This window comes from Streptomyces sp. NPDC046821, assembly GCF_040645335.1.
GTDB lineage: Bacteria > Actinomycetota > Actinomycetes > Streptomycetales > Streptomycetaceae > Streptomyces.
The window spans coordinates 397,186-454,856 of record NZ_JBEYYB010000002.1; the positions used below are offsets into that span (position 1 = coordinate 397,186).

General features: G+C 70.0%; 51 protein-coding genes (2 of these 51 only partly in view). 17 read left to right on the forward strand and 34 right to left on the reverse strand.

What is annotated here, in order from left to right:
- The 7 genes from ABZ893_RS05340 to ngcE form a co-directional block, all read right to left on the reverse strand.
- On the reverse strand, positions 1-1,061 hold the 5' portion of the coding sequence (locus tag ABZ893_RS05340) for a sugar ABC transporter permease (RefSeq protein ID WP_361397718.1). Its footprint begins 211 nt before the window's first position; the window shows 1,061 of its 1,272 coding nt (coding positions 1-1,061); the start codon lies at positions 1,059-1,061; its stop codon lies beyond the left edge, outside the window.
- Positions 1,062-1,108: 47 nt separating this feature from the next.
- Positions 1,109-1,897, reverse strand: coding sequence for an ATP-binding cassette domain-containing protein (locus ABZ893_RS05345; protein ID WP_361397055.1), 789 nt, complete (start codon positions 1,895-1,897; stop codon positions 1,109-1,111).
- 255 nt (positions 1,898-2,152) lie between these two features.
- Positions 2,153-3,274: a sugar ABC transporter substrate-binding protein gene (locus ABZ893_RS05350; RefSeq protein WP_361397058.1), complete on the reverse strand. Its 1,122-nt coding sequence runs from the start codon at positions 3,272-3,274 to the stop codon at positions 2,153-2,155.
- A gap of 162 nt (positions 3,275-3,436) precedes the next feature.
- On the reverse strand, positions 3,437-4,636 hold the full coding sequence (locus ABZ893_RS05355) for an ROK family transcriptional regulator (protein ID WP_361397061.1): 1,200 nt from the start codon (positions 4,634-4,636) through the stop codon (positions 3,437-3,439).
- Between the two features lie 201 nt (positions 4,637-4,837).
- Positions 4,838-5,755, reverse strand: a complete 918-nt coding sequence (locus ABZ893_RS05360) for a carbohydrate ABC transporter permease (RefSeq protein ID WP_361397064.1) — start codon at positions 5,753-5,755, stop codon at positions 4,838-4,840.
- Positions 5,756-5,846: 91 nt separating this feature from the next.
- Entirely contained in the window at positions 5,847-6,770 is a 924-nt protein-coding gene (locus ABZ893_RS05365) for a sugar ABC transporter permease (protein ID WP_361397067.1), read from the reverse strand.
- A gap of 60 nt (positions 6,771-6,830) precedes the next feature.
- Positions 6,831-8,279, reverse strand: a complete 1,449-nt coding sequence (gene ngcE, locus ABZ893_RS05370) for an N-acetylglucosamine/diacetylchitobiose ABC transporter substrate-binding protein (protein WP_361397069.1) — start codon at positions 8,277-8,279, stop codon at positions 6,831-6,833.
- Positions 8,280-8,765: 486 nt separating this feature from the next.
- Here ngcE and ABZ893_RS05375 point away from each other — a divergent pair, with 486 nt between their 5' ends.
- From ABZ893_RS05375 to infA, 3 genes are all read left to right on the forward strand, one after another.
- On the forward strand, positions 8,766-12,593 hold the full coding sequence (locus tag ABZ893_RS05375; RefSeq protein WP_361397072.1) for a GH92 family glycosyl hydrolase: 3,828 nt from the start codon (positions 8,766-8,768) through the stop codon (positions 12,591-12,593).
- Positions 12,594-12,835: 242 nt separating this feature from the next.
- Positions 12,836-13,600, forward strand: a complete 765-nt coding sequence (locus ABZ893_RS05380; RefSeq protein ID WP_361397075.1) for a GNAT family N-acetyltransferase — start codon at positions 12,836-12,838, stop codon at positions 13,598-13,600.
- Positions 13,600-13,824 carry a translation initiation factor IF-1 gene (infA, locus tag ABZ893_RS05385; protein ID WP_266675021.1) on the forward strand — a complete coding sequence of 75 codons (225 nt, stop codon included), beginning with the start codon at positions 13,600-13,602 and terminating at the stop codon, positions 13,822-13,824. The genes ABZ893_RS05380 and infA overlap by 1 nt, the downstream gene beginning before the upstream one ends.
- Positions 13,825-13,871: 47 nt before the next feature.
- Here infA and ABZ893_RS05390 read toward each other — a convergent pair whose 3' ends face one another.
- Positions 13,872-14,519, reverse strand: a complete 648-nt coding sequence (locus ABZ893_RS05390; protein ID WP_361397078.1) for a dihydrofolate reductase family protein — start codon at positions 14,517-14,519, stop codon at positions 13,872-13,874.
- Positions 14,520-14,658: 139 nt separating this feature from the next.
- Positions 14,659-17,373 carry an aconitate hydratase AcnA gene (acnA, locus tag ABZ893_RS05395; RefSeq protein ID WP_361397081.1) on the reverse strand — a complete coding sequence of 905 codons (2,715 nt, stop codon included), beginning with the start codon at positions 17,371-17,373 and terminating at the stop codon, positions 14,659-14,661.
- A gap of 334 nt (positions 17,374-17,707) precedes the next feature.
- Between acnA and ABZ893_RS05400 the strand changes: the two genes are divergently transcribed.
- Positions 17,708-19,237, forward strand: coding sequence for a UDP-N-acetylglucosamine 1-carboxyvinyltransferase (locus ABZ893_RS05400; protein ID WP_361397084.1), 1,530 nt, complete (start codon positions 17,708-17,710; stop codon positions 19,235-19,237).
- Positions 19,238-19,361: 124 nt separating this feature from the next.
- Positions 19,362-20,402 carry an NAD(P)-dependent alcohol dehydrogenase gene (locus tag ABZ893_RS05405; protein ID WP_361397721.1) on the forward strand — a complete coding sequence of 347 codons (1,041 nt, stop codon included), beginning with the start codon at positions 19,362-19,364 and terminating at the stop codon, positions 20,400-20,402.
- A 39-nt stretch (positions 20,403-20,441) separates the two neighbouring features.
- On the opposite strand, the gene ABZ893_RS05410 is transcribed toward ABZ893_RS05405, so the two are convergent.
- On the reverse strand, positions 20,442-20,858 hold the full coding sequence (locus tag ABZ893_RS05410) for a RidA family protein (protein WP_361397087.1): 417 nt from the start codon (positions 20,856-20,858) through the stop codon (positions 20,442-20,444).
- On the reverse strand, positions 20,855-22,006 hold the full coding sequence (locus tag ABZ893_RS05415) for an acyl-CoA dehydrogenase family protein (protein WP_361397090.1): 1,152 nt from the start codon (positions 22,004-22,006) through the stop codon (positions 20,855-20,857). Before ABZ893_RS05415 ends, ABZ893_RS05410 begins: the two co-directional genes overlap by 4 nt.
- A gap of 243 nt (positions 22,007-22,249) precedes the next feature.
- On the opposite strand from ABZ893_RS05415, the gene ABZ893_RS05420 reads away from it, so the two are divergent.
- The 3 genes from ABZ893_RS05420 to ABZ893_RS05430 all read left to right on the forward strand — a co-directional run bounded on the left by ABZ893_RS05420 (position 22,250) and on the right by ABZ893_RS05430 (position 26,056).
- Entirely contained in the window at positions 22,250-23,875 is a 1,626-nt protein-coding gene (locus ABZ893_RS05420) for an AMP-binding protein (RefSeq protein ID WP_361397093.1), read from the forward strand.
- 4 nt (positions 23,876-23,879) lie between these two features.
- Positions 23,880-24,707 carry a PaaX family transcriptional regulator C-terminal domain-containing protein gene (locus tag ABZ893_RS05425; protein WP_361397095.1) on the forward strand — a complete coding sequence of 276 codons (828 nt, stop codon included), beginning with the start codon at positions 23,880-23,882 and terminating at the stop codon, positions 24,705-24,707.
- Positions 24,708-25,156: 449 nt separating this feature from the next.
- On the forward strand, positions 25,157-26,056 hold the full coding sequence (locus tag ABZ893_RS05430; protein WP_361397097.1) for an aldo/keto reductase: 900 nt from the start codon (positions 25,157-25,159) through the stop codon (positions 26,054-26,056).
- A gap of 99 nt (positions 26,057-26,155) precedes the next feature.
- On the opposite strand, the gene ABZ893_RS05435 is transcribed toward ABZ893_RS05430, so the two are convergent.
- Both ABZ893_RS05435 and ABZ893_RS05440 read right to left on the reverse strand, forming a co-directional pair.
- A complete protein-coding gene (locus ABZ893_RS05435; RefSeq protein WP_361397723.1) occupies positions 26,156-28,432 on the reverse strand; it encodes a bifunctional salicylyl-CoA 5-hydroxylase/oxidoreductase in 2,277 nt (758 codons plus the stop codon).
- 2 nt (positions 28,433-28,434) lie between these two features.
- A complete protein-coding gene (locus ABZ893_RS05440; protein WP_361397100.1) occupies positions 28,435-29,262 on the reverse strand; it encodes an enoyl-CoA hydratase family protein in 828 nt (275 codons plus the stop codon).
- 239 nt (positions 29,263-29,501) lie between these two features.
- On the opposite strand from ABZ893_RS05440, the gene ABZ893_RS05445 reads away from it, so the two are divergent.
- Positions 29,502-29,954: an ATP-binding protein gene (locus tag ABZ893_RS05445; RefSeq protein ID WP_361397726.1), complete on the forward strand. Its 453-nt coding sequence runs from the start codon at positions 29,502-29,504 to the stop codon at positions 29,952-29,954.
- A gap of 192 nt (positions 29,955-30,146) precedes the next feature.
- Here ABZ893_RS05445 and argF read toward each other — a convergent pair whose 3' ends face one another.
- From argF to ABZ893_RS05465, 4 genes are all read right to left on the reverse strand, one after another.
- Positions 30,147-31,154: an ornithine carbamoyltransferase gene (gene argF / locus ABZ893_RS05450; protein WP_361397103.1), complete on the reverse strand. Its 1,008-nt coding sequence runs from the start codon at positions 31,152-31,154 to the stop codon at positions 30,147-30,149.
- A gap of 150 nt (positions 31,155-31,304) precedes the next feature.
- Positions 31,305-32,528: an arginine deiminase gene (locus ABZ893_RS05455; protein ID WP_361397106.1), complete on the reverse strand. Its 1,224-nt coding sequence runs from the start codon at positions 32,526-32,528 to the stop codon at positions 31,305-31,307.
- Positions 32,529-33,304: 776 nt separating this feature from the next.
- Positions 33,305-35,863, reverse strand: coding sequence for a polynucleotide kinase-phosphatase (locus ABZ893_RS05460; RefSeq protein ID WP_361397109.1), 2,559 nt, complete (start codon positions 35,861-35,863; stop codon positions 33,305-33,307).
- Entirely contained in the window at positions 35,860-37,386 is a 1,527-nt protein-coding gene (locus ABZ893_RS05465; RefSeq protein ID WP_361397112.1) for a 3' terminal RNA ribose 2'-O-methyltransferase Hen1, read from the reverse strand. The genes ABZ893_RS05460 and ABZ893_RS05465 overlap by 4 nt, the downstream gene beginning before the upstream one ends.
- 333 nt (positions 37,387-37,719) lie before the next feature.
- Between ABZ893_RS05465 and ABZ893_RS05470 the strand changes: the two genes are divergently transcribed.
- The 4 genes from ABZ893_RS05470 (at position 37,720) to ABZ893_RS05485 (ending at position 40,830) form a co-directional block, all read left to right on the forward strand.
- Complete coding sequence (locus ABZ893_RS05470) at positions 37,720-38,496, forward strand: ABC transporter substrate-binding protein (RefSeq protein WP_361397729.1); 777 nt, start codon at positions 37,720-37,722, stop codon at positions 38,494-38,496.
- Positions 38,493-39,341, forward strand: coding sequence for an amino acid ABC transporter permease (locus ABZ893_RS05475; RefSeq protein WP_361397115.1), 849 nt, complete (start codon positions 38,493-38,495; stop codon positions 39,339-39,341). The genes ABZ893_RS05470 and ABZ893_RS05475 overlap by 4 nt, the downstream gene beginning before the upstream one ends.
- 87 nt (positions 39,342-39,428) lie before the next feature.
- A complete protein-coding gene (locus ABZ893_RS05480; RefSeq protein ID WP_361397118.1) occupies positions 39,429-40,241 on the forward strand; it encodes an amino acid ABC transporter ATP-binding protein in 813 nt (270 codons plus the stop codon).
- A 76-nt stretch (positions 40,242-40,317) separates the two neighbouring features.
- Complete coding sequence (locus ABZ893_RS05485; RefSeq protein ID WP_361397121.1) at positions 40,318-40,830, forward strand: DinB family protein; 513 nt, start codon at positions 40,318-40,320, stop codon at positions 40,828-40,830.
- A 154-nt stretch (positions 40,831-40,984) separates the two neighbouring features.
- Here ABZ893_RS05485 and ABZ893_RS05490 read toward each other — a convergent pair whose 3' ends face one another.
- Both ABZ893_RS05490 and ABZ893_RS05495 read right to left on the reverse strand, forming a co-directional pair.
- Positions 40,985-41,374, reverse strand: coding sequence for a hypothetical protein (locus ABZ893_RS05490; protein ID WP_361397125.1), 390 nt, complete (start codon positions 41,372-41,374; stop codon positions 40,985-40,987).
- Positions 41,375-41,677: 303 nt separating this feature from the next.
- The gene (locus ABZ893_RS05495; protein WP_361397128.1) at positions 41,678-42,601 is read right to left on the reverse strand and encodes an LLM class F420-dependent oxidoreductase; all 924 of its coding nucleotides are present in this window, start codon (positions 42,599-42,601) and stop codon (positions 41,678-41,680) included.
- A 246-nt stretch (positions 42,602-42,847) separates the two neighbouring features.
- On the opposite strand from ABZ893_RS05495, the gene ABZ893_RS05500 reads away from it, so the two are divergent.
- Positions 42,848-43,072 (forward strand): hypothetical protein, encoded by a 225-nt coding sequence (locus tag ABZ893_RS05500; protein ID WP_361397131.1) that lies wholly within the window; start codon positions 42,848-42,850, stop codon positions 43,070-43,072.
- A 419-nt stretch (positions 43,073-43,491) separates the two neighbouring features.
- On the opposite strand, the gene ABZ893_RS05505 is transcribed toward ABZ893_RS05500, so the two are convergent.
- The 4 genes from ABZ893_RS05505 to ABZ893_RS05520 form a co-directional block, all read right to left on the reverse strand.
- Positions 43,492-43,968, reverse strand: a complete 477-nt coding sequence (locus ABZ893_RS05505; RefSeq protein ID WP_361397134.1) for a DUF6099 family protein — start codon at positions 43,966-43,968, stop codon at positions 43,492-43,494.
- Between the two features lie 176 nt (positions 43,969-44,144).
- Entirely contained in the window at positions 44,145-44,477 is a 333-nt protein-coding gene (locus ABZ893_RS05510) for a nucleotide pyrophosphohydrolase (protein WP_361397137.1), read from the reverse strand.
- On the reverse strand, positions 44,474-45,655 hold the full coding sequence (locus tag ABZ893_RS05515; RefSeq protein WP_361397139.1) for an ATP-binding protein: 1,182 nt from the start codon (positions 45,653-45,655) through the stop codon (positions 44,474-44,476). Before ABZ893_RS05515 ends, ABZ893_RS05510 begins: the two co-directional genes overlap by 4 nt.
- Before the next feature lie 256 nt (positions 45,656-45,911).
- The gene (locus ABZ893_RS05520; protein ID WP_361397142.1) at positions 45,912-46,298 is read right to left on the reverse strand and encodes a cell division protein SepF; all 387 of its coding nucleotides are present in this window, start codon (positions 46,296-46,298) and stop codon (positions 45,912-45,914) included.
- Between the two features lie 212 nt (positions 46,299-46,510).
- Here ABZ893_RS05520 and ABZ893_RS05525 point away from each other — a divergent pair, with 212 nt between their 5' ends.
- On the forward strand, positions 46,511-47,065 hold the full coding sequence (locus tag ABZ893_RS05525; protein WP_361397145.1) for a hypothetical protein: 555 nt from the start codon (positions 46,511-46,513) through the stop codon (positions 47,063-47,065).
- Between the two features lie 54 nt (positions 47,066-47,119).
- Here ABZ893_RS05525 and ABZ893_RS05530 read toward each other — a convergent pair whose 3' ends face one another.
- Positions 47,120-47,920: a hypothetical protein gene (locus tag ABZ893_RS05530; RefSeq protein WP_361397148.1), complete on the reverse strand. Its 801-nt coding sequence runs from the start codon at positions 47,918-47,920 to the stop codon at positions 47,120-47,122.
- A 279-nt stretch (positions 47,921-48,199) separates the two neighbouring features.
- Between ABZ893_RS05530 and ABZ893_RS05535 the strand changes: the two genes are divergently transcribed.
- Positions 48,200-48,742: a nuclear transport factor 2 family protein gene (locus tag ABZ893_RS05535; protein ID WP_361397151.1), complete on the forward strand. Its 543-nt coding sequence runs from the start codon at positions 48,200-48,202 to the stop codon at positions 48,740-48,742.
- Entirely contained in the window at positions 48,739-49,575 is an 837-nt protein-coding gene (locus ABZ893_RS05540; protein ID WP_361397154.1) for an SDR family NAD(P)-dependent oxidoreductase, read from the forward strand. Before ABZ893_RS05535 ends, ABZ893_RS05540 begins: the two co-directional genes overlap by 4 nt.
- Before the next feature lie 223 nt (positions 49,576-49,798).
- Here the strand turns inward: ABZ893_RS05540 and ABZ893_RS05545 are convergent, their stop codons facing one another.
- The 10 genes from ABZ893_RS05545 to ABZ893_RS05590 all read right to left on the reverse strand — a co-directional run.
- A complete protein-coding gene (locus ABZ893_RS05545; protein ID WP_361397157.1) occupies positions 49,799-50,173 on the reverse strand; it encodes a hypothetical protein in 375 nt (124 codons plus the stop codon).
- A 17-nt stretch (positions 50,174-50,190) separates the two neighbouring features.
- On the reverse strand, positions 50,191-50,694 hold the full coding sequence (locus ABZ893_RS05550; RefSeq protein ID WP_361397732.1) for a roadblock/LC7 domain-containing protein: 504 nt from the start codon (positions 50,692-50,694) through the stop codon (positions 50,191-50,193).
- A 148-nt stretch (positions 50,695-50,842) separates the two neighbouring features.
- The gene (locus ABZ893_RS05555; protein ID WP_361397160.1) at positions 50,843-51,661 is read right to left on the reverse strand and encodes a transcriptional regulator; all 819 of its coding nucleotides are present in this window, start codon (positions 51,659-51,661) and stop codon (positions 50,843-50,845) included.
- Complete coding sequence (locus tag ABZ893_RS05560; protein WP_361397163.1) at positions 51,658-52,047, reverse strand: hypothetical protein; 390 nt, start codon at positions 52,045-52,047, stop codon at positions 51,658-51,660. Before ABZ893_RS05560 ends, ABZ893_RS05555 begins: the two co-directional genes overlap by 4 nt.
- Before the next feature lie 255 nt (positions 52,048-52,302).
- Positions 52,303-53,466 carry an FAD-dependent oxidoreductase gene (locus tag ABZ893_RS05565; protein WP_361397166.1) on the reverse strand — a complete coding sequence of 388 codons (1,164 nt, stop codon included), beginning with the start codon at positions 53,464-53,466 and terminating at the stop codon, positions 52,303-52,305.
- Complete coding sequence (locus ABZ893_RS05570; protein WP_361397169.1) at positions 53,463-54,950, reverse strand: peptide MFS transporter; 1,488 nt, start codon at positions 54,948-54,950, stop codon at positions 53,463-53,465. Before ABZ893_RS05570 ends, ABZ893_RS05565 begins: the two co-directional genes overlap by 4 nt.
- 47 nt (positions 54,951-54,997) lie before the next feature.
- Complete coding sequence (locus ABZ893_RS05575) at positions 54,998-55,576, reverse strand: XRE family transcriptional regulator (protein WP_361397173.1); 579 nt, start codon at positions 55,574-55,576, stop codon at positions 54,998-55,000.
- Between the two features lie 58 nt (positions 55,577-55,634).
- A complete protein-coding gene (locus ABZ893_RS05580; RefSeq protein WP_361397176.1) occupies positions 55,635-56,042 on the reverse strand; it encodes a hotdog fold domain-containing protein in 408 nt (135 codons plus the stop codon).
- Positions 56,043-56,085: 43 nt separating this feature from the next.
- Positions 56,086-57,090, reverse strand: a complete 1,005-nt coding sequence (locus ABZ893_RS05585) for an oligopeptide/dipeptide ABC transporter ATP-binding protein (protein WP_361397179.1) — start codon at positions 57,088-57,090, stop codon at positions 56,086-56,088.
- A protein-coding gene (locus ABZ893_RS05590) for an ABC transporter ATP-binding protein (RefSeq protein WP_361397182.1) crosses the window boundary here: on the reverse strand, positions 57,077-57,671 show its 3' portion. It continues 416 nt past the right edge of the window; 595 of the gene's 1,011 nt are visible here — the last part of the coding sequence; its start codon lies off the right edge, out of view; it ends in the stop codon at positions 57,077-57,079. Before ABZ893_RS05590 ends, ABZ893_RS05585 begins: the two co-directional genes overlap by 14 nt.

Here is a 57,671-nt window from a genome sequence, read left to right on the forward strand (position 1 = left end):
GCCGCCGCGATGGCGTTCATCAGCAGCTCACCGCTGCCCGCGCCCTGGTTGGCCGAGGTGATCTTGGAGGCGATGAACAGGCCGCCGATCGCGGCGAACGTGCCGGAGATCGCGTAGACCGAGGTCCGCATCAGGGCGACGTCGATACCGGCACGCCGGGACGCCTCGATGGAGCCGCCGAGCGCGAACACCTTGCGGCCGTACGCGGTACGCCGGAGCACGAAGTCCGTGATCACCAGGACGGCGAGGAACAGGACGACGGCAAGCGGCAGTCCCTTGTACTGGTTGAACACGATCGCCACGGCGAAGGCCACGACGGCGAGCAGCGCCGTGCGCAGGACGATCTCGCTCAGCGGCCGGGAGGGCACGCCCGCGGCGGCGCGGCGGCGGTTGTCGTAGAAAGAGGTGAGGAAGAACACCACGACCGCGACGACCGCGAGGCCGTATCCGGCGGCGACGTCACTGAAGTAGTAGCCGCTCAGCTGGGCGACGAGGCCCGAGTCGTCGAGGTTGATCGTGCCGTTGCTGCCGAGGATCTGGAGCATGAAGCCGTTCCAGAACAGCAGGCCGGCCAGCGTGACGGCGAAGGCGGGCACCCCGATCCGGGCGAAGAAGAAGCCGTGAATGGCGCCCGCGACCGTGCCCGTCAGGACGGACAGGATGAGCGCGAGCCACTCGGGCATTCCGTGTGTGACGTTCAGTACGGCGAAGGACGCGCCCGCCACACCGCTGACCGAGCCGACGGAGAGGTCGATCTCGCCGAGCAGGAGCACGAAGACGATGCCGACGGCGATCATGCCCGTGCCGACCATGGCGACGGAGATGTCGGAGAGGTTGCCGGCCGTGAGGAAGTTCTCGTTCAGGCTCGCGAAGATCGCCCAGATGACGATCAGGCCGACGACGACGGGGATGGAGCCCAGGTCGCCGGCGCGAATCTTGCGCTGGAACTCGGTGAGGTAGCCGGCGAAGCCCTGTTCGCGCACGAGGAGGCGCGGGTCGACCGCGGTGACGGCTTCGGCGGCGGGAGCGGGGGGCTGGGCCGGGACCGGGTTAGGCGTCAGGTTCGGGTTCGGGTTCTGGTCGGCGGGGCCGCCGGTCTTGTCGAGGTTCACTTCCGGGCCTCCCCGCCCCGCGCCGCACGACGGGTCACGGCGTTGTCCGTGGCGCCCGTGATGGCGGAGATGATCTCTTCCTGCGATGTGGTCCGTACGTCGAAGACGCCGTTGTTGCTGCCGAGCCGCAGCACCGCCACCTTGTCCGCGACGGCCTTCACGTCGGCCATGTTGTGGCTGATGAGGATGACCGCGTGCCCGCGCTCACGCAGGCGCTCCACCAGGTCGAGGACCTGCGCGGTCTGCTCGACGCCGAGGGCCGCGGTGGGCTCGTCGAGGATGACGAGCTTGGGCTGGCCGAGCATCGAACGGGCGATGGCCACCGTCTGGCGCTGGCCGCCGGAGAGCGAGGCGATGGGGATGCGGACGCTCGGGATGCGGATGGAGAGCGTGGTCAGCAGCTCGCGGGAGCGGCGCTCCATCTCGACCTCGTCGAGGATGCCGCGCTTCTTCAGCTCACGGCCGAGGTACAGGTTGCCGACGACGTCGATGTTGTCGCACAGCGCGAGGTCCTGGTAGACGGTCGCGATGCCCAGGTTCTGGGCGTCGTGCGGCTTGTTGATCGCGACGGGGGTGCCCTCCCACTCGATGACACCGTCGTCGACGGGATGCACGCCGGCGATCGTCTTGACGAGGGTCGACTTTCCGGCGCCGTTGTCGCCGACGAGGGCGACCACCTCACCGGCGTGGACCTCGAGCTCCACGCCGGTGAGCGCCTGCACGGCACCGAATCGCTTGGAGACCCCGCGCAACGCCAGCACGGGCACAGCGGACACGTGAACCATCTCCTTCGCCACCGCCAAGGGGGTTGCCCCGGCGGGGGGTTGAACAGACGTGAGGACTGGGGGGTGCGTACGAGAAAGGGGGTGCGTCCGTACGTCACCGCGTTCGTACGTCACTGCGTCCGGCGCCCCGCCGGTTGAGCTGCGGGGCTGTCGGCGGCGGGGCACCGGACGGGCTCACACGGGTGGGCACGCTACGCGGTGCGCTGATGTCCCGTGCAGAACAAGGGAGTTGGGCCAGCAGAGGCTGCAACTCGGTTACTTCAGGCCGATCTTGTCGCAGGCGGCCTTGTACTTGGGCGTGCAGATCTCGTCGAGGGTGTAGAAACCCTCCTTGATGACCGTGCCCTTGATGTTGTCCTGGGTCAGCGAGACGACCGGGACGATCACCGACGGGATGCCCTTCTCGGTGGCGCTGTCGGTCTTGTCCTTGGCGATCGAGTCCAGGGACTCGCCCTTGGCGAGCGCGACGGCCATCTTGGCCGCGATCTCGGCCTCCTGCGGGTAGGACTTGTAGACGCTCATGTACTGCTCACCCGTCACGATCCGCTGCACGCCCGCGAGTTCGGCGTCCTGACCGGTGACCGGCGGGAGCTTGGAGAGGCCGGCGGCCTTCAGGGCCGTGATGATGCCGCCCGCCATGCCGTCGTTGGCGGAGTAGACGCCCGCGACCTTGTCCTTGCCGATCGCCGAGAGCGCCGCCTCCATGTTGGCGTTGGCGTTCTCCGGCTTCCACTCCTTGGTGTCGTACGACTTGGCGATGGTGACCTTGCCCTTGAGCTCCGCCAGGGCGCCCTTCTTGAAGAAGGCGGCGTTCGGGTCGGTGATCGCGCCGTTCATCATGACGATCTTTGAGCTGGGCTTCGCCTTGTCGCCCATGGCCTTCAGGAGGGCCTTGCCCTGGACGTGGCCGACTTCTTCGTTGTCGAAGGAGGTGTACGCGTCGATCGGTCCCTCGGCCAGGCGGTCGTAGGCGACGACCGGGATGTTCTGGGCCTTGGCCTTCTTGATCGAGCCGGCGATCGCCTTGGAGTCCACCGCGTCCACGATCAGCACGTCCACCTTGTTGGTGATCATGGTGTCGGCCTGCTGGCTCTGCGTCGTGGCGTCCTGCTTGGCGTTGGCGTAGACGACCTTGCCCTTGCCGCCGGTGAGTTCGCTGACCTGCTTCTCGATGATGGGCTTGTCGAACTTCTCGTAGCGCGCGGTCTGGTTCTCCGGAAGGAGCAGTCCGACCCGCAGCGCGTCGCCCTTCTTCGCCCCGGCCTTGTCGCCCTTGTCGCCGCCGCCGGCTTGCTTGGCGCTTCCGCAGGCGGCGAGCGAGACGGCCATGGTGGTGGCGCAGAGAGCAACGGCCGCGCGACGCATACGCGTGTTCACTTCAGAAACCTCCCTGACGCGGCCGCGTCGTTGCGGCCGAGGTGGCTTGGAGTCAACTCGGCCACAGAGCAACCGTCAAGGAGTTAATCCTTAACGAGATGACAACGGTGCCATGCGTTCTTTAAGTGAAGGCATTCTCAAGTGCGCACTCCAGGACCGGGCCTACGTGAAGACAGGCGTGGCCGCGGGCAGCGTCCCGTCAAGGAGGGTCGAGTCGCCCATCTCGCTGAGCGCCAGGGCGAGCGCCCCGAGCACCTCGGCCCGGCCGCCCAACGCCCCTGTCAGGAGCGACAGTTGACGCGCGGCGCTGGGGATCGCATACCGCCCGACGGACTCCCTTATGGGGCCGAGGACGAGTTCGCCCGCCTCGGCCAGGTCGCCGCCGAGGATGACCCGGCTGGGGTTGAGCAGGTTGCAGAGATTCGCGACGCCGCTGCCGATGTGCCGGCCCACGTCGGCGATCACGCGCCGGCACCCCGGGTCGCCGTCCCGCGCGAGCTTGACCACGCCTTCCATGGTCAGCCCGGTGCCGTGGCTGGACTCCAGGAGCGGCAGCACGTAGCGGGCGGCGGTGAAGGTCTCCAGGCAGCCGCGGTTGCCGCAGCGGCACACCGGACCGGACTCGTCGAGCGTGATGTGCCCGATCTCCCCCGCCGTGCCGCCCGGCCCCCGGTAGATCTTCCCGCTGATCACGAGCCCGGCGCCGACCCCGCTGGCTACCTTGATGTACGCGAGGTCCCGGACGCCGCGCCCGCTGCCCCAGACCAGCTCGCCGAGGGCGCCCAAATTGGCGTCGTTGTCGACGTGCACCGGCACGCCCAGGCGCCGGCTCATCTCCTCGGCGGGCTTGGTGCCCGTCCAGCCAGGCAGTATCGACGTGGACCCGAGAGTCCCGCTCTCTACGTCGATGGGTCCCGGCACGCCGAGCCCGACACCGGCCACCTTCGTACGGTCCACGCCGGTGGCCGCCACCAGGCGTTCGACCAGTTCCTCGGCCCGGTCGAAGCCCTGCGCGGCGGAGGCGTCCACGTCGAGAGGCTCGGACTCCTCGGCGAGGACCTGGTGGGCGAGGTTGCCGATGGCGACGCGCAGGTGGGTGTGGCCGAAGTCGACGCCGATGACGATGCCCGCGTCGCCGCTGAGCGAGACGCTGCGGGCCCGGCGGCCGCCCGCCGAGGTGGGCGTGACCTCGACCGTGCCGCCTTCCTTGAGCTCGCGGACGATGTTGGAGACCGTGGCCGCGGACAGGCCGGTCGTCCGCGCGATCTCCGCCTGCGTGAGCGATCCGGCGAGCCGCACGGCGCGTACGACCCGCTCGAGATTGGCCCGGTGCAGTGACGACTGCGACCCCGGAGTCTCCACGACGACCTCCTGCGTACGAGGCCGCTTCGGTGAGGCCTCGGTTATGTCCAACTATTGAACTCCAAGCTGAGCCTTTCCGGTCGCCTCCCGTCAAGAGCTTGAGCGATACCCGGCACAGAAGAGCGCGGCTACCACTGACGAGGGCCCGGTTCCGGAAGATCTCCTCCGGAACCGGGCCCTCCCCCCGCCTGGGACGCCGTGTTACTTGAGCGCCCCCGCGGTCAGGCCCTGCACGACCTGACGCTGGAAGATGATGTACGCCCCGAGCACCGGGAGCATCGCCATGACGAGCCCGGCGAAGAGACCGGACCAGTCACCCTTGTAGCCCTGACTGGTCGCGAGCTCCACCAGACCCTGGGCCAGCACCCGCTTGTCGGGGTCGGTGTTGAGCACCGTCGGGATCATGTACTGGTTCCACTGCCCCAGGAAGTTGAAGATCCCGACGCTGATCAGGCCCGGCTTGGCCATCGGCAGCATGATCTGGAAGAACGTCCTGGTGTGCGAGGCGCCGTCGACGAACGCCGCCTCCGCGATCGACGTCGGCAGCGTCCTGAAGAACGACGTCAGGAAGAAGACCGTGAACGGCAGCGAGTAGGCGATGTAGGCGACGATCAGGCCCTGCAGCGTGTTCACGAGGTGCAGGTTCTGCATCACGTAGAACAGCGGCACCAGGGCCAGCATGATCGGGAAGCTCATTCCTCCGACGAAGAGGAAGTAGATGAACCGGTTGCCCGGGAAGTCGAAGCGGGCCAGGACGTACGCGGCCATGGAGCCGAGCACGAGCGTGCCGACCAGCGAACAGCCCACTACGATCACGGTGTTGGCGAAGTACTGGCTCATGTGGGCCTGGGACCAGGCGCGCGACCAGTTGTCGAAGTGCAGCTTGTCCGGCAGGGACCAGGGCGAGCTGAAGATCGAGTTGTCGTCCTTGAAGGACGTCATCACCGCCCAGAGGAGCGGCATGACGACCATGATCGCCCAGATGACGAGGACGCCGTGCGAGAAGACGTTGAGGGTGGTGCCCTCGCTGCTCTCCGCCTTCGCCGGAGCGTCCGTCTTCGTCACGCGGGGGCGGTCGTCGACCGGTTCCATGGGCGGCGGGATGTCGGTCGTCTTCACTGTCGTTCACCTCGCGAGGGAGCGCCGGTCGTCTGGTCCGGCCCGCGGTGCGGCCGGGGGCGGGGGGCGGGTGCCCCGGGGAGGAACCGCATCAGAACTCCAGCCGCTCGCGCCGGCCGAGCCGCATCACGATCGCCGCGAAGAGCAGCGTGACGATGAGCAGGGCGACACCGATCGTGGTGGCGTAGGCGGCGTTGGCGTCGCGGAACGCCGATTGGTACACGTACAGCGGCAGGACCGTGGTCGAGTAGTCGGGGCCGCCGGGGCCGACCGTCATGATCTGCACCGAGGCGAAGGCCTCCGCGCCGAGGGCCAGGATGCCCATGTAGACCCAGCCGGACTGCACGGTGTCCCAGAGCAGCGGCAGCGTGATCCTGAAGAAGGTGGTGAACCGGTTCGCGCCGTCGAGCAGCGCCGCCTCGTAGAAGTCCTTAGGGATGGACGCCATGCCCGCCGAGAAGAGCACGACGAAGAATCCGACGGTGCTCCAGACCAGGACGGCCATGACGCACCACAGGGCGAGGTTCGGGTCGCCCAGCCAGTCCGGCTGGACGCTGCCGAGCCCGATGGCGCTGAGCGTCCCGTTGATCACGCCGTCGTTGGGATTGAAGGCGAAGCGGAAGAGGATGGCGACGATCGCGATCGACAGCACCTGCGGGAAGAAGTACGCGATCTTGTAGAAACTTGAGCCGCGTACGCCGGTGACGGCGGCGCCCTTCCGGCGCCGGCCACCGACATTGAGCATGAAGGAGAAGAAGAGCGCGAGGCCCAGCGTCACCAGCGGCAGCAGCAACACGAACAACAGGCTGTGCTGCAAGGACTTCCAGAAGACGTCGTCCTGGAACATCCGCGTGTAGTTGGCGAAGCCGACCATCTTGAAGTCCGGGCTCAGGCCGGTCCAGTCCGTGAACGAGTAGTAGATGGACTGGATGAACGGCCAGATGACGAAGATTGCATACAACGCCACGGGGGCCACGAGGAACCCCACGATGAACCTGTACTTGCCGTGTTGCATGGTTTACCGACCCCGATCGATTCGCGGGTGCCGCCGCTGATGACGCGTGCGCACGAGTTCTTACTGGTGCTTGTAGTGCTTGATCGACTGGTCCTTGGCGGTCGCGTCCGCGTAGGCCTGGATCTTCTTGATGGCCTCGGCCGGGGTCATGCGTCCGGCCATCATCTCGCCCAGGCAGGAGACGCCGATCTGCTCCTTCTCGAGCTTGACGTACCAGTCCTGGAGACGCGGGTTCACCACGTTGTCGCCGGCCTTCTCCAGGGCCGCGACACCGGACTTGAGGCCCGGGGTCAGCTCGATGCCGTCGGTGCCGCCGTTGAACGCGGTGAGCGACTTGACCGAGGAGGTGAAGTTCTTCGAGGAGGCCTCGGAGAGCATGATGCGCAGCTGCTCCATGCCGCCCTCGACGTTGTTCGCCCTGGCCGGGACGATGAAGGGCTCGCCGCCGGACGCCCAGATGGTGCCGAAGGGCATCTTGTCGCTGGAGTCGAGGCCGGAGGGCGCGCCGACGGAGAGCTGGAAGTCGGAGGGGATGACCTTCGCCGACTCGTTCTCCACCCAGGAGCCGTTCGGGATGAACAGCGCCTTGCCCTTGGCCCACGCGGTCTGCGACTGGATGTGGTCGATGCCGGGCGTGCCCTTGAGGATGTAGCCCTTCTTGTAGAGCTCGTAGTACGCCTCGAAGGCGGCCTTGACGGCCGGGTCCTTCCAGGCGTTCGGCTCCAGGTTGTCGATCTTGTCGAGGACCTCGCGGCCACCGATCTTGGCGATGAACGGGTAGAGCGAGAACGGCAGGTAGTACGGGTACTTGCCCGCGTACGTCCAGCCGGCGATGCCCTTCTTCTTCGCCTTGGCGCACAGGGCGAGCATGTCGTCCCAGTTCTCCGGGTACTGCGCGTCGAGGCCGTCGAGGGCCTTCTGCGAGTACCAGACGCCGTAGACCGTGTACGCGTAGTACATGATCCAGACCGGGTTGCCGTCGAACTGGCCCATCTCGACGATGCCGGGACGCAGGGTGTCGCGGACCTTCTTCGACGGGTCGTCGTAGGAGGGCGCGTCGAGGAGCGGGGTGAGGTCGGTGAGCTGCTTCTTGCCGACGAGGACGCCCATGTCCATCTGCTCGGCGCCCGAGTTGTCGATGAGGTCCGGGGGCGTGCCGCCGTTGAACTTCGGCTGGAGCTCCGACTGGATCTTCTGGGTCGCGTGGAACTGGACCTTGGCCTTGGGGAACGCCTTCTTGTACTCGGCGTTGGCGTCCGTGGCGTACTTCGTGCCGAAGCCGCCGTCGAAGATGGTGACCGCGAGCGGCGCGGTCTCGTTCACGCCGAGCGGGTTCTTCGCGGAGGTCTTGCCCTTCTTCGCCTTGTCGCCCGAGCCGCTGTCGCTGCTCGCGCAGGCGGACAGGAAGCTCATCGTGGGGACGGCGACCAGACCGAGTGCCGCGGACCGCTTGATCAGGTCGCGGCGGTCGAAGCCCTCACCGTTGTTCTGGGCGGAAGTGGATCCCATGCTCAAGTCCTCGCCTTCTCCAGGACTCAGGCGGTGAACCGGATCCTCCCCGGCACCGCGGTGATGTGAAGCTGGGGTCGTGCTCGATGGCTGCACGCCGGGATCTGACGGAACGTACGGCCGAGTGCGCGCGGATCGCGCCTGGCTGTCTCCCGTCCCCCCGCGCTGTCCGCGGCCGGTGGAAACGGCTGAGCAGACGCCGACAGGTATAGTCCACTTCACGTCAACGGGGCAAGATCGAATGCAGCTTTACCCGGCGTTCTTTCCCGAGTTGAGACCTCCCGGAAATATGAGCCGCCCCAGCGTGGCCGATGACGGTCACGGACGGCCGGTGACCTCGCCGAATGGATGGCCGCGCCACTCTTTTGGCCCCATGCGTCGCGCGGCACGCCCCCAACACCCTTGACACCACTGGTGACTTGCCGCCCTACTGGACGTTGCGCTGTGAATTGACAACGTTGTCTCCAGCCGGGAGGGTGCTCGCCGATGCAGGGCAGATCCAGACACGGACGCAGATCCGGACTCAGATCCACGGCCGCCCTGGGAGCGGCCTCACTCGCACTCGTCGCCGCCGGTCAGGGAGCCGCCGCCGCGACACCCGCCCAACCACCGCACGCCGACACCGAGTTCAGCTCCTCTTTCGAAACGGGCGATCCCGCACCGACCTGGCTGAACACCGTGGAAACCGGCACGGACGGCACGAAACGCTCGTCCGGGGTCGACGGCGGCTACAGCGGCGGCCTGCCGGGCAACGTCAACAGCCATGTCACCGACGTCCGCGCCAGCGCCGAGAACACGGGCGGCGGCGAGACCAAGGAGAACCTCCTCGACGGCGAGTCGAGCACGAAATGGCTGGCTTTCGCCCCCACGGCCTGGATCGAGTACGACCTCGACGAACCGGCCACGATCACCACGTACGCGCTGACGTCCGCCAACGACTACGCCGAGCGCGACCCGAAGGACTGGACCCTCAAGGGCTCCACCGACGGCAAGGAGTGGACGACGCTCGACACCCGCACCGGGGAGAGCTTCGCCGACCGCTTCCAGACCAAGAAGTACGACATCCAGAACCCGGCCGCGTACCGGCACTTCCGGATCGAGTTCACGCGGAACAACGGCGCGAACGACATCACGCAGCTCGCCGACCTCCAGCTGTCCACCGGTGACACGAGTTCGCCGACGCCCGAGGACATGCTGACGCTGGTCGACAAGGGCCCCGGCGGCTCCCCCACCGCGAAGGCCGGCGCCGGCTTCACGGGAAAGCGGGCGCTGCGTTACGCGGGCACGCACCAGGCGGACACGCGCGCGTACTCGTACAACAAGGTCTTCGACGTCGATGTGGCCGTCGGGCGAGACACGGAACTCTCGTACAAGATCTTCCCGTCGATGGCGGACGGCGACCGGGACTACGACGCCACGAACGTGTCCGTGGACCTCGCCTTCACCGACGGCACGTATCTGAGCGACCTCAAAGCGACGGACCGCAACGGCGGGCTGCTCACGCCGCAGGGCCAGGGCGCGGCCAAGCGGCTCTACGTGAACCAGTGGAACGCCGTCGCCTCCGGCATCGGGTCCGTCGCGGCCGGGAAGACCGTCGACCGGATCCTGGTGGCGTACGACTCCCCCAAGGGTCCCGCGAAGTTCCGCGGCTGGGTGGACGACATCTCGCTGAAGGCCGCGAAGCCCGAGCCGCCGAAGGCGCATCTGTCGGACTACGCGGTCACGACGCGCGGCACGAACTCCAGCGGCGGCTTCTCGCGCGGCAACACGTTCCCCGCGACGGCCGTCCCGCACGGCTTCAACTTCTGGACGCCGGTCACCAACGCCGGTTCGCTGAGCTGGCTCTACGACTACGCTCGCGGCAACAACGCGGACAACCTGCCGACGATGCAGGCGTTCGCCGCCAGCCATGAGCCGAGCCCGTGGATGGGTGACCGTCAGACGTTCCAGGTGATGCCGTCGGTGGCGGCCGGTGCGCCGGACACCTCGCGCTCGGGCCGCGCGCTGCCGTTCCGGCACGAGAACGAGACGGCTCGCCCGTACTACTACGGGGTGCGGTTCGAGAACGGCCTCAAGGCCGAGATGACGCCGACGGACCACGCGGCGGCGCTGCGGTTCACCTACCCCGGCGACGACGCGAGCGTCGTCTTCGACAACGTCTCCGAGCAGGCGGGCCTCACCCTCGACCGGGACCACGGGGTCGTGACGGGCTACTCGGACGTGAAGTCCGGCCTGTCGGCCGGGGCCACCCGGCTCTTCGTGTACGGCGTCTTCGACAAGCCGGTCAAGGACGCGGGTTCTGCGGGCGTGAAGGGGCACTTCACGTTCGACGCGGGCAAGGACCGCACGGTGACGCTGCGCCTGGCGACCTCGCTGATCAGCGTCGACCAGGCGAAGGACAACCTGGCGCAGGAGCTTCCGGCGAACCGCTCCTTCGACGCCGTACGCGACAGCGCCCGCGCGCAGTGGGACAAGCTTCTCGGCAAGGTCGAGGTGGAGGGCGCCACGCCCGACCAGCGCACGACGCTCTACTCGTCCCTGTACCGGCTTTACCTGTACCCCAACTCCGGTTTCGAGAAGGTCGGTTCGACGTTCCAGTACGCGTCGCCGTTCTCACCGATGCCGGGCCCGGACACCCCGACGCACACCGGCGCGAAGATCGTCGAGGGCAAGCCGTACGTCAACAACGGCTTCTGGGACACATACCGGACGACCTGGCCGGCGTACTCGCTGCTCACGCCCAAGAAGGCGGGCGAGCTGGTCGACGGGTTCGTGCAGCAGTACCGGGACGGCGGGTGGATCTCGCGCTGGTCGTCGCCGGGCTACGCGGATCTGATGACCGGCACGTCGTCGGACGTCGCGTTCGCGGACGCGTACGTGAAGGGGGTGCGCGGCTTCGACGCGGAGTCGGCGTACAAGGCGGCCCTGAAGAACGCGACCGTGGTGCCGCCCGCGTCGGGCGTCGGCCGCAAGGGCATGGCGACGTCGCCGTTCCTCGGCTACACGTCGACGGACACGCACGAGGGCCTGTCGTGGGCTCTCGAGGGTTACCTCAACGACTACGGCATCGCGCAGATGGGCCAGGCCCTCTACAAGAAGACGGGCGAGAAGCACTACAAGGAGGAGTCGGACTACCTCCTCAACCGGGCCCGCGACTACGTGAAGCTCTTCGACGGCAAGGCGGGCTTCTTCCAGGGCCGAGACGCCAAGGGCAACTGGCGTGTTAAATCAGGGGAGTTCGACCCGCGCATCTGGGGCTACGACTACACGGAGACCAATGCGTGGGGGTACGCGTTCACGGCACCGCAAGACGCGCGTGGGCTCGCCAACCTGTACGGCGGCCGGGACGGTCTCGCAAAGAAGCTGGACACGTTCTTCGCCACCCCGGAGACGGCGACGTCGGCCGTCGCGGGCTCGTACGGCGGCGTCATCCACGAGATGACGGAGGCGCGCGACGTCCGGATGGGCATGTACGGCCACTCGAACCAGGTGGGCCACCACATCACGTACATGTACGACGCGGCGGGCCGGCCGTGGAAGACGCAGGAGAAGGTCCGCGAGGTGCTCTCGCGGCTCTACACCGGCAGCGAGATCGGCCAGGGCTACCACGGCGACGAGGACAACGGCGAGCAGAGCGCCTGGTACCTCTTCTCGTCCATGGGCTTCTACCCGCTGGTCATGGGCAGCGGCGAATACGCCATCGGCTCCCCGCAGTTCACGAAGATGACGCTGCACCTGGAGAACGGCGAGGACCTGGTGATCAAGGCCCCGCAGAACAGCGCGAAGAATGTGTACGTGCAGGGGGTGAAGGTCAACGGCCATGCCTGGACCAAGACTTCGCTCCCCCACTCGGTGGTGGCGAAGGGCGGCGTCATCGAGTTCGCGATGGGCCCGAACCCTTCACGCTGGGGCACGGGCGCGGACGCGGCGCCCACGTCGATCACTCAGGACGACAAGGTGCCGGCGCCACGCGGTGACGTGACGACGGGCTCGGGCCCGCTCTTCGACAACTCATCTGCTACGTCGGCGAGTTCGGAGTCGGTCGACCTGCCGGTGGGCGCGGAGGGCGCGAAGGCGGTGCAGTACACGCTGACGTCGGCCGACGACCGTTCCAAGGCGCCGACCGGCTGGAAGCTGGAGGCGTCGGACGACGGCTCGACGTGGAAGACGCTCGACGCACGCTCCGGCGAGTCCTTCACGTGGGACCGGCAGACGCGCGCGTTCTCGGTGAGCACCCCGGGCACGTACAAGCACTACCGGCTGGTGTTCACGGGCGGGGCGGCGACGGTGGCGGAGGTGGAGCTGCTGGACTAGCCCCCTGAAGTGCGACGGCGCCGCCGGGCTGTGATGCTCGGCGGCGTTTTCGTTGACCATTAATTCCGTGGACAGGGGCCCGGCGGCCCGCCTACTGTCTGGGCCGAACCGTGACACAGCCCGAGGAGGTGGGACCCATGAACGCAGTACACATGTGGGTGCTCCTCTCATCCCCACGGTCGGGCGGCTGACGTAGGTCCCCGGGGGCGCCTGGACAAGGCGATCCCGAAGGGAACAGACCTATGAAGACAACGGTGATCACACGCGTCGCCGAAGGGCTCTGGCACGCGCTGGAGGACGACCAGGTGGTCGGCTCCGGTGAGGCGTGGCCCCGGCACGACGGCCGGCTTTTCGTCAGTATCGACTCCTGGCACGACGCGGCGTTCGGCCTGCTCACCGACGCCATGCTCGCGGAGCTGCCGAGGCCGCTCCACACGATGGTCGACGAGGCCGACGTGGAGCTCAGGTCGCGGTGGGAGCGCGCCGGGTTCACGATCCGGCGGCGCGAGTGGGTGTACCTGCTGCCCACCGACCCGCAGGTCACGGGACTCGGCGCGGCGCGGCCGCCGTCGGGGGTGACGATCCTCCCCCTCGGCGCGGCGGAGAAGGACCCCCTGCGCGCGCTCGACCGCACGATCCGGGACGAGGTCGAGGCCTCCGTCGGCTGGCAGGAGATGCCGGCCGAGGTGCTGCCACGCCTGACCGACGCGATCGTGGTGGACCCGACGAAGTACACGGTGGCGGAGGAGTCCGGCCGGTACGTCGGACTGCTGCGGGTGGCACCAGTTCCGCGCCGGCCACGGATCGGTCTCGTCGCGGTACGGGCCGACCGGCAGCGTCGTGGCATCGCGCGTGCGCTCCTCGCCGAAGTCCTCGGCCCCCTGCACCGGTCCGGGGTCCGGACCGTGTCGGCCGAGGTCGGCGAACGCAACGCCGCCGCCACGGCCCTCTTCGACGCCCTCGGCGCCGAGCGCGCCGGCAGCAATCTGGAGGTCGTACTTCACTGATGACGAAGACGAACAGAGGTATCGAGTTCGAGGGCACCGTCGTGGAGTGCCTGCGCAACGCCACGTTCCAGGTGGAACTGGAGAGCGGGCACAAGGTGCTCGCGCACATCAGCGGCAAGATCCGGAAGAACTACATCAAGATCCTGCCGTTCGACCGGGTGCTGGTGGAGATCAGCCCGTACGACCTGACGCGCGGGCGGATCATCTACCGGTACCGGAACTGAAGTCCCGGGCGGGCGTGGAGAGTTCATGCCCGCCCATCACGTTGGGCTCAATTCCGCCAGAACAAGTGGTGGGTCACGCGGCCGGTCGGACTGGGGACGATGTCCACGTGGAAGCGGTCGCGCAGCTCGTCCGGGGACTCCCACAGGCGTGTTCCCGAGCCGAGCTTCATCGGGGAGACGGCGACGTGCAGGGTGTCGACGAGGTCGGCGTCGAGGAACTGGCGGACGACGCTCGCCCCGCCGCCGAGCCGGACGTCCTTGCCCTGGGCCGCCTCCTTCGCCTGTTCGAGGACGGTGGCCGGGTCGGCGTTCACGAAGTGGAACGTCGTGTCGGAGAGGGTGAGCGTCGGCCGCGTGTGGTGGGTCATGACGAACACGGGCGTGTGGAACGGCGGTTCGTCACCCCACCAGCCCTTCCACTCCAGGCTCTCCCAATCCCCCTTCTGCGGACCGAACTTGCCACGCCCCATGATCTCGGCGCCGATGTTGTGGTGGAAGTCGCGCACGAGGTAGTCGTCCAGGCCACGGCTGCCGCCGGGGTCGGTGCGGTTCGGCCAGCTCGCCGTGGCACCGGCCCATGCGAACATCTCCTGCGGGTCGGCGTGCCCGAACGGCCGCTCCAGACTCTGCCCCTCCCCTGCGCCGAACCCGTCACTGGAAACCATGAAGTTCTGAACCCTCAGCAACTGCGTCACGTATTCCTCCTGAGTTACGGGTGACAGTGGGGAGACTCCCCGGGCCGGAAGAACTCATCGCCGACCGGCCCAGGTACGGGAAAGGGCCGCACCCCCGTCACCGGGAATGCGGCCCCCCTCAACTACGCTTCCGTACCGCCTACTTGCGGATCAGGCTGCGCAGCACGTACTGCATGATGCCGCCGTTGCGGTAGTAGTCCGCCTCGCCGGGGGTGTCGATGCGGACGACCGCGTCGAACTCCACGCCGGTGTCGGTGGTGACCTTGACCGTGCGCGGGGTGGTGCCGTTGTTCAGCTCCTCGACGCCGGTGAAGGAGAAGGTCTCCTCGCCGGTGAGGCCGAGCGACTGGGCGGTCGCGCCCTCGGGGAACTGGAGGGGCAGGACGCCCATGCCGATGAGGTTCGAGCGGTGGATGCGCTCGTAGGACTCGGCGATGACGGCCTTGACACCGAGGAGCGCGGTGCCCTTGGCGGCCCAGTCGCGGGACGAGCCGGAGCCGTACTCCTTGCCCGCGAGGACGACCAGCGGGATGCCCTGGTCGATGTAGTTGCGCGAGGCGTCGTAGATGAACGAGACCGGCGCGCCCTCGACGGTGAAGTCGCGGGTGTAGCCGCCCTCGGTGCCCGGCGCGATCTGGTTGCGCAGGCGGATGTTGGCGAACGTGCCGCGGATCATGACCTCGTGGTTGCCACGGCGCGAGCCGTAGGAGTTGAAGTCACGGCGCTGGACGCCGTGCTCCGTGAGGTACTGGCCGGCCGGGGTGTCGGCCTTGATCGCACCGGCCGGGGAGATGTGGTCGGTGGTGACCGAGTCGCCCAGCTTGGCGAGGACGCGCGCGCCCGTGATGTCGGAGACCGGGGTGGTCTCCATCGTCATGCCCTCGAAGTACGGGGGCTTGCGGACGTAGGTCGACTCGCTGTCCCACTCGAAGGTGTTGCCGGTCGGGATCGGCAGCGCCTGCCACTGGGCGTCGCCCGCGAAGACGTCCTGGTAGGACTTGTTGAACATGTCCTCGCCGATGGAGTTGGCGACGACGTCGTTGACCTCGGCCTCGGTCGGCCAGATGTCCGCGAGGAAGACCGGCTTGCCGTCCTGGTCGATGCCCAGGGCGTCCTTGGTGATGTCGACCTTCATCGAACCGGCGATGGCGTACGCGACGACCAGCGGCGGGGACGCCAGGTAGTTCATCTTGACGTCGGGGTTGATACGGCCCTCGAAGTTGCGGTTGCCGGAGAGGACCGACGTGACCGCGAGGTCGTGCTCGTTGACCGCCTTCGAGACCTCCTCGGGCAGCGGGCCCGAGTTGCCGATGCAGGTGGTGCAGCCGTAGCCGACGAGGTTGAAGCCGACCTTGTCCAGGTACGGCGTCAGACCGGCCTTGTCGAAGTAGTCGGTGACGACCTTCGAGCCCGGGGCGAGGGTGGTCTTGACCCACGGCTTGCGGGTCAGGCCCTTCTCGACGGCCTTCTTCGCGACGAGCGCGGCGGCGACCATCACGTACGGGTTCGACGTGTTGGTGCAGGAGGTGATCGCGGCGACGGTGACGGCGCCGTGGTCGATCTCGTACGTCGAGCCGTCGGAGGCCGTGACCAGGGTCGGGCGGGACGGGACGCCGTTGGTGGCGGCCGGGGCGTCGGAGGCCGGGAAGGACTCCTTGCCCGCCTCGTCGTCGTCCTCGACGTAGTTGCGCACGTCGAGCGCGAACTGCTGGGCGGCGTTCGCGAGGACGATGCGGTCCTGCGGGCGCTTCGGGCCGGCGATGGAGGGGACGACCGTGGAGAGGTCGAGCTCCAGCTTCTCGGAGAAGTCGGGCTCGGCGGCCGGGTCGAGCCAGAGGCCCTGCTCCTTGGCGTACGCCTCGACGAGGGCGACCTGCTGCTCGGAGCGGCCGGTCAGCTTCAGGTAGTTCAGCGTCTCGCCGTCGATCGGGAAGATCGCGGCGGTGGAGCCGAACTCGGGCGACATGTTGCCGATGGTGGCGCGGTTGGCCAGCGACGTGGCGGCGACGCCCTCGCCGTAGAACTCGACGAACTTGCCGACGACACCGTGCTTGCGCAGCATCTCGGTGATCGTGAGGACGAGGTCCGTGGCGGTGGTGCCGGGCTTGAGCTCACCGGTGAGCTTGAAGCCGACGACGCGCGGGATGAGCATCGAGACGGGCTGGCCGAGCATCGCGGCCTCGGCCTCGATACCGCCGACGCCCCAGCCGAGGACGCCCAGGCCGTTGACCATCGTGGTGTGCGAGTCGGTGCCGACCAGAGTGTCGGGGTACGCCTGACCGTTACGGACCATGACCGTACGGGCGAGGTGCTCGATGTTGACCTGGTGGACGATGCCGGTGCCCGGGGGGACGACCTTGAACTCGTCGAAGGCGGTCTGGCCCCAGCGCAGGAACTGGTAGCGCTCCTTGTTGCGGCCGTACTCCAGCTCGACGTTCTGGCCGAAGGCGTCGGCGGTGCCGAACTTGTCGGCGATGACGGAGTGGTCGATGACCAGCTCGGCCGGGGCCAGCGGGTTGATCTTGGCCGGGTCGCCGCCGAGCTCCTTGACGGCCTCACGCATGGTGGCGAGGTCCACGACACAGGGCACACCGGTGAAGTCCTGCATGATCACGCGGGCCGGCGTGAACTGGATCTCCTGCGACGGCTGGGCCTGGGAGTCCCAGCTGCCGAGCGCGCGGATGTGGTCGGCGGTGATGTTCGCGCCGTCCTCGGTGCGGAGCAGGTTCTCAAGGAGAACCTTCAGGCTGTAAGGCAGGCGCGCGGAGCCCTCGACCTTGTCCAGCTTGAAGATCTCGTACGACTCGTCGCCCACGCGCAGCGTGCTGCGGGCGTCGAAGCTGTTCGCCGACACGACAGTCTCCTTCATATATGTGCGCGTTCCACCGCATCCCGCTGTCACGACGGGGTCCGCCGATCCGCTACGGTAGAGCCGAGTTAGGTAACCCTTACCAAGCGGGCCGGCCGCGGTGTGCCTCTGTAGATATCTCGATGTCGAGATAACCCTAGTACATGAGGCCGGACAGGTCATGCCCCGGCCTTCGCCGAACCGTCCCGTCGCGCCACCGGCGGGCCGTCCTCCCATCGTCCCGCACGCCCGCCCGCGCGCCACCAGGGCTCGTTGACGACACGTCACTCCGATGGACCCTCCGCGATGCGGCATCTCATATCTGAGATAGCCTGCGGTTATGCCAGACGACTACCTCGTACGCATCGGCAAGCTCATCCGTGACGCCCGGCAGCACCGGGGCTGGACACAGACGCAGCTGGCCGAGGCACTCAACACCAGCCAGAGCGCCGTCAACCGCATCGAGCGCGGCAATCAAAACATCAGCCTTGAGATGATCGCTCGAATCGGTGAAGCACTCGACAGCGAAATCGTCTCTCTGGGCTACGCGGGTCCGATGCACCTGCGCGTGGTCGGCGGCCGCCGCCTGTCCGGCTCGATCGACGTGAAGACCAGCAAGAACGCCTGCGTCGCGCTGCTCTGCGCCTCCCTCCTCAACAAGGGCCGTACGACGCTCCGCCGCGTCGCCCGGATCGAGGAGGTGTACCGCCTTCTGGAGGTACTGAACTCCATCGGCGTACGCACCCGCTGGATCAACGACGGCGTGGACCTGGAGATCGTGCCGCCGGCCGCCCTCGACATGGACGCCATCGACGCCGACGCCGCCCGTCGCACGCGCTCGATCATCATGTTCCTCGGCCCGCTGCTGCACCGCCTCGACCGCTTCCGGCTCCCGTACGCGGGCGGCTGCGACCTCGGCACCCGCACGATCGAGCCGCACATGATCGCGCTGCGCCGGTTCGGCCTGGACATCACCGCGACCGAGGGGCTCTACCACGCGCGGGTCGAGTCGGGCGTCTCCCCCGGCCGGCCGATCGTGCTGACCGAGCGCGGCGACACCGTGACCGAGAACGCGCTGCTCGCCGCCGCCCGCCACGACGGCGTCACCGTCATCCGCAACGCCTCGTCGAACTACATGGTCCAGGACCTGTGCTTCTTCCTGGAGGCGCTCGGCGTACGCGTCGAGGGCATCGGCACGACCACCCTCACCGTGCACGGCGTCCCGCACATCGACGTCGACGTGGACTACTCGCCGTCCGAGGACCCGGTCGAGGCCATGAGCCTGCTGGCCGCCGCCGTGGTCACCGAGTCCGAGCTGACCGTCAAGCGCGTGCCGATCGAGTTCCTGGAGATCGAGCTCGCGGTCCTGGAGGAGATGGGCCTCGACCACGACCGCACCGCCGAGTACTTCGCGGACAACGGCCGTACGCGCCTCATCGACCTGACCGTCCGGCCCTCCAAGCTGGAGGCGCCGATCGACAAGATCCACCCGATGCCGTTCCCCGGCCTCAACATCGACAACGTCCCGTTCTTCGCGGCCATCGCGGCGGCTGCGCAGGGCAAGACCCTCATCCACGACTGGGTCTACGACAACCGCGCGATCTACCTCACCGACCTGAACCGGCTCGGCGGGCGCCTCCAGCTGCTCGACCCGCACCGCGTCCTCGTCGAGGGCCCCACCCGCTGGCGCGCGGCCGAGATGATGTGCCCGCCCGCGCTGCGCCCGGCCGTGGTCGTGCTCCTCGCGATGATGGCGGCCGAGGGCACGTCCGTCCTGCGCAATGTGTACGTGATCAACCGCGGTTACGAGGAGCTGGCCGAGCGCCTCAACTCCGTGGGCGCACAGATCGAGACGTTCCGGGATATTTAGCCCATAGCCCCGCGTATTCGGGGCTGCGGATGTGGCGTCGGCCATCTGGTGACATCGTTTCTAGCGGAGGGCGGCCGTCCGGCCGCCCCACCACTCTCGGGAGGAACGCACGATGTCCGAGCTGATGAAGGCCGTCCAGTACCGCGCGGTGGGTGCCGCTCCCGAAGTCGTGCAGGTACCCGTGCCCGTCCCCGGCCCCGGCCAGCTGCTGCTGAAGGTGACGGCCGCGGGTGTCTGCCACTCCGACATCGCGGTGATGAGCTGGCCGGCCGAGGCGCTGACCTTCCCGCTGCCGCTGATCCTCGGCCACGAGGGCGTCGGCACCGTCGCCGCCGTGGGTGACGGCGTCGTCGCCTTCGAGGTCGGCGACGCCGTCGCCGTGTACGGGCCGTGGGGCTGCGGCTCCTGCGCCAAGTGCGCGGAGGGCAAGGAGAACTACTGCCTGCGCGCCAAGGAGCTCGGCATCAACCCGCCCGGACTCGGCTCGCCCGGCGCCATGGCCGAGTACATGATCGTCGACGACGCCCGGCATCTCGTGCCGCTCGGCGACCTCGACCCGGTGCAGGCCGTGCCGCTGACCGACGCGGGACTGACTCCGTACCACGCGATCAAGCGGTCCCTGCCCAAGCTGGTGCCGGGGTCGACGGCCGTCGTGATCGGTACGGGCGGGCTCGGGCACGTCGCGATCCAGATCCTGCGCGCCCTGTCCCCCGCCCGCGTCATCGCCCTCGACGTGAGCGAGGAGAAGCTGGCGCTCGCCCGCGAGGTGGGCGCCCATGAGGCGATCCTGTCCAACGCCGAATCCGTGGACGCGGTACGGAAGTTGACCGGCGGCAAGGGTGCCGAGGCCGTCTTCGACTTCGTCGGAGCCGGGCCCACGGCGGCCACCGCGGGCGGCTGTGTGGCGATCGAGGGCGATGTCACGATCGTCGGTCTCGGCGGCGGCAGCCTCCCGGTCGGCTTCGGCACGACGGCGTACGAGGCGTCGGTGACGTCGCCGTACTGGGGCAGCCGGGGCGAGCTGCTCGAGGTGCTCGACCTGGCGCGGGCCGGGGTCATCTCCGTGCACACCGAGACGTACAAGATCGACGAGGCGCCGACGGCGTACGAGCGGCTGCACTCGGGGGCGGTGCGGGGGCGGGCCGTGATTCTGCCGCAGGAGTGACGGCTGGGGTATGACCGGCTGAGGGTGGCGGACCCTTGCTTACGGCAGGACCGCCACCCCGTCCAGTTCGATCATCGCCTGTTCGTCCCAGAGGCGGGTCGTGCCGATCACCGCCATCGCCGGGTAGTCGCGGCCCGCCAACTCCCGCCAGATACGGCCGAGTTCGCGGGCGTGAGCGCGGTATGCGGCGACGTCGGTGGCGTAGACGGTGACGCGGGCGAGGGCGCTGGGGGTGCCGCCGGCGTGACGCAGGGCGGTGAGCAGGTTCGTCAGGGCGCGCTCGAACTGCTCGGGGAGCGTGTCGCCGGTGACCTTGCCGTCGGCGTCGAGGGCGGTCTGGCCGGCGAGGAAGACGAGGCGGCCGCCGGTGGCGGTGACGGCGTGCGAGAAGCCGGTGGGCGGGGAGAGTTCGGGCGGGTTGATGCGTTCCAACGGCTCCGGGTTGCTGCTGCTCACGCGTACAACTCCTTGGCGATGATGGCGCGTTGGACCTCGCTGGCGCCCTCGTAGATGCGGGGTGCGCGGACCTCTCGGTAGAGGTGTTCGAGGAGGTGGCCGCGTTGCAGGGCGCGGGCGCCGTGCAGCTGGACGGCCGTGTCGACGACGTGCTGGGCGGTCTCGGTGGCCAGGAGTTTCGCCATCGCGGCGCGCTGCGGGACGTCCGGTGCTCCCGCGTCGTACGCCGACGCCGCCGCGTAGACCATGAGGCGGGCGGCTTCGGTCCGCAGGGCGAGGTCGGCTACCTGGTGGGCGACGGTCTGGAGGTCCTTCAACTTGCCGCCGAACGCGTCGCGTTGGGCGGTGTGCGTGATGGTCGCGTCGAGCGCGGCCTGTGCCATGCCGACGGCGAAGGCGCCGACGCTGGGGCGGAACAGGTTCAGGGTGGTCATCGCGACGCGGAAGCCGCGGTCCGGCTCGCCGAGCAGGTCGTCCGCCGTGACCGGTACGGCGTCGAAGGCGAGGCTGCCGATGGGGTGCGGGGACAGCATGTCCAGGGGGCGCCCCGTGAGTCCGGGCCGGTCGGCGGGGACGAGGAAGGCGGTGACACCCCGGGCGCCCGCGTCCTGATCGGTGCGGGCGAAGACGGTGTAGAAGTCGGCCTCCGGCGCGTTCGAGATCCAGGTCTTCTCGCCGGTCAGGCGCCAGGCCCCGGCGCCGTCGGGCTCGGCGCGCAGGGCGAGGGCGGCCGCATCGGAACCCGCGCCCGGCTCACTCAGGGCGAACGCGGCGACGGCGCTGCCCTCGCTCACACGCGGGAGCCAGCGGGCGCGCTGCGCTTCGGTGCCGTGGGCGTGTACGGGGTGGGCGCCCAGCCCCTGGAGGGCGAGCGCGGTCTCGGCCTCGGTGCAGACGCGGGCGAGGGACTCGCGCATCAGGCAGAGGTCGAGGGCGCCGGATCGGAAGAGCCGCTCCAGGAGCCCGAGCCTGCCGAGTTCCGCGACGAGCGCCCTGTTCACCTTCCCCGGTTCGCCCTTCTCCGCGAGGGGCGCGAGCCGCTCGGCCGCGAGCGTGCGCAGCTCCGCACACCAGGCGGTCTGGGCGGAGTCGAGTGAAAATGCTGAAGGAGCTGACGAAACAGACGGAACTTCGGTGGATCCGGTCATCTGGCGGCGCCTCCCGGTTCGCCGGCGGCTCGGGCCGACCCCGTCACGGTATCGCGGACCGTTGACTGTCGTCACCATCACGATACGCTCGTTGCGCGAGCACGAAGCCAACTCGATGCGCGAGCCACCACGACGCCCACGCGGCACCACGCCTACCCGGCACGACGCCCAAGGGGCACCACGCCCAAGCGGCACCACGCCCACGCGATGCGCGAGCCCACCACACCTAGGGGGCGCACGGCCATGACAGACGCTCCGCCACAGCACCCGTCGGCCCACGTCGACACCTTCGCGCGCGACCATCTCCCGCCGCGCGAACTCTGGCCCGACCTCGTCTTCGACCTCCCCGAGCTGCGGTACCCCGAGCGGCTCAACTGCGGGGCCGAACTCCTCGACCGCACCGTGGAACGTTTCGGCCCCGAGCGTCCCGTGTTCCGTACGGGTGACGGGGAGGTGTGGACGTACGGGGAGCTGCGGCGTCGCGTCGACCGGATCGCGCATCTGCTCAGCGGCGAGCTCGGGGTGCGGCCGGGGAACCGGGTGCTGCTGCGCGGGCCCACCACGCCCTGGCTCGCGGCCTGTTGGCTCGCGGTGATGAAGGCGGGCGCCGTCGCCGTCACCGTACTCGCGCAGTCGCGGGCACAGGAGCTGGCGACGGTCTGCGACATCGCGCGGGTCACGCACGCGCTGTGCGACGCCCGGTCCGTGGACGACCTGGTCAAGGCCGAGGTGCCGGGGCTGCGCGTCACGACGTTCGGCGGGGAGGGCCCGGACGACCTGCTGCGGCTGGGCGGGGAGCTGCCGGAGACGTACGACGCCGTGGCGACCGCCTCCGACGACGTCGCCCTCATCGCGTTCACGTCGGGCACGACCGGGCGGCCCAAGGGGTGTATGCACTTCCACCGGGACGTCCTCGCCATCGCTGACACGTTCTCGCGCCATGTGCTGCGGCCGACTCCGGACGACGTGTTCGCGGGGAGCCCGCCGCTCGGCTTCACGTTCGGCCTTGGCGGGCTCGTCGTGTTCCCGCTGCGGGCCGGCGCCTCGGCGCTGCTCCTCGAACAGGCGCACCCCAAGCAGCTCCTGTCCGCCATCGCCGAGCACCGGGTGTCCGTCCTGTTCACCGCGCCGACCGCCTACCGCGCGCTCCTCGACGGCCTGGACACGTACGACCTGTCGTCACTGCGGCGCTGCGTGTCGGCCGGCGAGAACCTGCCCGCCGCGACCTGGCACGCCTGGCACGAGGCGACGGGCATCCGCATCATCAACGGCATCGGCGCCACGGAACTCCTGCACATCTTCATCTCGGCCGCCGACGACGCGATCCGCCCCGGGACGACCGGCACACCCGTGCCGGGGTGGCACGCGCGCGTGGTGGACGACTCTGGGGACGAAGTGCCTGACGGGGAACCGGGGTTGCTCGCCGTGCGCGGCCCGGTCGGCTGCCGCTATCTCGCCGACGACCGGCAGACGGCGTACGTGCGCGGCGGCTGGAACATCACCGGGGACACGTACGTCCGTGAGCCCGACGGCTACTTCCGTTACGTCGCCCGCGCCGACGACATGATCATTTCTGCGGGGTACAACATCGCGGGCCCCGAGGTCGAGGACGCGCTCCTTCGGCACCCGGACATCACCGAGACCGCGGTGGTCGGGCGGCCCGACGAGGAGCGCGGGCAGATCGCGGTCGCGTACGTCGTGCTGCACGAGGGCGCCGTACGCGACGCGGACGCCCTGCGCGCGTTCGTGATGGCCGAGCTGGCGCCGTACAAGTGCCCGCGCGAGATCGTCTTCCTCGACGCGCTGCCGCGCACGGCGACCGGAAAGCTGCAGCGGTTCCGGCTGCGCGCGACCGGCGATCTAGAGTGATCACGTGTCCGAGCTGCACACTCCCCGGTCCCTGATAGTCACCCTCTACGGCGCGTACGGGCGCGGCTTTCCCGGCCCTGTGCCGGTCGCCGAGCTGATCCGCCTCCTCGGCGCGGTCGGCGTCGACGCGCCCGCCGTGCGCTCCTGCGTGTCCCGGCTCAAGCGGCGCGGGCTGCTCCTGCCGGAACGCACGGGTACGGGCGCCGCCGGGTACGCCCTGTCGTCCGCGGCGCGACAGCTCCTGGACGACGGCGACCGGCGCGTCTACGGGGCGCCGGCCGGCGAGGGGGACGGCTGGGTGCTCGCAGTGTTCTCCGTGCCGGAGTCCGAGCGCGCCAAGCGGCACGTGCTGCGCTCACGCCTGTCCGGCCTCGGCTTCGGCTCGGCGGCCCCCGGCGTGTGGATCGCCCCGGCGGCCCTCCACGAGGAGACCCGCCACACCCTGGAACGCCTGGGCCTCTCCCCCTACGTCGACCTGTTCCGCGGCGAGCACCTTGGGTTCGCGGCGACGGCGGACGCGGTGGCGCGCTGGTGGGACCTGGACCGCCTGGCCGCGCTGCACGAGGCGTTCCTCGCCGAACACGAGCCGGTACTGGCGGCGTGGCGGGGGCGCACGCCGGGTGACACCTCGCCGGAGGCGGCGTACCGGGACTATCTGCTCGCGCTCGACTCTTGGCGTCATCTGCCTTACGCGGACCCGGGGTTGCCGGCGGGGCTGCTGCCGGACGGGTGGCCGGGGCGGCGGTCAGCGGAGGTTTTCCGGGCGCTGCATGAGCGGCTGCGGGAGGAGGGGGCGGGGTTTGTGGCGGGGGCGGTGGGGTCGGTGGCGTGACGGGGTTCCGCTGTGTGAGGCGGGGCTCGGTGGCGTGAGGAGGGGCTCGGCCGCGTAGGCGGGGCCTGGCGCGTGAGGCAGGGCTCAACCGTGCGAGCCGGGGCTCGGCGGTGTGGGCTCCGGCTTGGGTGTCGCTCAACACCCCAGCGTTCCTCGGCAGGGGCTCGGCCTTCCCCGCCGCACGCCGGACAGCGTGAGCGCCGACAAAGCGTCGGCACTGTCACAGCTGCCGCGCTCCTCATCTGGCTTCGTTCCTGACGGGGGCGCCTCGTGGGTCGAGCCATCACCAGTGACAACTCGGAGTACGCAGCCAGGATTCCCGGTCAAGCTGTGACATTCCCCCGACGCTCCGCGCCTTCCCGCCGCACCTGTCACCTGCGCATACTCCAGGACCGCCGCGCCTGAACTATCGAAGGGCGATGGCCGAAGAGATGGAGCTGATGGAATAGATGACGTCCCAAACGGTCTCTGCAGCAGCCGCCGGCACATGGATGCTCGGTGACCTCAAGGTCAACCGGATCGGTTTCGGCGCCATGCGCCTTACCGGCAGCGCCGCATTCCACCAGGGCACTCCCAGAGGCCGCAGCCAGGCGCTCGGCGCACTGCGGCGCGCGGTCGAGCTCGGCGTCAACCACATCGACACCGCAGCGTTCTACTTCTCCCGGCTGCGCTCCGCCAATGAGTTGATCAACTCGGCGCTGGCGCCCTATCCGGACGACCTCGTCATCGCCACCAAGGTCGGCCCGGCCAGGGATGCCAGCGGCGAGTGGGCCACCTCGGCGCGGCCCGACCAACTGCGCGGCCAGGTCGAGGAAAATCTGCGCCAACTCGGCCGCGACCACCTCGACCTGGTCAACCTGCGCCTCATGGGCCAGGACTCCATCAGCGAGCATTTCGGAGCTCTCGCTGAACTACGCGACGCCGGGCTCGTCCGCAACCTCGGCATCTCCGTCGCCCGCCCAGAACACCTGGCCCAGGCCCAAGAGATCGCACCGGTGGTCTGCGTCCAGAACCGCTACGGCATCGACGCATCCGGCGGAAAGGACATGCTCCGGGCATGCGCAGAGAACGGCATCGCCTTCGTGCCCTTCTTCTCCATCGCCGGTCAGGGACGCGAGTCCGGAGCCGTCCGGGCCGAGCACGACGAGGTCCAAGCTGTGGCCCGCGTGCACGGCGTCTCAACTGCGCAGGTCCGCCTGGCATGGATTCTGCAGCAAGGTGCCCACGTGCTGGCCATCCCTGGGACAGGCAACCCGGAGCACCTCGTCGACAACGTGGCAGCGGGCGCGCTCCGACTCACGGCGGACGAACTCCAGCTCCTCGATTCAATCGGCCGCCTCGGATCCTGATACCGGGCACGTCACTCGTGATTGAGCAAGCTCCAGCCACACGTGATCGGGGAGACATGCCCATGGGCTCAGCCGCGTGAGCCCCGGCCTCGGGGTCACTCAACTCCCCAGCGTAAGCCTCGGCTTCGGGGCGTCGAGGCGGCCCGTTTGTGGGCGGCGGCTGCCTGCCTGGTATGGCTGGGGCCAGGTCGCGCCGGGACCGGAGTAGCCCTGTTCCGCTGCCGCGTGCAGGGTCCAGTGGGGGTCGTAGAGGTGGGGGCGGGCCAGGGCGCACAGGTCGGTGCGGCCGGCCAGGATCAGGGAGTTGACGTCGTCCCACGAGGAGATCGCGCCGACCGAGATGACCGGCACGCCCGTCTCGTTGCGGATCCGGTCCGCGAACGGGACCTGGTAGGAGCGCCCGTAGGCAGGCTTCTCGTCGGCGACGACCTGCCCCGTCGACACGTCGATCGCGTCGGCCCCATGCGCGGCGAACGCGCGGGCGATCTCCACGGCGTCGGCCGCGTCCGTGCCGCCGTCCGCCCAGTCCGTGGCGGAGATCCGGACCGTCATGGGCCGCTCCTCCGGCCACACCGCGCGTACGGCGTCGAACACTTCGAGCGGGAAGCGCAGCCGGTTCGCGAGCGAGCCGCCGTACGCGTCCGTGCGGCGGTTGGTGAGCGGGGAGAGGAAGCCGGACAGGAGGTAGCCGTGGGCACAGTGGAGTTCGAGGAGGTCGAAACCGGCGTCGGCGGCGCGGCGGGCGGCGTCCACGAACTCCTCGCGGATATCGGCGAGTTCAGCCTCGGTCAGCTCGTGCGGGGTCTGGCTGTCCGGGCGGTACGGGAGGGGGGACGCGGCGACCAGCGGCCAGTTCCCCGTAGGCAGTGGTTCGTCTATGCCTTCCCACATGAGCTTCGTGGAGCCCTTGCGGCCCGAGTGGCCGAGCTGCACGCCGATCGCCGTGCCGGGTGCCTGCGTGTGCGCGAAGTCGGCGATGCGGCGCCAGGCCTCGGCCTGTTCGGTCGTGTAGAGCCCGGCGCAGCCCGGGGTGATGCGGCCCTCGGGGCTGACGCACACCATTTCCGTCATGACGAGCCCGGCACCGCCGAGCGCGCGAGCGCCCAGGTGGACGAGGTGGAAGTCGCCGGGGACGCCGTCCTTCGACGAGTACATGTCCATGGGCGAGACGACGACCCGGTTGCGCAGGGTCAGTTCGCGCAGGCGCAGGGGCGTGAACATGGGGGGTGTGCCGTGCGGGCAGCCGAAGTCGCGTTCGACGGCCTCGGTGAAGTGGGGGTCGCGCAGGCGGAGGTTGTCGTGGGTGACGCGGCGGCTGCGGGTGAGCAGGTTGAACGCGAACTGGCGGCCGGGCTGGTCGAGATAGAGGCCGAGGTTCTCGAACCACTCCAGGCTGGCGCGGGCCGCGCGCTGCGTGGACGCGACGACGGGCCGCCGCTCTTCCTCGTACGCGGCGAGGGCCTCGGCCGTCGTGGGCTGTTCCTGGAGGCAGGCGGCGAGGGCGAGGGCGTCCTCGACGGCGAGTTTGGTGCCGGAGCCGATGGAGAAGTGCGCGGTGTGGGCGGCGTCGCCGACGAGGACGAGGTTCCCGTGGGACCACGTCTCGTTCACGACCGTGCGGAAGGCGGTCCATGCGGAGTTGTTGGACCGCAGGCCCCGGCCGCCCAGCGCCTCGGTGAAGATCTTGGCGCAGCGCTCGATGGACTCGCGGATGTCGAGGTCGGCGAATCCGGCCGCCCGCCAGACCTCCTCGCGCATCTCGACGATGACGGTGCTGTCGCCCGCCGTATAGGGGTAGCCGTGGAGCTGCATCACGCCGTGTTCCGTCTCGGCGGTCTCGAAGCGGAACGCGTCGAAGGCGAAGTCGGCGGCGAGCCAGATGTAGCGGCAGCGGTGTTCCTCGATACGCGGCCGGAACACGTCGGCGTAGGCGCCACGGGTCGCGCTGTGCACGCCGTCCGCGGCGACGACCAGGTCGTAGTCACGCGCGAGTTCACCGACCGGCGGCGCCTCCGTACGGAAGCGGAGGTGGACGCCGAGTGCGCGGCAGCGCTCGTGGAGGATTTCGAGGAGCCGGCGACGGCCGAGCGCGGCGAAGCCGTGGCCGCCCGAGGTGTGCCGGGTGCCGCGATGTACGACGTCGATGTCGTCCCAGCGGACGAACTCGGCCTGGAGCGCGGCGTGGACGACGGGGTCGGCGTGCTCGATGCCGCCGAGCGTCTCGTCGGAGAGGACGACGCCGAAGCCGAAGGTGTCGTCGGGGGCGTTGCGCTCCCAGACCGTGACGTCGCGTTCCGGGTCGAGCCGCTTGAGGAGGGCGGCGGCGTAGAGGCCGCCGGGTCCGCCGCCGATGACCGCAACGCGCAGGGGCCGCATGGTCACCGCCCCCGCCACTTGGGCGCGCGTTTCTCCGTGAACGCCGCGTGGAACTCGGCGTAGTCCTCGCCGTTCATCAGGAGGGCCTGGGTCGAGGCGTCGAGTTCGACGGAGGCGGCCAGCGGCATGTCGAGTTCGCTGGTGAGCAGGGCCTTGGTCTGGGCGTGCGCGAGGGCCGGGCCGTCGGCGAGGCGGCGGGCCAGGGCCTGGGCGGCCTCGTCGGCGCGGCCCTCGTCGGTCAGCTCGCTGATCAGGCCGATGCGCTCGGCCTCGGGGGCGCGCACGGGGTCGCCCAGCATCAGGAGCCGGGTCGCGTGGCCGAGGCCGACGACGCGGGGCAGCAAATAGGCGGCGCCCATGTCGCCGCCGGACAGGCCGACACGGGTGAAGAGGAACGCGAAGCGGGCGCTGGGGTCGGCGACGCGGAAGTCGGCGGCGAGGGCCAGGACGGCACCGGCCCCGGCCGCGACCCCGTGCACGGCGGCGATCACCGGGAAGGGGCACTCGCGTACGGCCCGGACGACCTGGCCGGTCATCCGGTTGAAGTCGAGGAGCTGGGCGGTGTCCATGGCGAGGGTGGCGCCGATGATCTCGTCGACGTCCCCGCCGGAGCAGAAACCGCGGCCCTCGCCGGCGAGGACGAGGGCGCGTACGGAACGCTCGCGGGAGAGCTGGGCGAGGAGGTCGCGCAGGTCGGCGTAGGCGCCGAAGGTGAGCGCGTTGAGTTTGTCGGGGCGGGCCAGGGTGACGGTCGCGACACCATCTTTGACGGCGTACCTCAGGTGCCGCCAGTCGTCGGTGCGCGGTGCGGAGCCGGTGAAGGGACTCATGACGTGCGGCCTCCTCGGGCGGGGGCGGCGGACCGTGCGGCGTCCCGGCGCGCGGCACGTCGCTCCATGAAGTTATCACCGGTTCGTGACTTCCGTCACGAGTACGCGATATGGCGGCCGGTCGAAGGCTTACGATTCCGACGGCTTACCATTCGTATGGTTCCTGTGGTTGAAACCAGGACAGCCCCCCACTGTCCGCACCAGTCCGCCCCTGTCGCCCTCTGTCAGGACACCTCCGCCTGAACGGACCCGCCGTGCCCATATCGCCTGTCCCCACCTCCTGGCGTATCGCGCTGCCGCACACCGCGGCCGCGGTGCCGGCCGCGCGTGCGCTGATACGTAAGGCCCTGGCGGAGCTGGAATCTCCCGCCGCCGACAGCTACACGGCGGAGCTGCTCACGGCGGAGCTGGTCGCGAACGCGATCGAGCACGCGACGGGGCCCATCGAGCTGGTGGTGGAGCTGCTGCCGTCGGGCTGCCAGGTGGAGGTGCACGACGGCGACCCGGAACCGCCGGGCGATCTGACACGTCCGGGCCCGGCCGAGGTGCCGGACCCGTTGCAGGAGCACGGGCGGGGGCTGCTGCTGATCCGTACGCTCTCCGCGTCCTGCGGGCACCGGCCGACCGAGTCGGGCAAGGCGGTGTGGTTCACGCTGCCGAGTGTGCCGCGGCAGCGGGCTGGTTCGGAGTAGCGGGCCTGGGGGCGCCGGCATTGGGCGGGGCGCTCTCGCTGCGGCCTCAGGGAATGGGCCCAGGCCCTCGCCCCGGCCCACCGAAACGGACCCCGGGAGCAGGCTCAAGCTCTCGCCCCGGCCCACGGGAAAGGGCCCGGGCTCTCGTCCAGGCCCTGATATCCCGCCCCCCTCGGAGGCCTCCCGTCCGGCTCAGGTCAGCGTCGCGACCATGACCGCCTTGATCGTGTGCAGGCGGTTCTCCGCCTCGTCGAAGACGACCGAGTGCGCCGACTCGAAGACCTCGTCCGTGACCTCCAGGGATTCCAGGCCGTAGGTCTCGTGGATCTCGCGCCCGACCTTGGTGCCCAGGTCGTGGAAGGCCGGCAGGCAGTGCATGAACTTGACGTCCGCGTTCCCGGTGGCGCGCAGCACGTCCATCGTCACCGCGTACGGGGCGAGAGCCTTGATGCGCTCGGCCCACACCTCCTTGGGCTCGCCCATGGAGACCCAGATGTCGGTGGCGACGAAGTCGGCTCCCGCGACGCCCTCGGCGACGTCCTCGGTGAGCGTGAGGCGCGCGCCGCTCGTCTCGGCGAGCTTGCGGGCCTGCGCGATGATCTCCTCGGACGGCCAGTACGCGCGCGGCGCCACGATCCGGACGTCCATGCCGAGCAGCGCGCCGGTCACCAGGTACGAGTTGCCCATGTTGAAACGGGCGTCACCGAGGTAGGCGAACGCGATCTCGGCGAGCGGCTTGCTGCTGTGCTCGGTCATCGTGAGCACGTCGGCGAGCATCTGCGTGGGGTGCCAGTCATCGGTCAGACCGTTGTAGACGGGCACGCCCGCGAACGCGGCGAGCTCCTCGACGCCGGGCTGACTGTCACCGCGGTACTCGATCGCGTCGAACATCCGGCCGAGAACCCGGGCCGTGTCCCGGATGGACTCCTTGTGGCCCATCTGCGAGCCGGTCGGGTCCAGGTACGTCGTGGAGGCGCCCTGGTCTGCGGCGGCGACCTCGAACGCGCAGCGCGTACGGGTGGAGGTCTTCTCGAAGATCAGCGCGATGTTCCGGCCCGCGAGGCGGCGCGTCTCCGTGCCCGCCTTCTTGGCCGCCTTCAGTTCGGCGGCGAGGTCGACCAGGCCGCGGAACTCCTCGGCGGTGAAGTCCACCTCCTTGAGGAAGTGGCGGCCGGTGAGGTCGGGACGGGCTGTCGCCATGGGGACTCCTCGGGTCGGAAACGGGCTCGGGCACGGCGGCACGAGCTCAAGGACAGTGGAAGTCTATACGATGTTCCACATTTATATACAGTCCCCCCTGTTCACTTATGCGGGCCGCCGTTCGACGATGCACGGGCTCCCGTACAGCGCTTATACGGGTTCCCGTTCGACCGGACAGCTCATGCAGCGCGGGCCGCCCCTCCCCCGGCCCAGCTCACTGCCCAGGATCTCGATGACCTCGATGCCCTGCTTACGCAGATACGTGTTCGTCGTCGCGTTCCGCTCGTAGGCGACGACGACGCCCGGCTCGACGGCGAGCACGTTGCACCCGTCGTCCCACTGCTCCCGCTCGGCCGCGTGCACGTCCTGCGTGGCGGTCAGGACCCGGATCTCGTTCAGGCCGAGGGCCGCGGCTATGGCCCGGTGCATGTGCTCGGGCGGATGGTCCGTGACCTTCAATTCCCGCTCCCCCACGCCCGGTTCGATGGTGTACGAGCGCAGCATCCCGAGCCCCGCGTACTGCGTGAATGTGTCGCCGTCGACCATCGTCATCACCGTGTCTAGGTGCATGAACGCCCGCCGCTTCGGCATGTCGAGCGCCACGATCGTCTTGGCCGAGCCCGCCGCGAACAGCTTGTGCGCCAGCATCTCGACGGCCTGCGGGGTGGTCCGCTCGCTCATCCCGATGAGGACGGCGCCCTGCCCGATGACGAGGACGTCGCCGCCTTCGATGGTGGACGGGTAGTCGGCCTGGCCCTTCGACCAGAGGTGGAAGTCCGTGTCACGGAAGAGCGGATGGTGCTGGTAGATCGCCTCGAAGTGGACGGTCTCGCGCTGCCGCGCGGGCCAGCGCATCGCGTTGATGGAGACTCCGTCGTAGATCCAGGCGGAGGTGTCGCGGGTGAAGAGGTGGTTGGGGAGCGGGCCGAGGAGGAAGTCGTCCAGGTCCATCGCGTGGAAGCGGACCGACGTCGGCTCGGCGTGCCGGTCCAGGAACTCGCGCTTGGTCATGCCGCCGACCAGCGCCGAAGCCAGGTCCGTGGCCGGCATCGTCTCGAACGCGGCCCTGAGGTGGTCGGTCGCGAGCGGCCCGTACTCCTTCTCGTCGAAGACCCGGTCGAGGACGAGGGACCGGGCGCCCTGGATCGCGAGCGTCTCGGTGAGCAGGTCTCCGAAGAGGTGTACGGTCACGCCCCGGTCGCGCAGCACGTCGGCGAACCCATCGTGCTCCTGCCGGGCGCGCCGCACCCAGAGCACGTCATCGAAGAGCAGCGCGTCCTTGTTGCTCGGGGTGAGCCGCTTGAGCTCCAGATCGGGGCGGTGCAGGATGACGCGGCGCAGCCGCCCGGCCTCGGAATCGACGTGGAATCCCATGGCCCCATCTTTCCCCGGCGGGACGGCCGGCGCGCGTGCAATCGCGGAGCGAGGTAGGCTCCGCCGGCCTTCGGACGCTCGGGACGAGGGGCTCGCCGCCTCGGGCCGATCGGCTCACGGCCGTGGGACGACAGGTTCGTCGTGTCGCGCCGACGGGCTCACGACCGCGGGCCGACGGGCTCGCCGCCTCAGGCCGACCGGGCCGGGGCCGCGGGCCGACGGGCTCACTGTCTCGCACCGACCGGCTCACGACCGTGGGGCAAGGGCTCGCCGTCTCGGGCCGACCGGGCTCAGCACCTCAGGTCGGCGGGATCAGAGTCTCGTTCGACTGGCTCAGAGCCGTGGGTCGACGGGATCAAAGTCGCGGGTCGCCCGGCTCAGGGTCATGGGCCGACGGGATCAGAGGCGCGCGGTCGATCAACTCCGAGACTCGGGTCGACCGGGCTCAGCGCCTCACGTCGAGGGGCTCGCTGTCTCGCGCCGACCGGCTCAGGGCCGTAGGTCGACGAACTCAACATCTCGGGCCGACCCGGGCTAAGTGCCTCGGGCCGACGGGCTCAGCGCCTCAGGCCGGCGGAATCAGAGCCTCGGTCGACCGGCTCAGGGCCGTAGGTCGACGGGCTCGCTGTCTCCCGCCGACCGGCTCACGACCGTGAGGCGATCGAGCTCAGAGTCTCGGTCGACCTGCTCAGCGCCTCGGCCCGACCGGCTCACGGCCGTGAGGCGACCGGCTCGCCGTCCCGCGCCGACCAGCCCACCGCCGTGAGGCGACCCGCTCAGAGACGTGGGTCCACCGGCTCTGACTCCAGTGCCAGGACGGCGAACACCGCCTCGTGGATCCGCCACAGCGGCTCGCCGTCCGCGAGGCGGGCGAGCGCCTCCAGGCCGAGCGCGTACTCGCGGATCGCGAGCGAGTGCTTGTGCCCGAGAGTGCGGCCGCGCAGCCGCTCCAGCCGGTCCGGGCGTGTGTACTCGGGACCGTAGATGATCCGCAGGTACTCGCGGCCCCGGACCTTGACGCCCGGTTGCACGAGTCGCCCCTTGGCGTCGCGCGTGAGCGGCTCGACCGGTTTCACGACCATGCCCTCGCCGCCCCGGCCCGTCATGTCGAGCCACCAGTCGACGCCGGCCTGTACGGACGCCTCGTCGCCGGTGTCGACGAAGAGTCGCCGCGTCGTCTGCAGCAGTCCAGCCTCGTCGTGCTCGACCATGCGGTCGATGAGGGCGAGCTGCTGGTCGTGCGGCAGCCCGGCCAGCGACCTGCCCTGCGCCGCCAGCACCTGGAACGGCGCGAGCCGCACCCCGTCCAGACCGTCCGTCGTCCAGCAGTAACGCCGGTACGCGTCGGTGAACGCGGCGGCGTCGGCGGCCCGTTCGCGCTGCCTGGCAAGGAGTTCACCCACGTCGACACCGCGCGCAGCCGCCGCTTCGAGCGTGGCGAGCGCGCCGGGGAACACCGCGCCGGAGGCGGCGCCCACGGCGGCGTACTGGGAGCGGAGCAGGCCGGACGCCTTGAGGGACCAGGGCATCAGCTCGGCGTCGAGGAGCAGCCAGTCCGTCTCGAGCTCGTCCCAGATCCCGGCCGCGGACACGGCGGCGCGCACCCGGCCCAGGATCTCCTCCGTAACCTGCGCGTCGTCGAAGAAGGGGCGCCCGGTACGGGTGTAGAGGGCGCCGGTCAGCCCGCCGTCCACGCCGAAACGCTCGCGCGCCACGTCCGCGTCCCGGCATACCAGGGCCACGGCGCGCGACCCCATGTGCTTCTCCTCGCACACCACACTGGCCACCCCGTCGGCCGCGTACTGGGCGAAGGCCTCGGCAGGGTGCTCCAGGAAACCGGAGCGGCGCGACGTCGCGGTCGGTGCCATCGTCGGCGGCAGGTACGGGACGAGGCGCGGGTCGACGGCGAAGCGGCTCATGACCTCCAGGGCCGCCGCCGCGTTCTCCTCGCGCACCGCGATCCGCCCGCCGTACCGCGTCTCGACGGTCCGCCGTCCGTGCACGTCGGCAAGGTCGAGCGGCCGCCCGTCGTGCCCGCCCGGCGCCTCCGACCGCAACGGCCTGACCGGCTCGTACCAGACCTGCTGGGCCGGTACGTCGACCAGCTCGCGCTCGGGCCAGCGCAGCGCGGTCAGCTTGCCGCCGAACACGGCGCCGGTGTCGAGGCAGATCGTGTTGTTGAGCCACGTGGCCTGCGGGACCGGTGTGTGGCCGTAGACCACGGCTGCCTTGCCTCGGTAGTCCTCCGCCCACGGGTAGCGCACCGGCAGGCCGAACTCGTCTGTCTCGCCGGTCGTGTCCCCGTACAGCGCGTGCGAGCGGACGCGTCCGGACGTGCGCCCGTGGTACTTCTCGGGCAGGCCCGCGTGGCACACGACGAGTCTGCCGCCGTCGAGGACGTAGTGACTGACGAGCCCCTCGACGAACTCCCTTACCTCCTGCGTGAATTCATCGCTCTCCCCCTCGAACTGCGCGACGGTCTCGGCCAGGCCGTGGGTGTGCTGGACGGTGCGGCCCTTCAGATAACGGCCGAACTTGTTCTCATGGTTCCCGGGCACGCACAGCGCGTCACCGGACTTCACCATCGCCATGACCCGGCGCAGCACCCCCGGCGAGTCGGGCCCCCGGTCGACGAGGTCGCCGACGAACACGGCGGTGCGCCCCTCGGGGTGCGCGCCGTCCTCGTATCCGAGCTTGGTGAGCAGTGCCTCCAGTTCGGCGGCGCAGCCGTGGATGTCGCCGATGATGTCGAACGGGCCGGTGAGGTGCGTGAGGTCGTTGAACCGCTTCTCCCGCACGACCTCAGCATTCTCGGTCTCCTCCACGCCTCGCAGGATGTGGACCTTGCGGAAGCCCTCGCGCTCCAAGTGGCGCAGGGAGCGGTGCAGTTCGCGGGTGTGCCGGGTGATGACGCGGCGGGGCATCCCGGCGCGGTCGGCGCGGGCCGCGTTGCGCCGCGCGCAGACGTCTTCCGGGATGTCGAGAACGATGGCGATGGGCAGCACGTCGTACTGCCGTGCCAGGGCGACCAGTTGCTCGCGGCTCTCCTTCTGGACGTTGGTCGCGTCGACGACGGTGAGCCGCCCGGCCGCGAGGCGCTTGCCCGCGATGTAGTGGAGCACGTCGAACGCGTCGCGGCTGGCGCTCTGGTCGTTCTCGTCGTCGGCGACGAGCCCCCGGCAGAAGTCGCTGGAGACGACCTCGGTCGACTTGAAGTGCCGCCGCGCGAACGTCGACTTGCCCGACCCGGAGGCCCCGATGAGGACGACGAGGGAGAGGTCGGTGACGGGGAGCGTGCGCGTGGGGTGACTGGGGGTAGAGCTGGGACTGGTCATGCGGCCTTCGCCTCCTTCGGTGACTGGGCGTGGTGGGGGTCGGTCAGGGTGAACACGGCCATCTGGGTGGGCGGGCCGACCTCGGGGTCGTCGGGGCCGACCGGCACGAACTCCACTGTGTAGCCGTGGAGTTCGGCCACCTCACCGGCCCACTTACGGAACTCCGTGCGGGTCCACTCGAAGCGATGGTCGCCGTGCCGGACCTGCCCGGCCGGGAGCGTCTCCCAGCGGACGTTGTACTCGACGTTCGGCGTCGTCACGAGGACGGTCCTCGGCCGCGCGGCGCCGAACACCGCGTGGACGAGCGCGGGCAGCCGGGGCAGGTCGACGTGCTCGATCACCTCGCTGAGCACAGCCGCGTCGTACCCCTTGAGCCGCTTGTCGGTGTAGGCGAGCGAGCCCTGGAGCAGGGTGACCCGGGAGGCCTGCCGCTCGCCCATCCGGTCGATCCCGATCCGGCGGGCGGCGACGGTCAGGGCGCGCATGGATACGTCGACACCCACGACCTCCGTGAACCGGGGGTCCTTGAGCAGCTCCTGCACCAACTGGCCCTGCCCGCAACCGAGATCGAGCACGCGACCCGCGCCGGCCGCCGTAAGAGCGGCGACGATGGCGGCGCGACGGGCGGCCGCCAGGAGTACGGGCTTCTCGTCGCCCTTGGCCTCGGGCTTCTCCTCAGCGTGCTCGCCGCCCGACGCCTCGTCCGGCACCTCCTCCACCGCGTTGTCGATGTCGGCCACGTCGGTGTCGTCCGTGTCGGCGAGCCGTACCAGCTCCAGGCGCTCCATGGCGCTACGGGTCAGCGACCAGCGGCGCGCGAGGTAGCGGCTGGTGATCAGCTTCTGCTCGGGGTGCGTGGGCAGCCAGCCCTCGCCCGCCCGCAGCAGCTTGTCGACCTCGTCGGCGGAGACCCAGTAGTGCTTGGCGTCGTCGAGCACCGGGAGCAGTACGTACAGGTGCCGCAGCGCGTCGGACAGGCGCAGCTCGCCCTCCAGGACGAGCCGCACGTAGCGCGAGTCGCCCCACTCGGGGAACTGCTCGTCGAGCGGCACCGGGTCCGCCTTCACCGTGGTCCAGCCGAGCGGTGCGAAGAGGCGACGCACCAGTTCGGCGCCGCCGCGCGCGGGCACGGCGGGCACCTCGATACGCAGCGGCATGGGCCGGGCGGCGCGCTCGGGCCGGGCCTTGCACTTCCCGTGCAGGGCGCTGGAGAACACGCTGCCTATGGCCACGGCGAGCAGGGACGAAGCGGCGTACGGCCGGTCGTTCACGTACTGCGCGAGCGCGGCGTCGGGAGCGCCGCCGCGGCCCTTGCCCTTACCGCTGCGTACAAGCGCGACCGGATCCACCTCGAGGAGCAGCGCCGCGGTGCAGCGCTCCGCGGACGCCTCGGGGTAGAGGACGTGCGCGGTTCCGTGCGAGGTGGAGAACGCCTGCACGTTGTCGGGATGCTTGTGCAGCAGAAATCCGAGGTCGGTCGCGGGGCGTTCAGGGGTGCCGGTCGTGCTGATCGTCAGGAACACATCTTTGAGTCTGTCCGGAATGCGTGCGGCTGACCAGCGAGTTTTTCGGTGGTGCCGCGAAGCAAACATGCGCCGACGGCAAGAAATTGCAGGGAATGGGTGAAGAAACTCAACTCTGGACTTTCTGGGCCCAGTTGATGCAGGGTGTGCCAACCCCGCTGTTCGAGATCACCGCCGGACCCCACCCCCGGTCCGCGTCCGCACGTGCTCCGCTCCAGGCCGCAGCCCGTCCCGACCCAGTGCGCTCGTCCCGCCACCCCGAAGGGGAAGCCCGTGAACCCGTACGGATCAAGAATCGTCCGCCGCGCCACCCCGCTCGCCCTCACCGCCTGCCTGGCCCTCACCGCGACCGCGTGCGGCGGCGGCAGCAAGACCACGACCACGGCGGACGGCGTGAAACTGGTCAAGGCCGGTCAGCTGACCACCTGCACCCACCTGCCGTACCCGCCGTTCCAGATGGAGAAGAACGGCAAGGTCGTCGGCTTCGACGTCGCCGTGATCGACCTCGCGGCCAAGGATCTCGGCGTCAAGCAGCAGATCATCGACAAGTCCTTCGAGACGATCAAGACAGGCGCCGACCTGAACGCGGGCGTCTGCGACGTGGCCGCCGCCGCCATGACGATCACCCCCGAGCGCAAGCAGAACCTCGACTTCTCCGTCCCCTACTTCGACGCCGACCAGGCACTCCTCGCCCGCAAGGGCGTCGACGCGAAGACGCTCGCGGACATCAAGAGCAAGAAGCTGAAAATGGGGTCGCAGTCGTCGACCACGGGTGAGGACCTGGCGCACGCGAAGGGACTCGACCCGCAGTCGTTCGAGAGCTCGGACGCCGAACTCAACGGGCTGCGCACCGGCCAGGCCGACGTGATCATCCAGGACTACCCCGTGGTCCAGGACTGGCTCAAGGACCCGGCGAACGCCGCCAAGTTCGAGCTCGTCGGCACCGTCAAGACCGGTGAGCAGTACGGCTTCGCGGTGAAGAAGGGCGGCAACCCCAAGCTCCTCGCCGCCATCGACAAGGCCATCGGCGACGCGAAGAAGGACGGCACGTACAAGAAGCTGTACGAGAAGTGGATCGGCCCTATGCCTGAGGGAGCGGCGGCCCAGTGACCACGCGGACACCGACCGCCGAGGCGGGACCCGCCCCGGCGGACCCGCGGCCCGGGCTCTCGCCCCGACGCCGGCGCCGCCTCGTCCAGGCGGCGCAGTACGTACTCCTGGTCGTGGTCCTCGGGATCCTGGTCTCCCTGGCCGACTGGCAGCAACTCCAGCACCAGTTCCTCCAGTTGTCGGTCGCCCGCCGAATGTTCCCCGACCTGCTGACCGTCGCCCTGACCAACACGATCCTCTACACCCTGTCGGGTTTCGGCGTCGGCCTGGTCCTCGGTCTGGTCATCGCGCTGATGCGGCTGTCCTCGGTGGCCCCGTACCGCTGGATCGCCTCCGTCTACATCGAGATCTTCCGCGGCCTGCCCGCCCTGCTGATCTTCATCTTCATCGGGGTCGGCGTGCCGCTCGCCTTCCCCGGCACCACCATCCCGGGCGGCGTCTACGGGCAGGTCGCGCTCGCCCTCGGTCTGGTGGCCGCCGCGTACATGGCGGAGACGATCCGCGCCGGCATCCAGGCCGTACCCCGGGGCCAGCTGGAGGCGGCGCGGACGCTCGGCATGTCGCACGGCCTGGCCATGCGCTCCATCGTCATCCCCCAGGCGTTCCGCGTCATCGTTCCCCCGCTCACCAACGAACTGGTGCTCCTCTTCAAGGACTCCTCCCTGGTCCTCTTCCTCGGGGTCTCGCTGGAGACCCGCGAACTCACCAAGTTCGGCCGCGACCTGGCCAGCGAGACCGCCAACACGACGCCGATCTTCGTCGCGGGCCTGTGCTACCTGCTCATCACCGTCCCGCTGGGCTATGTCGTACGCCGCCTCGAAGCGCGCCATGCGAAGGCGAGGTGACTGATGAGTCCCACTGATGGGCTGCCGCCCACAGACACGGCGCCCGCTGCTGACGGCCGCCGACCCAGCCATGAAGGGGGCACCCCTATGAAGACCGGCGCGATCCCGGCCGCCCGGTCCGGCGAGGCCACCGCCTCCGGCACCGCCATCGAGATCCACGGGCTGCACAAGTCCTTCGGTGACCTGGAGGTCCTGCGCGGCATCGACTTCACCATCGACCCCGGTGAGGTGGTCTGCGTCATCGGCCCGTCGGGCTCGGGCAAGTCCACGCTGCTGCGCTGCGCGAATCTACTGGAGGAGCCCTCGGCGGGGCGTGTGGTCGTCGGCGGCATCGACATCACCGACCCGGACGTGGACATCGACCGGGTGCGCCGTCGTATCGGCATGGTCTTCCAGCAGTTCAACCTCTTCCCTCATCTGAACGTCCTCGAGAACCTGACCATCGCCCAGCGCCGGGTCCTCGGCCGGGGCAAGGACGAGTCGGCCCGCACGGCCCGGCACAACCTCGCCCGTGTAGGTCTCGCGGACCGTGAGTCCAGCTACCCCTCCCAGCTCTCCGGCGGCCAGCAACAACGCGTCGCCATCGCCCGCGCCCTGTCCATGAACCCCGAACTGATGCTCTTCGACGAGCCCACGAGCGCGCTCGACCCCGAACTCGTGGGCGACGTCCTGGGCGTGATGCGCGGCCTCGCCGACGAGGGCATGACGATGATGGTCGTCACCCACGAAATGGCCTTCGCCCGCGAGGTCGCCGACCGGGTCGTCTTCATGGACGACGGCGTCATCGTCGAGGAGGGCACCCCCGACGAAGTCCTCGGCAACCCCCAACACCAGCGCACCCGCTCCTTCCTCTCCCGCATCCTCCACCCGACCGACACCGACACCCCGCCTACGGACTAGCGCCGCATCAGGCAACGTTCGCCCTGTAGTGCCGCCCTACCTGTCTGCGGTTTCGGACGCTGACGATAATCAACCGATGAGCGCCATCGATCGCCCCATCCCGCCCCTGAACGCCGACGAACGCACGACGCTGGAAAGCTGGCTCGACTTTCACCGCACCACACTGGCCATGAAGTGCGAGGGGCTGGACGACGAGCAGGCCGCCGCGGCGTCCGTGCCGCCGTCCGGCTTCACGCTGACCGGCCTGGTCCAGCACATGGCTGAGGTGGAACGGAACTGGTTCCGCCGCGTGTTCGCCGGAGAACAGGCCCCGCCCATCCACGACCCGCAGGCCGACCCGGACGCCCCCGACGGCGGGTTCGACGTGGCCGAGGGCGCCACTCTGAGCGATGCCCTCGCGACCTGGCAAGCAGAGATCGCCCGCGCCCGCGAGCACTGCGCCGAACGCGCCCTGACCGATACGGGCCGCTTCATGGAACAGGACGTCAGCCTTCGCTGGATCTACGTCCACATGATCGAGGAGTACGCCCGCCACAACGGCCACGCCGACCTGGTCCGCGAACGCATCGACGGCACCACCGGCGTGTAGCGCCGGATCAGCTCGACGCTGTTGTCCACGGTCTAGATGATCAATTCCAAGGGATGCCCGCAGGGGTGTGGGGTGGGCTACGGCCGAAACCACCGCATGACGGTCAGGCGGCGGGCTGCCGGCCCTGGTTGTCGAGGTGACAGGGGGAGGGCGGTCAGGCGTCATGGTCGACTTCGGGGTGAGTGAAGCGCACGGGCTTGCCCAGCGACCGGGCGTAGGCGATTTCGGCTCGGGTGCTGTCTCCGATGTAGTCGCCGACTACGAGCACCTCATCAGCGAGCCGGATCTTCGCCCGGTGCAGATCGTCGAGTCGAACCTTCAGCGCCTCGGCCTCGACAGGATCAGACCAGAGTTCGTGCGGTGACTTCATGTCGCAACCCGGCTTGACGACAATCTTTCCGGCTTTGGTCTCCCGCAGATCGGCCTCGGTCATCTCGGTCATGAAGCGGGTGGAGCCGCAGATCACGACGATACGCGGGAGGCCCAACCGCTTCTTCGCGTCCGCGAGCCTCTCCTCGGGGGTGAGCGGTTGCGGGTCTGACACTGGTTCCTCCTGGTGGTGTGGTCCAAAGGGTGCCGTCGGAAACGAGAACGAGTGTGCCCGAGATCGTTTTGGTCTCCGCCCACAAGGCCGCCGGTCTGATGCGAAGCGTCAACCGGATCCTGGCCGCCCCCACGACGCGTCACGTCACTACAGGGCAAGAGTTGTTTGATGCGGCACGGGCGACCGCCGGTACGACTTCCCGGCACCCCGGCACCCCGGCGACGGGTTGGCGGCCCACCCGTCCTGCGCCCCGGCGGGGGGGCCGGCACCGGGGCCAGCCCCCCTCCCCCTCCCCCCGCCCCCTCACCCCAGTTGCGTCTGCACCCGCGCGGAGATCAGCTCCAGGTGGTCGAGGTCGTCCAGATCCAGGATCTGCAGGTACACCCGTTGCGAGCCGATCGCCGCGTACCGGCTGATCCGGTCGACGACCTCGTCCGGCGAGCCGGCCAGGCCGTTCGCCTTGAGCTCGTCGACGTCGCGGCCGATCGCGGCGGCCCGGCGCGCCACCTCCCGGTCGTCCTTGCCGACGCAGGCCACGAGCGCGTTCGAGTACACCAGGTCGCTGCCCTTGCGCCCGGCCTCCTCGGCGGCGGCCCTTACCCGGCCGAACTGCCGCTCGCTGTCCTCGATCGACGCGAACGGGATGTTGAACTCGTCCGCGTACCGCGCCGCGAGCTTCGGGGTCCGCGTCGCGCCGTGCCCGCCGATCAGGACGGGCACCTTCTGCTGCGCGGGCTTCGGCAGTGCGGGTGAGTCCGTGAGCTGGTAGTACGTGCCGTCGTAGCTGAACGTGCAGCCGACCTCGGTGCCCCACAGGCCGGTGACGATCGCCAGCTGCTCTTCCAGGCGCGGGAACTTCTCCTTGGGGAACGGGATGCCGTACGCCCGGTGCTCCTCCTCGAACCAGCCCGCGCCCAGGCCGAGTTCGATCCGGCCGCCCGACATCTGGTCGACCTGGGCGACCTGGATCGCGAGCACACCCGGCAGCCGAAACGTGCCGGCCGTCATCAGTGTGCCGAGCCGGATCCGCCGGGTCTCACGGGCGAGCCCGGCGAGGGTGATCCAGGCGTCCGTCGGTCCGGGGAGACCGTCGGACGAGCCCATGGGCACATAGTGGTCAGAGCGGAAGAAGGCGTCGAAGCCCAGGTCCTCGGTCGCCTTGGCCACGGTCAGAAGAGTGTCGTAGGTGGCCCCTTGCTGGGGTTCCGTGAAAATTCGAAGATCCATACCTCCATCCTGCACGCTCACCTGTGCGTCAACCCGGCTGATCCCGCCGGGCCGAGCCCACCCCGGTCGAGTGAATATCCGTCAACCCGCGCCTGACGGCGGGTCTCGCCAGTGACCGGCCGACGCGAGTGATCGTTGCTCGGGCGGAGCCGGACCGCCCGGCACCCGCACCCGGCGGTCACTGCCGGGCGATGCTTGCTTCAACTGCCTTCCCCCGTGGGGAGGGCCGTGGCCGAGGAGGCCGTCATGTCCCAGGAAGCCGTGCCCGAGCAGGTCGTACACGAACCGGCCGTGCCCCAGCAGCAGGGCGCCCCCAAGGGTCTGCTCCAGCAGATGGAAGAGCTGATGGCCGCGCTCAACGCGGATCTGTCCCAGCTCGACGCCGATTTGCAGCAGTCGACCGGTCCGCAGGCGGCGGCCGTCTCACCGTTGTCCTCCGCGCCGTCCGACGAAGAGAGCCACCGCCTCTGACCTGCCGGGGGCGCGTCGCGAGGACACCGGTGCGCCCCCAACACCGTCAGTCAGTTCTGGGCCTGTGCTGCCCGCCCATTTCCGCCAAACCCGGCCCGCGCCCAAGCCGAGTCCGCCCCGGCCTCCGCGCCCGGCACCGCCGATCTGCTCTCCGTCCCCGTCCCGTCGGTCCTCACCTCCGTCCCTGAACTCGCCGACGCCGTCGGCCACCCGTGCCGACGCCACCAGCCCGTACCACCGTCTGCCGCGCCACCGTCCCCCAGGGCAGGCGCCGCCCACACATCAGCACCGCTAACGCCCCCGACGCCGCCGGCCGCCCTTGCCGACGCCCCTCCGGCTACCGGACAAACCGCCGTCCCCCCGGGTCGGCGCCGCCCATACCCCGGCACCGCCCACTCCCCGACGCAGTCCGCCCGCCCCTACGCCGCCGAATCCGGCTCCGGTTCCCGTTCCGCGCCCGCGCGTAGCGCCAGGCGGCGGATTATCTCCAGCACCCTGTCCCGTGATTCGTCGGCCGCGTCGATGGCGTCCATGCAGTGCCAGTAGGCCCCCTCCTCCGCTTCGCTCGCTATCCCGACCAGCGCGATGCCCACCTCTCCGAGCAGTGCGGCCAGCGCCATGAGTGCCTTGTGCGGGTCCGCGAACTCCGTCAGCTGTGCCGCCCGTATGCCGCCTGCCCCGATGACCGGTATCGCCGAGCCACCGCAGCCTCTGCCGCCGGCCTCGCTCAGGCCGAGTGCTTCCCCTCTCAACTCGGGCGGCCCCTCGGCCGCGATCCTGTTCCCCATTGCCTGGGCCAAGGCCTGTGCCTGCCAGGCTTCCCTCGTGATGGCCGGCGCGTCCTGGCTCTCCGCCAGGGCCCGTCGGCTCGCCCTGATGAGTCGCACCGCGTCCATCCGACGCCCCCGTCCTGAACTCCCTTGTCCACTACCCAGAGTGAAGGCAGGAGGGACGGAAAGCCAGGGGAAGGGCGAAATCTGTGGACACGGAATCCGATGTGGATAATTCAATGACTCCATAGAGTGACGTTCCTGTGCGGGGAGGCAGTTGGCGCCTCCCCGCCTACGCCCACCTACTCGTCTCCCGGCACCGGAAACCGCTCCTCGTTCCGGTCGATCTTCGCCGACAGAGCCTCCAGCGCGTCGATCCCGAGCACCTCGCACAGCTGGAGCAGATACGCGAGGACGTCCGCGACCTCGTCGCGCACCCGGTGCGCCGTGCCCGGGTCCGTCATCACCGCCGCCGACTGTTCCGGGGTCAACCACTGGAAGATCTCGACCAGTTCGGACGCCTCCACGCTCAGCGCGGCCACCAGGTTTTTCGGCGTGTGGTACTGCTCCCAGTTCCTGGCCGCCGCGAATTCCGCGAGCCGGCGCTGCAGTCCCGCCACATCAAGTTCCGTCACGGCGTCAGGTCTACCACCGCCGGATTCCGGCGCGCCCCCAGGTCCACGACCGCGGCTCCGTGTTCCCGTGCCGCCCACGCCCCGTCGCCGACCGTCCCCGCGAGGCGGATGTGGCCGCGTCCGCACATCCGCTCGGCCAGCGCGGTGAGTTCCCGTAGCTGCCGGGGATCGAGGCTGCGGTCCATGCCGTCGGCGAGAACCGTGAGGGTCTGGAACGCGTCCGGCACCTCCGCGACCGGATCGACGGCGAGCACTCGGGGGCCGGTGAGCAGGACCAGGGCGAGGGCCAGATACCTCAACTCGCCGTCCCCCAGCCGGTCGACGGGCGTGCGCCGGCCGTCGCCTCGGTCGAGGACCGCCCGTACCGTCCCGTTGCCGAGGTCCTCCGACAGGACGTCGACGACCGGCCCGGCGCAACCCGCCCGCGCGGCGGCGACGAGCAGCCCGTGTCGCGTACTGCACTCGGCGCGTGTGCGCCACAGCACGGCGGCGAGGTTGTCGCAGCCGCTGAGGAGACGGTCGGCGGTGGCCCGGGCGGGGCGGCGCATCCGGCCGGGCTGCGGGTCGCAGGAGAAAACCGAGCGCAGCGCCACCACCACCTGCTCGGCGGCGGCGATGACGAGGCGCTGGCCTTCCGTCTTCCCGGCGACGCGCAGGGGCAGCAGCGCTGTGCCGAGCACGTCGTCCGGCAGGGGCGCGCGGGTCACCGGAACCGTCCCGGCCGTGTGCCAGGCGGCCTGGACGACGCGGCGGCCGGGGTCCCGGAGCGCGGTTTCCAGGAGGGTGTGGCCGTCGCAGGTCAAACGTTCGCCGACGATGCGGAGTTCCGGCTCCGCCTGGACGGCCAGGTCGAGGCGGACCGGGCCCACGGGCCCGGTGACGGTGCATCCGATGCGGAAGCCGCGGCGTTGCTGGGCGTCGGGGCGTGCCCGGTCCGGCACGTAGGCGACCGGGTCGGGGAACACTTCGCCGACGCCCGCGCCGCCGCCGAGCCGGGCCAGTCCCTCGTAGGCGCGCAGGGCGGTGGACTTGCCGGTGCCGCTCGGTCCGGAGAAGAGGGTGAGGGGGCCGAGCGGGAAGTCGGCGCCTCGGTGTACCCCGAAGGCGGAGAGCCGTAGTTCGGTGACGCTCGGCCGGTCCTGGGGGGCCGGGGGCGCGCCCCCGGCGAGCATGGTCATGCCCCGGACCGTAGGTGGCGGCCGGCCCGGAGAACCGTTCTTCCAGGCCGACCTTCCTACGATCGGGGGACCATGGCCTTGGCCGGGTGACTATGCCCGGGGAATCTTGCCCCGGCCCCGCACGCGCTCGGACCCCCCGCCCCGGGAACCGCAACCCCGGCTCCACACACCCCTGGACCCGCACCCCGGGAACCACTCCCCGAGAACCGCCCCCGGGAACCGCACGCGCCCCGGGACCGTTGGACCAGGAAAGGACCTACACCTGCGAACCCGCCCCCGCCACAAACCCCTGCACCTCAGTCCCGGGAGGCGCGAGGAGGAATACGTTCCGGTCGACCCGGTGCATTCCGCAGCCGAGCCCCATGACCACACCGCTGCTGAAGTCCAGGACGCGCTTGGCGACATCGGACTCGGCGCCGCTCAGGTCGAGCAGCACAGGAATCCCCGTCATCACGGTCTCGGCGACCTCGCGCGCGTCCGCGAACACATTGACCCGCAGCACGACGAACCGTCGCCGCGCCTCCGTGTCCACGTCAGGAACGCTTCTGTGATCGACCGCCGAAGGCCATGCGTTACGGCCGCGCAGCGGTACGACCTGGGCGAGCCCTTCCCACTGTTCGTCAGTGACGTCGTGGCTGTTCACTGCCCCCACCCCGTCCGGGCTCGTACTGTTGTCTCCACCAACCAATTCTTACGTCAAGTCACCCGTTCAGCCCAACAGCGACACGGTTCGGGCCCTGCCCGCACCAAGATCCAAGGGAGCGCAAGACGGAGGCTGAGGCTCCGCTCGCGCCCGGGAGCACGGGCTGGTCCAAACCTGTGGGGCGCACGCCAAGATCGCAGTACTCTCCGGCCATGACGACGGACACGGAGTGCGCCGCACTCACCCAGAGCCTGCGCCGCCGGGGAGCGATAGTGCTCGCGGTCTTCGCCCTCGTGTGGGCATTCGCCGGGGGCTCCGGCATCAGCGCGATGCCGGTCTCGGTGACGATCGGCGCGATCGCCGTCGTACTGACGGTGGTGGCCGTGGTCCTGGCGTTCCGCAGCAACTCCCGTCCGGCGTCCCGGATGGTGAACCTCCCGGCGAAGTGGACCCGTGGGGTCGGCATGGTGAACATGGCCGAAGTCGTGGCGATCTTCGCCGTGATCGCGGCGTCGAACGCGAGCGGGCATCCCGAGCTGATCCCGCCCGGCATCTGCCTGGTCGTGGGCCTGCACTTCTTCCCGCTCGCCCGCCTCTACGACCAGTGGCAGTACAAGTGGACTGCCATCTTCCTGACGGTGGTCGCGGTGGCGGGCCTGGTGATCTCGGCGGCCGGCACGACGATGGAAACGGTGCGCGCGATCGTGGGCCTGGGCGCGGCTGCGGTCCTGTGGGCGTCGTCGTTCCATGTGGCGGTACGGGGCTGAGGCCTGCTCGACAACGGCCCCAACTCACGTACCTCATACGGTTATTGACTCAGGTCAGAGAGATCGGACGCTTCCCTCGCTGTCGCAGGGGAGTTCGGCGGCCGGGTGGTTCACGTGGAAGTCGCGGTCGGCCTGGCGTTCCGCCTCGCTGATCGCCGTCGGCTTCACGTTGATGATGCCGCCGAAGGGCCGGTCCACGTCACGGATGATGACGAGGGTCGTGGTCAGCAGCGCGGTGATCACGGTGAGGGTGACGAGCTGGCCGCGGTTGTTCCTGCGGGGCAGGCAGATGCCGAGTGCCACCACGGTGATGACGAGCGTCGCGAGCAGGAACCAGAAGATGGTGCCGGGGATGCTCGCGGTCGCCTGCGTGAGGCGTTCCTCGCGTTCGTCGGAGCGCTTGTTGTCGGCGGCGATCAGCATCCCGAAGGCCGGCTTGCCCTCAAGGGTCTTGAAGGTGCGGCGGAAGTCGGTGGACCACACGCTGGGCGCGGAATGGCCGTTGCCGTCGGCCATGGCGGGCCATTCCCGGGTACGCACGGCGCGCGCGTAACAGACGGCGCCGGCCTGGATGCGTGCCCGCTGGGCCTCCGGCGCGTATTCGGCGGTCTCCACGAGCTGGTCCAGGGCGCGGGCCTCGCCGCGTGAGGCGACCTCGGCCTTGCCGTACGAGCCGTTGGCGGTGACCAGTACGAAGGCGAGCAGCAGGACGGTGAGGGTCAGCAGGGGACCGACGAGGTCCTTGACCGCCATTCCCGTGTCGTCGTCCTCGGTGAGCAGCCTCGGCCGTAGGAACCGGTTGGCCGCGAGTCCGGCGAGCAGAGCCACTACGGCGACGACGATGACGAGGACCACAGGCGGCCACCTCCGAGGGGGGTTCCTCCGCAGCGAGCGCGTGCGGGGCGCGGTGATCATGTCCTGACCTGGGCCTCGACCCGACCCTCAAATGATCTTGACCCACGAACGGGTGACACACGTACGCCCAACGGGACGCCAGGCGCAGGTCACGCTTTCGGCCGCCCGTCCTCCCGCTTAGCGGGAACGCGCCGTGGCCCGTACCCCCTCCCGCCCCCTAGGGTCGCCGCACTCCGATCCACCGCACCGCTTCGCCCGTACGCAGAGAGGAGTTCGGCCATGCCGTCCGAGTCCCCCGTGCTTCCGAGCCCGGGAACAACCGCGAGTCCGAGCCTGGGCCTTGAGGAGCGCATCGCGCGCATCGAGGCTCGGCAGGACATCGAGGAACTGAAGTACCGCTATCTGCGGGCCTGTGACCACAAGGACCCGGAGGGGTTCCGCGCCTGTTTCGTCGCCGAGGGCGCCGACATCGACTACGGCGAGCTCGGCGCGTTCGCCACGGTGGACGAACTCGTCGGTCTCTTCCGGCAGATCGCGCTGGCCCGTGGCGACGAGGGGCACCTCGTCCTGGACATGCACCACGGCGTGCACCCGCAGATTTCCTTCGTCTCCCCCACCGAGGCGACCGGCCGCTGGACCCTCCGGTTCCGGCAGCTCAACCTCGTCGAGCGGACGGAGCGGGTCATGTGCGGTGAGTACGACGACCGTTACGTCGTGGAGGACGGGGCCTGGCGGCTGGCCAAGCACCACTTCCGCAGCCTCTGGTCGCTGACCCGGCCGCTGCCCGAGGGTTACGTCGTGGACGAGGCGGGGCTGCTGTGACCGACGAGATCACCACCCGCGTCGCCCTGGTCACCGGTACCGGCAAGGGAGTCGGCCGGGGCATCGCCACCTCGCTCGGCGCGCAGGGCTGGACCGTGTACGTCACCGGCCGGGGCGAGCCGGGCCCGGACAGCCCGCAGGCGGAGACCGCGCGCCGTGTCACCGAGGCCGGCGGCGAGGGGATCGGCCTGCGCTGCGACCACCGGGACGACGAGCAGGTCGAGGCGCTGATCGCGCGCGTCACGAAGGAGCGGGGCCGGCTCGATCTGCTGGTCAACAACGTGTGGGCCGCGCCCGACGGCATGGCCGGCTTCGACGAACCGTTCTGGACGCGTCCCGTCTCCGACTGGGATCCCCTGGTCGGCATCGGTCTGCGCGCGCACTACGTCGCGTCGGTGCACGCGGCCCGGCACATGGTGGCCCGCGGCAGCGGACTCATCGTCAACATCTCGTCGTTCGGCGCCCGCGCCCCGCTGCACTCGGTGCTGTACGGCATCTCCAAGGCGGGCCTGGACAAGATGGCCGCCGACATGGGCCATGAACTGGCCTCGGCGGGTGTGTCGGCGGTGTCGCTGTGGCCGGGCCTGGTCCGCACGGACGGTCTGGTAGAGGCCGGTGTGGAGGAGGTGGCCGGGTTCAAGCTGGCCGACGCCGAGTCCCCCGAGTTCGTCGGCTCCGTCATCGCCCGCCTCGCGGACGACCCCGGACTCGCCGAGCGCAGCGGTCACACGTATGTCGTCGCCGAACTCGGCGAGGAGTACGGGGTGACCGAGGCGGACGGGCGTCGGGCGGCGTCGCACCGGGCGGCTTTCGGGGGCGGGCCGCTGTACTGAGGGAACGTCACAGGCCGCGCCGGGCGAGCCCGGGGCGCCCCACGACAAACAAGCAGGCGGGCCCGACCGTGTTCACGGTCGGGCCCGCCTGCTCCGCTTTCGCGGCGGTCACCCGGCTCTCCGGCAGCCGCTGGGGGCAGTTGCCGTACCGGGCCCGGGCGTTCCGGCCGGCGGCGCGACCCCGGGTGGGACCTCCGCCGTACCGTCGTCGCCCTGTCCGGACTCAGATCTCCAGCTCGGACTCGATCTTCTTGAGCTGGTGGCGGGCCATCGCCAGGTTGGCGCGCGAGGTGTCCAGGACCAGGTAGAGGAACAGGCCGTTGCCGCCGTGGCTCTTGAGCAGGCGGATCAGGTGGTACTGGTCCGACAGCGTGATCAGGATGTCCTCGATGTCGGACTTGATGCCGAGGTGCTCCATGGTGCGCATCTTGGCGCGGATCACGTCCGTGTTGCCGGCGGCGGCCACGTTCAGGTCGAAGTCCGGGCTGCCGCCCAGCGTGCCCAGCGCCATTCCGCTGGTGTAGTCGACGAGCGCGACGCCGGTGGCGCCCGCGATGGAGGTCAGCGCCTCTTTCAGTGCGGTCTCGGTGTTGGCCATGACGGTCCTCTCAACTTTCAACTATCGGTGGTGGTGCGCGCTTCGGCGGTCGTTGCGCGTGGCGCGCGCGTGGTTCTGGTGGGTAGTGCGGATGCGGTCCTGGGGGCTGCCCAGGTGACCGGCGTGGCCCGTGCCGCGTCCTCGGCCGCGTCGAGCACCTCCCCGATACGGGCGCCGGCGCGGCGCCCTTCCAGGTGCAGCCGGCCGACGTTGACCCGGTCCTGGGCCAGCAGCGTCAGCACGGCGGAGCGGCCGGCCGCGTACGTGGCGACGTAGCCGCTCTCGCCACGCACGAGCAGCTCCCGGAAGCGGCCGTTCCCGGTGGCGTCGGCCACCCGGACGGCGACGCCGAGCGAGGCCGCGGTGAGCGCCGCGAGGCCCTCCGGATCGACGTGCGGGGTGTCGTGGGCGACGACGAGTCCGTCGACGCCCGCGGCGAGGGCTCCGGTGAGCTGCGGTACGCGGGTCCGGAGCCGGCGCAGTTCCTCCAGGACGACTTCGAGGTCCTTCTCGGAGACCATCAGCTCTCTTTCCTCGGCGTTCTCGACGTGCGCGGCGTTCTCGGAGTTCTCGGGGTTCTGGGCGTACTCGGAGTTCTCGACGCTCTCGGCTGTCTCGACGCTCTCGGCTGCCTCGACGTTCTCGGCTTGTTCGGCGGGTCGGTGCCGTTCAAAGCGCCTCCAGCGCATCCCTGAGCCTCTTCAGCAGTGCGATGTCAGGGTCGGTGACCGCGAGTGCGGGACCCGGTGGGACCGGTGGCGGCTCGGGGGCCGCGACTGCGGGCCGGACGAGTCCGGCGCCCGCGAGCCGTCGGACGTCCACGAGGGTGTGGAACGCCTGCCGGCCCAGTTCGCGGGCGATGCCGGGGGCCGTGCGGACGCCGTCCACCTGGTCGAGGACCGCGCGGGCGCGGGGGGTGACCGGCGCGGCGTCGGCCGGGGCGGCGCGGATGAGGGGGGCGCTGTCGGTCGCCGGGTCCGGCCACAGGCGGTGCAGCAGGAGCCTGCGGCGCAGCGTCTCGTGCTCCAGCGCGACGACGGGGACCGAGGGCAGCGCGCCCAGCTGGGGAGTGCCGTCGTAGACGAAGTGGCCCGGCACGCCGCTCGGCGAGAGAGCGAAGAACCCTGCGTCGTACAGGGCATCCAGGTGGCACAGTTCGAGGGCGCCTTCGGTCAACTCCCCCTCGGACAGCAGTAGTTCCGCTGTTTCGGCGGAGCCGCCGGCCTGCCCTGCCGCGCGCTGCCAGGCGGAGCCGTCGAGGGTGCCGTGGGCCGTGAGGAGCACGTCGAGGCCCGGGGCACGGGGACTCTCGGCGTGCACCACGCGGCCCTCGGCGAGGTGCAGGGTGCCGTGTTCGCGGACGAGGACGCCGGTGGCTTTCTCCTCGGCGAGCCGCCGCAGCATCGGCGACAGCGCGCCGGTGGTGCGGTCCTGCGAGGTGGCTCTGGCCCGCACGGGTAGCGGCGGAGGTGAGGCAACCATCGTCATCCCAGCACCAGACGGGAGGCCATTTCGCTGAGCCGGATCCGGGCGAGGGCGAGGTTGCCCTCCTCGCGCCCGAGCCACAGATGCAGGAAGACGCTGCTGTCGAAGGACGTGTCCACGAACCGCAACAGGTGGTAGCTGTCGCGGTTGCTGACTATGACGTCCTCGACGGGCGGCCGCCCGTCCCCACCCTCGTCGGCCGCGAACGCTCCGTGTTCGGCGGCCAGTCTGGCCAGCTCGGCCGCCTCGGCCGCGGCGGTCTCGTGGTCGCCGCCGGGGGCTTCCCCGACGGTGCCGAGCGCAAGGCCGCTGGTCCAGTCCACCAGCGCGGCACCGCGGGCACCGGGCAGCCGCATCGCGTCCAAAAGGCATTCGTCGATTCCGGGCACGCCGATACCCCTCCCTGCTGTTAGCCCCATTGAGTGACAGGGATAGTACGTGACCTGTGTGTGAGGGGTGAAGGGTGTGGAGGTTTCCGCCGTAATATGCTTCCGGCATGATAGGTTGAGGCGTTTGGCGATTGTTTCGCGCCGGTTGTGTCATTGATGCGCGGTGGTGCCGGAGTACGTCAACGGCTGCCGGGCGCAAGCGGGGTGGTGAGGGAGACCTCGTGCGCCCCCTCACCACACATGCGGGGCGGATTCTCAGCGCAGCGGGTCGTACGGAGTCAGGTCGATGCCCGCGTCGGCGCCTCGGGCAAGGCGTGCCGCGACCGTGCCGACGTACGGGCCGATCATCAGGCCTGACGCGCCGAGGCCGTTGACGACGACGAGGCCGGGCACCTGCGGCACCTCGCCGAGCAGCGGCTTGACGTCGGGGCCGACCGGGCGGAAGCCGATGCGGGTCTCCACGTGTGTGGCATCGGCGAGACCAGGAGCGACGGACAGCGCTTCACTCAGCACCTCCGCCACCCCGGCCGCCGTGATCCGGTGGTCGAAGCCCGTGTCGTCCTCGCGCGTCGCGCCGACCACCACCCGCGAGTCGTCGAAGGCCAGCAGATAGTGCTTCGAACGCGGCAGGACGACCGGCCAGTTCACGGTGTCCACGCCCGGAAGGCGCAGGTGCATGATCTGTCCGCGCTGCGGCGCGACCCGTACGTGGACGCCGAGCGGTTCGAGCAGTCGCGGCGCCCACGCGCCGGCCGCCACGACCACCGCGTCCGCGCCGAAGAACACGTCGTCGACCCGCACACCCCGCACCGCGCCGTCCGCGAGGATCGTCGCCGTGCCCTCGACGAACCTTGCGCCGTGGCGCTGGGCCGCGCGGCACATCGCCTCGCGGACCGAGCGGCCGTCCAGGCGTGCGCCGCCGGGGATGTGGATCGCCGGGCCGTCGTGGGCCAGGGGCGGGAACATCTCGCGCGCCCGGCGCGCGCTGACCAGTTCCACCTCGCCGGCCAGCGGGGACTTCTCCGCGCGCTCGGCCACGCGTGCCAGCGCTTCCGTCGACTCGGCCTCGTCGACCAGAAGCAGCGAGCCGGTCCGCCGGTACCCGAACTCGCTCTCCCCGTCGGCGGCCAGCGCCGCCCGCAGCTCCTCGTAGAACTCCGTCCCCGCGAGCGCCATGCGGTACCAGTCCTCGTCCTCCACGCCGGACGACCACGGGCAGATGATGCCCGCGCCGGCCGATGTCGCGCGGCCCGGGTTCCGCGAGTCCACCAGGACGACGTCCACCCCGCTGCGCGCCAGCTCATATCCCGCTGCCGCACCGGCGATTCCGCAGCCGACCACCACGACGCGCATCTTCCGCCCCTCTTCCATCGACTCCTCCTCCGACTCCTCCGACTCCTGCGACCGGACTCCGTTCACCGCACACCGCCCATGCGCCGCTGCACCCATGGCGCCAGCAGGTGCATGACCACGCCTACCCCCATCACCGCGGCTCCGACCCCGGCGAAGTAGCCGACCTCGGTCTCGGGCCGGTACAGCTGCACCAGCTGCGCGTTGATGCCGCCCGCCGCCGCGGAGGCCAGGAACCACAGGCTCATCATCTGGGCGAGGAACGCGCGCGGCGCGAGCTTGGTGGTGGCCGAGAGCCCCACCGGCGAGAGACACATCGAGCCGCAGATCACGACGAAGTAGCTCGCGACGAGCCACCACGGACTGGCCGCTTCGTGCACACCGTTCAGCAGGCCCGGCCCCGCCATCAGGACGAACGAAGCGCCGCCGAGCAGCAGTCCCGTGGCGAACTTGCGGGGTGTGGCCGGCTGCCGGTCGCCCAGCCTGATCCACAGCCAGGCGAAGGTGGGGGCCAGGATGAGGGTGGCGACCGGGTTCAGCGACTGGAACCAGGACGACGGCACCGCGATCCCGAACACGTTGAGGTCGGTACGGGTGTCGGCGAACTGTGCGAGCACCGAGCCGGACTGCTCGTTGACCACCCAGTAGCAGACCGCCCCGATGAACAGCGGAACGTAGGAGATCAGACGGGACCGCTCCACGGCGTCGGTGTGCGGGCTACGCAACATCATGAACAGGTACGCCGCCGGCAGCAGCACGGCGAGCACCGACACCGCGTTGATGAGCGTGTCCACGGTCAGCGAGCCGAGCGCCGCGAGGCCCACGACCGCGACCGCCACCACCGCCACACCCACGGTCGCGCGCATCGCCACCTGGCGCCGTTCGCCTGCGCGCAGCGGCTGCGTCGGCGCGCTCCCGGCCTGGCCGAGGCGTCTCCGTCCCCGGGTGTACACCAGCAGTCCGGCGGCCATGCCGATCGCCGCGAGGCCGAAGCCGAGGTGGTAGTCGACCTGCTGCCCGAGGGTGCCCACCAGGTACGGCGCCACGAACGCGCCCAGGTTGATGCCCATGTAGAAGAGGGAGAACCCGGCGTCACGGCGGTTGTCGGAGGGCTCGTACAACTCCCCCACCATGCTGGACACGTTGGGCTTGAGGAGTCCGGTGCCGACCACGATCAGCACCATGGAGACGAGGAGCGCGGGCAACCCGCCCGGCACGGCGAGCGCGAGATGGCCGCACATGATCAGCACGCCGCCGGCCAGGACCGCGCGGCGCATACCGAGGAGCCGGTCGGCCAGCCAGCCGCCGAGGATGCCGGACATGTAGACCAGGGCGCCGTAGACGGACACCAGCGCGGACGCGGTCGGTTTGTCGACGCCGAGTCCGCCCGCCGAGGTCTGGTCGTACAGGTAGTAGAGGAGGATCGCGGACATCCCGTAGTAGGAGAACCGCTCCCACATCTCCAGGAAGAACAGGGTGGCCAGGCTTCGGGGGTGGCCGAAGAAGCCGCGCTCGGCCGGTTGCTGTGTCTTGGTCAGTTCGAGTTCGCTCATGGGCCGCCTCTCAAGAGGGCGTGCACCGGCGGGAGTTGATGTTGCGGTCAGCCGAAGGTGCCGTCGGGTCGGCGCAGCAGGGGGCGGTCGACCGTCCAGAGCACCTCCGCGGTGCCGGTGCCGCGGTTGTGGATGGCGTGGGGGATACGGGACTTGAAGTGGATCGCGTCGCCCGCGGTGAGCGATGCGGTCTCGTCCGGCAGGAGGAACGTCAGTTCACCGCTCAGCACGTAGCAGAACTCCTCGCCGTCGTGCTGGGTGAACGGCGACGGCTCGGCGGTCGCCCGCACCCGGGTGACCAGGGCTTCGATGCGCTGGTCCGGCAGGTCCGCGGTCAGGACGCGGTGCTCGCGCTCCCCCATGGCCACCCGCTCGGCGTGCGGGTCGTCGTGCCGGGCGATCGCGTACGCGTACCGGCCGCGGCGGCCCGCCGCGCCGAGGAGGTCGGACGCGTCGACCTCCAGGGCGTCCGCCAGGGCGAAGAGCGAGGTCAGGGAGATCGAGTTGATGCCGCGCTCGGCCAGCGAGAGGAAGCCCGCCGACAGTCCGCAGCGCCCCGCCAGGTCCCGCAGGGTCAGGCCGCGCCCGGTGCGGAGCCGTTTGATCTCGACCCCCACCAGGCGCATGGGGCCGCTGTCCGCCCGCTCGGCCGGACGCGCGCTGTGGACCACAAGTTCCTGCCTTTTATTCGCCGTCGAGATCGGCGCGCGGCATGACGCTGACGTAGTCTCCGCGTGCGACGACCTCCGGGGGCTCGTGGACGATGCCCTTCGTCGTCTGGCCGCGCTCGCCCGGGTTCGTGCTGATCAGCTTGACGACCTCGGTGCGCATCGTGCGGGACCGGTTGCCCACCCTGATGAGCTCGCAGCGCACCTCGATGTAGTCGCCGACGTAACACACTGCCGTGAAGTCGACGCTCTCCCAGCGGGCCAGGTAGCCGGCGGACTCGCCGCGCATCACGCCCAGCATCGCGCCGGCGTCGGACATCAACTGCATGTAGTGCGCGGCCGGGATGACACCGCCCGCGTACTTGGTGTCGTCGGCGCGCAGCCGCACGCGGAGTGTGGTGCTGGTCGGGTTGCCGTCCATCATGTGTCTCCTTGTCATACGAAGCGGTGGGAGGGGTGACCGTCGGTCACTCGGGGAAGTGGCACGCGACGGAGCGCTCGCCGGAGCCCGATACCTCAAGCACCGGGTCGAGCGACGCGCACGGCTCGCTCGCCTTCCAGCACCGCGTACGGAACGCGCAGCCGGACGGCACGTGGGCGGGCGAGGGGAGGTCGCCCTGGAGCACGATGCGGCTGCCGCGCGCGTTCGCGTCGGGGTCGGGTACGGGGGCCGACGAGAGCAGTGCCTTGGTGTAGGGGTGCTTCGGGTCGTCGTACACGGCGTCGGTGGGGCCGTACTCGACGATGCGGCCGAGGTACATGACCGCGATGTGGTCGGAGATGGTGGCGACGACGCTCAGGTTGTGCGCGATGAAGATGTACGCGACGCCGAGTTCGTCCTGGAGGTCCTTGAGCAGGTTGATGACCTGTGCCTGGATGGAGACGTCGAGCGCGGAGACGGGTTCGTCGCAGATGACGACGTCGGAGCCGGAGGCCAACGCCCGTGCCAGGCCCACGCGTTGCTGCTGTCCGCCGGAGAGCTGGCTGGGCCGCCGGTCGGCCAGGTAGTCGGGGAGGCCTACGGAGTCCATCAGTTCGGCGGCGCGTGCGTTGCGTTCGGCGCGTGGGCCCTTGGGGCGCAGTACGTCGAGCGGTTCGCGGATGATCTGCTGGACGGTCATCCGGGGATCGAGGGAGGTGAACGGGGACTGGAACACCATCTGTACGCGCCGCATCAGCTCGTCCCGCCGGCGTCGCCCGACACCATCGACGCGGTGTCCGGCGACCGAGAGGGAACCGCTGGTCGGCTCCTCCAGGCCGACGAGGAGGCGAGCGAGGGTGGACTTGCCGCACCCCGACTCGCCGACGACGCCGACGGTCTTGCCGGCGGGCACCGCGAGGGAGACACCCCGGACGGCCTGGATGAGGTCGCCCTTGCGGTGGCCGGGGTAGGACTTGACGAGTGCGTCCGCCGAAAGCACCGGGTCCGCCACACGGGCCTCGTCGCGGACGGCCGGCTCAGTCGGCACCATGGAAATTCTCCTTCCAGTATCGGCAGGCGGAGGCGTGGCCCGGCGCGACGAGTTCCAGGCCGGCGGGAACCGATGCGCAGTCGTCCCGCGCGTAGGCGCACCGGGTGTGGAAGCGGCAGCCGCTCGGCCGCGTCGTCGGGCTGGGCGGCGAGCCGGGGATCGACGCGAGACGCTCCGCACGCCGGTCCGACCGTGGCACGGCGTTCAGGAGGCCTTGCGTGTACGGGTGCCGGGGCGCGGTGAAGATGTCCCGTGTGTCGCCGGACTCGACGACGGCGCCCGCGTACATCACGGTGACGCGTTCCGCGATCTCGGCGACGACGCCCATGTCGTGCGTGATGATCACGAGCGCCATGCCGGTCTCCTCGCGCAGGTCCCGCAGCAGTTGCAGGATCTGCGCCTGGATCGTCACGTCGAGCGCCGTGGTCGGTTCGTCGGCGATCAGCAGGTCCGGGTCGAGGGCGAGTCCGGTGGCGATCAGGACGCGCTGCCGCATCCCGCCGGAGAACTGGTGGGGATAGTCCTTGAGGCGTTCCGCCGCCGACGGGATCCCCACCAGGTCCAGGAGTTCGACCGCCCGC

Coding starts and splice junctions, on each gene's coding strand:
- ABZ893_RS05500 (WP_361397131.1), top strand. CDS start 42,848: ATGTCCCAGGAAGCCGTGCCCGAGCAGGTCGTACACGAACCGGCCGTG.
- ABZ893_RS05345 (WP_361397055.1), bottom strand. CDS start 1,897: ATGGTTCACGTGTCCGCTGTGCCCGTGCTGGCGTTGCGCGGGGTCTCC.
- ABZ893_RS05495 (WP_361397128.1), bottom strand. CDS start 42,601: ATGGATCTTCGAATTTTCACGGAACCCCAGCAAGGGGCCACCTACGAC.
- ABZ893_RS05460 (WP_361397109.1), bottom strand. CDS start 35,863: ATGACCAGTCCCAGCTCTACCCCCAGTCACCCCACGCGCACGCTCCCC.
- ABZ893_RS05485 (WP_361397121.1), top strand. CDS start 40,318: ATGAGCGCCATCGATCGCCCCATCCCGCCCCTGAACGCCGACGAACGC.
- ABZ893_RS05365 (WP_361397067.1), bottom strand. CDS start 6,770: ATGCAACACGGCAAGTACAGGTTCATCGTGGGGTTCCTCGTGGCCCCC.
- ABZ893_RS05580 (WP_361397176.1), bottom strand. CDS start 56,042: ATGATGGACGGCAACCCGACCAGCACCACACTCCGCGTGCGGCTGCGC.
- ABZ893_RS05380 (WP_361397075.1), top strand. CDS start 12,836: ATGAAGACAACGGTGATCACACGCGTCGCCGAAGGGCTCTGGCACGCG.
- ABZ893_RS05420 (WP_361397093.1), top strand. CDS start 22,250: ATGACAGACGCTCCGCCACAGCACCCGTCGGCCCACGTCGACACCTTC.
- ABZ893_RS05400 (WP_361397084.1), top strand. CDS start 17,708: ATGCCAGACGACTACCTCGTACGCATCGGCAAGCTCATCCGTGACGCC.
- ABZ893_RS05575 (WP_361397173.1), bottom strand. CDS start 55,576: ATGCGCCTGGTGGGGGTCGAGATCAAACGGCTCCGCACCGGGCGCGGC.
- ABZ893_RS05480 (WP_361397118.1), top strand. CDS start 39,429: ATGAAGACCGGCGCGATCCCGGCCGCCCGGTCCGGCGAGGCCACCGCC.
- ngcE (WP_361397069.1), bottom strand. CDS start 8,279: ATGGGATCCACTTCCGCCCAGAACAACGGTGAGGGCTTCGACCGCCGC.
- ABZ893_RS05415 (WP_361397090.1), bottom strand. CDS start 22,006: ATGACCGGATCCACCGAAGTTCCGTCTGTTTCGTCAGCTCCTTCAGCA.
- ABZ893_RS05545 (WP_361397157.1), bottom strand. CDS start 50,173: ATGGCCAACACCGAGACCGCACTGAAAGAGGCGCTGACCTCCATCGCG.
- ABZ893_RS05435 (WP_361397723.1), bottom strand. CDS start 28,432: ATGCGGCCCCTGCGCGTTGCGGTCATCGGCGGCGGACCCGGCGGCCTC.
- ABZ893_RS05505 (WP_361397134.1), bottom strand. CDS start 43,968: ATGGACGCGGTGCGACTCATCAGGGCGAGCCGACGGGCCCTGGCGGAG.
- argF (WP_361397103.1), bottom strand. CDS start 31,154: ATGGCGACAGCCCGTCCCGACCTCACCGGCCGCCACTTCCTCAAGGAG.
- ABZ893_RS05585 (WP_361397179.1), bottom strand. CDS start 57,090: ATGGTGCCGACTGAGCCGGCCGTCCGCGACGAGGCCCGTGTGGCGGAC.
- infA (WP_266675021.1), top strand. CDS start 13,600: ATGACGAAGACGAACAGAGGTATCGAGTTCGAGGGCACCGTCGTGGAG.
- ABZ893_RS05405 (WP_361397721.1), top strand. CDS start 19,362: ATGAAGGCCGTCCAGTACCGCGCGGTGGGTGCCGCTCCCGAAGTCGTG.
- ABZ893_RS05455 (WP_361397106.1), bottom strand. CDS start 32,528: ATGGGATTCCACGTCGATTCCGAGGCCGGGCGGCTGCGCCGCGTCATC.
- ABZ893_RS05555 (WP_361397160.1), bottom strand. CDS start 51,661: ATGACGATGGTTGCCTCACCTCCGCCGCTACCCGTGCGGGCCAGAGCC.
- ABZ893_RS05550 (WP_361397732.1), bottom strand. CDS start 50,694: ATGGTCTCCGAGAAGGACCTCGAAGTCGTCCTGGAGGAACTGCGCCGG.
- ABZ893_RS05430 (WP_361397097.1), top strand. CDS start 25,157: ATGACGTCCCAAACGGTCTCTGCAGCAGCCGCCGGCACATGGATGCTC.
- ABZ893_RS05375 (WP_361397072.1), top strand. CDS start 8,766: ATGCAGGGCAGATCCAGACACGGACGCAGATCCGGACTCAGATCCACG.
- ABZ893_RS05535 (WP_361397151.1), top strand. CDS start 48,200: ATGCCGTCCGAGTCCCCCGTGCTTCCGAGCCCGGGAACAACCGCGAGT.
- ABZ893_RS05525 (WP_361397145.1), top strand. CDS start 46,511: ATGACGACGGACACGGAGTGCGCCGCACTCACCCAGAGCCTGCGCCGC.
- ABZ893_RS05570 (WP_361397169.1), bottom strand. CDS start 54,950: ATGAGCGAACTCGAACTGACCAAGACACAGCAACCGGCCGAGCGCGGC.
- ABZ893_RS05440 (WP_361397100.1), bottom strand. CDS start 29,262: ATGAGTCCCTTCACCGGCTCCGCACCGCGCACCGACGACTGGCGGCAC.
- ABZ893_RS05515 (WP_361397139.1), bottom strand. CDS start 45,655: ATGACCATGCTCGCCGGGGGCGCGCCCCCGGCCCCCCAGGACCGGCCG.